Source organism: Bacteroidales bacterium (assembly GCA_022647615.1).
GTDB lineage: Bacteria > Bacteroidota > Bacteroidia > Bacteroidales > UBA932 > Egerieousia.
Genome location: JALCKZ010000001.1, coordinates 1,441,790 through 1,499,460, shown reverse-complemented (window position 1 = coordinate 1,499,460; position 57,671 = coordinate 1,441,790). Strand labels below are relative to the sequence as shown.

Below are 57,671 nucleotides of genomic sequence, written 5' to 3'. Positions count from 1 at the left end.
TAAACATAATCCTCCGATACCTATTAATTTGCAAAGCACTATAGACAGCACTATTTTTAAGACAATCAGTGCTATAGAAGAAATATTGCACCACTTTTTTCCGCCGTCATTCATGACTACCGCGTACATTACAAAGTACACTATGAAAAGCGGCAGATAGAGCAAGTAAGAGAAGTAAGTATCGGCGTATATGTCAATGTCTTTTGGTACATCTAGGAAATTGAGTATCTGATATTTGAAGATTAGGGACGCCAGAGTGATAAATGCTCCTGCAGCCAAAGAGAGAATTACTCCTTGTCCAAAAAATTTATTGGCAGCATTTCTGTTATCACTCCCGATAGATTCAGAATAAAGCACAGCTGTTCCCGTAAGAATGAGCACCTGCACAAACAAGAAAAAAGAGAAAAAGGGCTGACACAGCGTAACACCTGCAAGCGCTTTATCTCCAAGCATATTGCCGGCAATAATACTATCGGCCAACTCAAGAATAAAGTCCACCATGACTGAAAGCATGGCGGGAACCAGCAAATGAACAAAGTCATCCGCAACTAAAGTTCTTCTAAATGCACGAATGCTATTTGCTCCGCCTAAACCTTTCATTTATGGGTCATAATATCTAGCACAGCTTTGTCTGTCTCTACCATAGCATTAGCTCCGATTGAGGTAAGATTATGTATGCACTTGTCAACATCATCATCTACAATTCCTTCCGCAGAAGTAACGTACTTATTCTCCATTGATAATATTGCAGACAAGACAGCTGTTGATACCCCCGATGAAATTTTAAGAGCGCAACTTGGTTTAGCTCCGTCACATATCATTCCTGTAAGGTTTGCGACCATGTTCTTCACGCAATTACAAATATTATTGTAATCGCCACCCATTAAGTAAGTTATGCCGCAGCTGCTCCCAATTGATGCCACAACACATCCGCAAAGGGCAGAAAGCTTGCCAAGGCTCTGTTTAATATATATAGCAGTTAAATGGCTGAGCATCAGAGCCCTTATAAGTTGCTCGTCAGTATTATGATTGTCTTCCGCAAAAACCACAACCGGATTTGTTGCGCAAATTCCCTGATTTCCGCTTCCGGAATTGCTCATTACGGGAAACATCGCACCGCCCATCCTGCCATCGCACGCTGCGGCCGTTATAGAAATCATGTGAGTAAAAATACTGTCACCCAGCACTTTCCGGCTCAGCGGAGTTGTCATTGTCTTTCCAAGATCATGTCCGTAATCTCCCTTCAGGGAATCATTTGCAGCTTTCTCATTAAGTTTCTTTGTCTCCAGAATAAAAGAAATCTCTTCCAAAGGAGTCTGTGATGCAAACTCATAGACCATCTTCATATTCAGTCTGATATCTCCATCCTCACACTCTTTTCCGGCAGGACAGCGCTTGTCAAAAACGACTCCGTCGGGAGCTTTAAGATATACAAAGTTAGTATGGCTGCTTGCAATTATTGCAGTTGCGCTCTGATTATCAGTATGATTCCCGACAGTTTTTCTGCCGCTGCAAGTAATCTCCACATAAAGTTTTTCAGTGATGCCCTCTTTAAGTCCAATGTGAATTCTGTTCTCCGCAATATATTTTTTCCCATCCTCAACAGAATGAGGCGTTGCATCCTTCAGAACCTCAAGCTTATACTCAGACTTTCCAACAAGCGCGCCAAGAGCGACAGCTATCGGGAGTCCTATCATTCCGGTTCCAGGAATTCCTACCCCCATTGCATTTTTTAAAATATTGGCGCTCAGGAGGACTTCTATCTTCTCCGGCCTAACTCCCAAAGTTTCAGTTGCTTTCGCAACACAAAGCGCAACTGCCATTGGCTCCGTACATCCAATTGCAGGGACAACTTCTTTATGAACAAGGGAAATAATTTGGTCACGTATATTCTTATCTAACATAACATTCTGATTTATGCTCCAAATTTACAAAAAAATGCCTAAATCTCCCCGCCGGCCAAACTTGCATAGCCACCAATAAGCACCCGCCCATTCTTCAATTCGCAAAAAAGCTCACCGCCTCTTTCTGAAAGCTGAGCCGCATGTAACTTACTCTTTCCCAATCTGTCAGCCCAAAAAGGGACAAGCGTGCAATGAGCAGAACCCGTCACCGGATCTTCCAAAATTGTCGCCTGCGGGGTAAAGAATCTTGATACAAAATCAAATGTTGCATCACAGCAATCTTTTGCTCCGCCGCAAATTGATTTTTTACCGCTATAAATTTCACTTGAAGTTACAGCAATCCCGCCCGGGTCAAGATTAATTTTATCAAATTCCGCACGGTCAATTTTAATATTCCGGATTTGCGCTTCATCATCATACAGCAGTATATAATCCCTAGATAAATATACTTCTTTTGGCTTGATATTTAATGCATTATAAATATTCTCCGGTAGTTTTGCAGGCTTTGCCGGACGAGACGGAAAATCCAAAACATACATAAAATCACCGCTGCCGCCGCTGCCACTGCCGCTGCTGTCGCTACCACGCTCGGCTGGACACCTTGCTACTTTTATCTCACCCTCGCATGTATCAAAGATTGCCTCTTTTTCTCCAAGTATCTCATACACAACATACGCGGAGGCTAGCGTAGCATGTCCGCATAAATCCATTTCAATATCGGGAGTGAACCAGCGCAATGAGTATCTGCCTGAGTGTTTCCTTGAGGAATATGACCTGTCGGGAGCATCACTATCAGAGAATTCTTCCTTTAAGAGAAAAGCTGTCTCAGGCAAACCATTTTTAGCCGCAAGCGCAAGCATCTGAACATCAGGGATTTTCTCATGCAGCAAGACGACACACGCGGGGCTTCCAAGGAAGCCGGAACTTTTGCCGACAAAAGCATTAACTATGTAAGATGTCTCCTTCAAAGTTTATCTGAGCAGATTCCGGCAGCTGTTAGTTCATGTAATACTCTACAGTTGTGACAACCCTCAAACTCTTGATATACGGAGTGTTGCTATCCCTATCCTCAATTGAAAACTGTCCTTGCGTAGCATTTTTAATTTTGCCAAGATGGCTGTGAGAATCCTCCGCAAACTTTTGTGCAGACGCCCGCGCATTCTTTGTTGCTTCCTCTATCATCTTAGGCTTCACGTCATTAAGCTTAGTAAAAGAGAATTCCGCATTTCCGCCGGAAGACAACGGAACACCTTGTTTGATAAGCTCGCTCTGCTTTACAAGCAGGTCACGCACAAGATTTACCTTAGTAGTAGAAACTGTCGTGACAGAAGTAATATTATATCTATACTCAGATTTATTATCTCCATAATAGCTCTGCGCCTTTAAATCTGTAACGACCGGTGCGGATTCCGTGATTTCATCTTTGCTAATTCCGTTATCTAAAAGGAACTTTGTAATGATTGCGTTTTTGGATTCAATGTCTGCATAAAGAGATGTTAAATCATTACCCGCAGCAACATAAGAAATTGGCCAAATCACCTTATCTGCAGGCATTTCCATCTCTGAAAGTCCTTTAACTGAAACCGTCCCGTCCAGCTTTTTAAATTTTACGATTCCGCATCTGACGGCAAGTCCCATACCTATCAATCCAACCGCTATAATTATTGCGGCAACAACTGTTGTGTTAATTTTATTTTCCATAACCATTCATAAATTAAGCAGGTCTTGCTACAACCCGCATTTTTACAAAGGTAACAATTAAGAAACAGAATAGATAAAGCGTTTCAGTCAACATTCTTTAATATCTCGCCACAAGTCTGTTGTTACATTATTGTAAAGTTTATTTGATTTTTTGACAAGTTTTCTTGTCTGTTTGTAAAGTGTACTTTACATTTGTGCAAGAAATAACAGTAAATAAAATCAAGAATATGAAAAACGAAAACTACTTGCTGCCGCATATCTTCCAAAAAATAGGATTTATATTGCTGGCATGCGTAATAGCATTTGGCCTCTTCTCAAGTATCAAAAACTCAAGGAGTGAGAGAGAATTTACAATCAACGCAAAATACTGGCATTATTCGGGTATGATTCTGTGCGAGCCAAGCAGCGGATTTACCTGCGAGAAAGAAAACATAACCCTTACACTTGAGATAGTATTTGGACTTGCCGCCTTAACATTTATAGCTCTCTCAAAGGAAAAAGCTGAAGATGAAGGCATTGCACATATAAGAGAAATTTCTCTCGTACGTTCTTTATGGATTACGACTTCCGTCAGCGTGCTTGCTGCAATATTCATTTACGGAATTCCATACTTATATGTGATGTTCTTTTTCCTGTTTGCATATCTGCTAATATACATAATTGTATTCCGCATCGCGATGGCTAATTTTAACAAAACATGCCATGAAGAATAGTATTAAAGTAGAACGCGCAGTTTTAAATATCTCACAGCAGGACCTGGCAGATAAAATAGGAGTAAGCCGCCAAACCATCAATGCAATAGAGACTGGCAGATATATTCCATCCACGGTACTTGCGCTAAAAATTGCGGCTGTTTTTCATAAAAGCGTCAATGAAATATTCACGCTGGAGAGAAGAGATTAGACAGAAAAAAACCATTTGGCAAAAATTTGCAAAATCTTTTGATAACTTTGCAAAGAATACCTAAACATTAGACATGAAATTTCACTCTGTAATACTAAGATGCTTTAAGTATTATTTTGCACTGACCCTCATTTTGCTCTCTTTTAATTTTAGCACTGCACAATCCTTAAAGCCGGATATGCTGCCGGACCTGCAGTCAATTAACGGAGAATCTCTTAAGAGCCGTGATGAAATTGTCAAGCTTATTGCGGCAAGAAAGAGAAATAGAAAGAACACTTTGGACAGCCTTCAAAGAGAGTATGATGTGCTATCCAATAGCAAGACATCATCATACAAAGAAAAAGTAGCCGTCCTTCATAATATTATTGACATTGAGATTGTAAAAATGTCAACCAGGGTAAAATATGAAAAGGAGCTTCTAAAAATTGCTCAGAAAAATAAGGATTATAGTCTTGAAATTGAGACCATTGAAGAACTTATAAACAGTGATTACAATGCGCTTGACAAATACAGGAAACTCCTTACAAAGCTCCCCTCCGGCAATGAACAAAAAGAGGTAATTGCACTAATTGACTACAAAAACATTATCAAAAAATTCAGCAACGCAACTGAAAAAGAGGGAACGGCCGCACTGCAAAAAATGATAAACGGATATAATGATATCCCAAAATCAAAAATTTATGATAGAGCTGCCAATCTATTTGGAATTTGCATGGTCATGTCAAGGCTCTCAACTAATAGCCTGTACCAGGAGTATTTACAAAAACTTGGGGACATTATGGATGAACTTCCGGCAGATGGCAGGAATTTTCTCCCTTTCGCATACCACGCCGCGGCGGCAAATTTCTATGTAAAAAAGGACTTGATGAAGTCTGGTTATAAAATTGACATGGAAATGCTCCGCATAGAGAATGATGCCGATTCCATTTATAAGAGCAAGGGAAGAGTCTATAAATCAATGGAACTACAGCGTTACGTGACATACAGAAGGATGCTCTCTTACTCATCAATTTTATCAAAGGCCCAAGTTCAAGACGTTTACAATAAACTTGTAGAGACAACAAACAGGCATCCTGAACTTTACTCAGAATTTCACTCAAACCAGTCAATATGCTCCATTAGATACCTAATGGCAATGGAACGCTACAAGGAAGCAATTCCATTTTTGGAAAGAGTCATAACAAACAAGAAGAGAGAGAACGCACGCAAAATTCAAAAGGAATGCCTTAAAGATATGATAACTGCAAAAGTTGCCATAGATAAAAATGCTGATATCCAAGAATATGCAGAGAAATATTTAGATTTGCTGGAGGAGGAGAAAAAGAGCACGTTGGATGAGAAAAACAATGAAATGCAGATTCTCTACAACATGGATAACATGGAGAAAGAATCAAACAAAAAAATATTGAATTCCGGAATTATTTTTTTGGCTATTGTACTTATACTGTTTGCATTTGCTTTTTATTTGCTGGTACGTTCGCAGAATTTGGCGGGCAAGCTGGCAGAATCAAAAAACAAATTAATAAAGGAGAAAAAGGATTTGCATGAAACAAGAAAGAGGCTGGACAAGGCAAAAGCGGAGGCTGAAAATGCCTCTAGATTAAAGACTTCCTTCATTCAAAACATGCAGCATGAGATTAGGACCCCGCTTAATTCTATCGTAGGTTTTTCAAAAATTCTAGCCGACCCTTCTAACAAGCCAAGCAAAGAGGAGGCGGCAAAATTCAATGAAATCATGAGGCAAAACTCAGCGCTCTTGAGTACAACAGTAAGCGACATTTTGGATATCTCAGATTTGGAAAGAGGCGAGTATCATATTGCTCCAGAGAGCCTTAATGAGATTTGCACCTTTGTTGTCAACATATTCAAGGGAAGGGCGGCACAAGGAGTTGAAATGATTTTTAAAGCTCACGATAGAGATTTGATTATTGATACAGATAGGGAGAGATTAATTCAAGTCCTGCTTAACTTTCTTTCAAACTCATGCAAGTTTACTCAATCAGGCAAGATAGTACTTGATTATCAAATCAATAACAGAACAGCAGAAGTTCAAGGGAAAAACGGCTCAGTAATATTGTCAGTCACAGATACAGGCATAGGAATACCGGAAGGAAAAGAAGAAGTGATATTCAACAGATTTGAAAAGCTTAACAGATTTTCTCAGGGACAGGGGCTTGGTTTATTTATTTGCAGATTGATAGCCAAAGGATTACACGGCAAGGTTATGGCGGATGCAACTTGCTCCGGCGGCGCAAGATTTATATTTATTCACCCTCTAACTCAAGAATGATGCAGCGCAGCCATAGCTATATAACCAAATTTAGAACCGCTTGCCATATAGCGGCATACGTAGCGCTATTCATTATGCTTGCAACTAAACCTGCTTTAGCAGACAACTATGATCAAAAAGATTTTAGTGCAAAAGACAGCAGCAAAGAATTTTACAAAAAATACGTGACTGAACTTTTCAGCAAATTTGACAGAGCATCTTCAAATGAAGAGAGAGTAAAGTATGGGAGGCAAATATATGCAATAGCCAAAACCAACAAAGACGATAATACTCAGATTGAGGCAATTGGAGAGATGGCTAGTTATGACCAGGACCATGAAGAAAGATACATTGAGATGTCCGATCTCTTGCCAAAAAGTAATGCCAAGGCTGAATTACTTACATTTATAAAATTCCTGCAGGCATCTAAACAAACTGATGAAACTTACTGCAAAAAAAATGAGTCAGCTTTTTGGAATGAACTTATAACGGAGTACAAAAATGGAAAAAATAATAGCATCTATGAACAGGCAGGTGCTTTGTTTAATATTAGCGCATTTTACACAAAAACTCTATCGGGAAGCCTAGATATCAAATATATAGAAGAGCTTGGCAAATTAGTGGAAAAACTTCCGGCAGACGGAAAAAGATTTCTTCCTCTTGCCTATTACATGCTCACTGCTAATTATTATGTAAAACAATCAGGCAGCCATGAACAAAAAGCCGGAGTAAGCGCATGCAGACAAGCTCTTAACTATTTGGACCTTGCTGAGATAGAAATGCGGCAAAACGGCAGGAAATATTTAAGCATGGATAAGAACCGCTATATTATATATATGGCGATGCTAAGATGCAATCAGGTCCTCTCAAAAGATGAACTTTCTGAATGCCTTAAGAAAATAGAAGTTATAGCGTCAAAAAATAAAGAAGTTGCAGCAGAGTTCAACTCCCCGTATTCACTTGCAAAAGTGAGATATTACATGTCCGTAAAAGATTATGCATCTGCAACTCCGTATCTTGACAGCATATTGAATAACAAAAATTTACAGGATGAAATCTGGATTCAGAAAGAATGTTTGGAGAACATATTTATCGCCGGAAAAGCTCTTGGCAAAGAGAAAGAGCTAAAGCCATACTTATTAAGATATATTCAGCAAAGAGAACAGGAAAATTCCGATAACCTTGACGAGAAGGTTAAAGAAATCCAAGTACTGCACGATGTTAACGGACTTAGGCATAAAGAGATTCAAAAGCAAGCAGGAGTAATAGCCATAAGCACAATTTGCGTAATAGCTCTCCTTATAGTCACGATAGTTATGTTAATGCGCTCCAAAAGAGCATCTTACAGAGTCAAGCGGTCAGAAGACATTTTAATAAAAGAGAAAGAATCTATCGCAAAGGCAAATGCAATACTGGAACATGAAATAGAAGTTGCGGAAAGCGATAATAAGATGAAGGCGCTTTTCCTTCAAAAAATGAACAAAGAGATTAAGACGCCTTTAAGAGATATCACCAACTACGCAAACATGATTTCTGACTCCAGCAATTTAATTTCTGCCGACGACAAAAAGAATTATGCGGTAAAAATAGATCTTGCGGCCAAAAGCCTTATCAATATGATAGAAACGGTACTGGATGTTACTGACGCTGAGACTAATTCTAAAAAGAATTATGAATGATTCCTTTCCGGGTGGTGCTCCAGAATATTTTTCATCCACTGTTTTGTGCTGACATGCGTGTAAATCTCTGTAGTTAAAATACTTTCATGCCCAAGCATATCCTGGACAACTCTTAAATCAGCACCATTTTCAACTAAATGAGTAGCAAATGAATGTCTGAAAGTATGCGGATGAACATCTTTTTTTATCCCCGCAATGCGAGCCTGATTTTTAACTATATCAAATACCATTACGCGAGTCATTTTTCCACCGCGCCTGTTCAAAAAAAGAGTATCCTCAGCCTCGGCCAAATTTGATGCAGATTTGCTTTTTAAAGTAGATTTTTCAGCCGTTTTTGAAGCTCTTTTTCCAAGCGATCCTCCCAGCTGTTTTGCATTCTGCAGAACTTCCCATCTAACAGGTATATAATTATTTACAGCATCCTTGGCATAATCTCCCACCGGGATAAGTCGTTGCTTGTTTCCCTTGCCAATTACTCTGATGAATGAGTCCTTAAAAAACAAATCGGACAGACGTAGATTCACCAATTCGCTCACGCGCAAACCGCAAGAATAAAGCATCTCTAAAATTGCACGATTACGTGTCCCTTCCGGTGCTGACAAATCCACCGAATTTAAAATTTTATCAACCTCCTCTACAGATAAAACTGTCGGGAGCTGCCTTGTAAGTTTTGGAGTATCAATTTTTTCACAAGGATTTATTTCGGAAGAAGAGTTTTGCCCTCCTCCTGAATTTGAAGAGGAGTGTTCCAAAGAGTAAAATTTATAGAAAGATTTTAAAGCGCTAATACAACGTGCCTGGCTCCTCTTTGATATGCCCGATTCAAATTCGCTTGCAAGATATTCATCAATTAAGTCAGAAGACACGCGCTCCGGGGATCCAATTCCCTTTTCATGCAAATAGTTTATAAACTTCTTAATATCAGAACAATAAGACAAGATAGTATTTTTGGAAAGAGATCTTTCCAGTCTCAGGTAGGCAGAGTATTCTTTAAGACTTATTTTAAAATCATCCGTCATAGTTTGCTGTTTTCAAGCAACTTTGGACACCATTTGGAAATTGGGCACTCATCACACATTGGTTTAGCAGATTTGCATACATATCTGCCATGAAGTATAAGCCAGTGATGCGCCTTAGCTCTTTTATCTACGGGAATCATTTTCTCCAAATCTTCCTCCACTTCCAGAGGGGTTGCCCCTTTGGAAAATCCGATTCTATGAGCTACTCTAAACACATGAGTATCAACGGCTATTACAGGTTTGTTAAAACAAATTGAGGCAACAACATTTGCAGTCTTTCTCCCCACGCCCGGCAATTTTTCCATCTGCTCTATCTCCTCCGGAACTTTGCCTCCAAAATCCTTTACAAGCATCTTTGCCATACCCAGAAGATGAGCGGCCTTGCTGTTTGGAAAAGATATGGACTTTATATACTTGAAAATATCTTTTTCCGTGGCCTTTGCAAGAGACTCTGCATCAGGGTATTTTGCAAGCAATGCAGGAGTTGTCATGTTAACTCTCTTATCTGTGCACTGCGCGGAGAGTATAACTGCTACAATAAGTTCAAAAGGACTTTTGAATTTCAGCTCGCTCTTTGGCTCAGGTCCGTATTTGTCAAACCACTCAAGAATTTTCTTGCGGCTCTCCGTCATTTTCTGTTTCATAATCATCTGGCATATCGTCTGCCACCTCTTTTAACTTGTCCTGTTCTACCCCATTGTTGGTCAATTCCGTACAAACTCCATTAGCGCACATCATTATCCTTGCAGGATATCTGTCAATAATAGACCTGTTATGCGTAATCATCAGAACTGCAGGAGAATATTGCTTATGAATTCTTAAGAGAGCATCCATAATTCCTGCCGCCGTCTCTGCATCCAAATTACCCGTAGGCTCATCAGCAAGAATAACTGACGGAGAATTCAAAATGGCTCTTGCAATTGCAACTCTCTGTTGCTCACCGCCTGAAAGCTGATGAGGCATTTTATGCGCCTTGTTCTCCATCCCCACAACCTTAAGAACCTCCATGCACCTCTCCTGCATTTTTTGCAAATCATCCCATTCAGTAGAACGCAGGACAAACATCAAATTCTCCATAACCGTCTGGTCCATAAGGAGCTGAAAATCCTGAAAAACTACTCCAAGGTTCCTTCTCAAATACGGAATCTGATTTTTCCTGATTGTTTTCAAATCAAAATCCCCTACTCTTCCCTCGCCGCTAATCAGAGGGAGTTCAGCTGTTAAAGTCCTGATAATTGAGCTTTTGCCGCTTCCAACCTTTCCCACCAGATATACAAATTCCCCTCTTTTAACTTTTAAGTTAACTCCCGACAGAATAAGATTCCCGTCGTTGTATATATCAGCATTTTCCAATTCTATCAAAGGAAGCGCTATCCCTGTTTTGAAACCAAGTTCACCCATCTGTGGCATAATTTTCTCAGCAATTTTCCGGTTAATAAATAGTGAATAAAATATTAGTGGCAAATTTAAGAATTTTACCATTTATTCATACTTTTGATAAGATATGTTCTGTTTTACAAAATGTGGTTATAATAGTCAGATTATGAAGAAGATACTTTTAGCTATAGCAATACTTTCCCTATTTTGCGTAAACCCGTCGGGAGCTCAAAACACTATACAATCCGGCAGTTCCGCGCACATGTCTTCCGGTATTGAGCTGTACAAAAATAAGATGTACAGCAGCGCCCTTAATGAATTTAACAAAGAGCTGGAGCAAAGCGGAGAAAAAAATTCCGCCGGCACCAAAGCGGAAGAGGCTGCGGGGTATAAAGTGCTGTGTCAGATATTGCTGAAACAGCCTAATCTAGAGGGTATTGTAAAGAACTATGAATCTGACTACCCTGCATCTTCTCTTCTACCTCAAATAAAATTCAGGCTAGCAATCTCCGAATTTGAAAATGACAAATATTCAGACGCAATGAAAATCCTGGACAAGATGGATGCAGATATGTTGGCCAAAGAGGATAGAGATGAATTCTTTTTTCGCAAGGGCTACTGCCAGATGAGGACAGGGTCATACCAGGAGGCCCGCCAAACATTTAATTATCTCACAAGTTCCAATGACAAAGGACCTTATGCAAGCGCTGCATATTACTATCTTGGGTATATGGATTACATGAACAAAGAATTTACCAGGGCAATACCATCTTTGGAGAAAGCAAAATCAGACCCTAGATTTACCGTTATGAGCAAATTCCATATCCTGGACAGCAAGTTCATGCTAAAGGATTACAATTATGTAATTAACAACGGGCCGGAAGTTTACAAAACAATAGAGCAAACATACAAGCCAAGAGTTGCAAGGATTATTTCTGAATCTTATTATGCAACAGGCGATGCGCAAAACGCAAGAAAATTTTTCAACATGTACTCTTCCGGCGGCGGAATATCCTCACGCTCAGACAATTTCTATGCAGGAATGATTGCCTATACGCTAAAGGATTATGACACTTCCATCACTCGTTTCAGCCGTGTTAAAGAGGTTGATGATTCTCTAGGCCAAAGCGCAAACTATCACATAGGACAGTGCTATATTCAGCTGAAAAACAAGCCGGCCGCAGAGGAGGCTTTCCGCAGCGCCGCATGCATGCGTTATGACAAAGCAATAGAGGAAGATGCATACTTCAACTATGCAAAACTGGATTTTGATTTAACCGGAGAAACATCAAGATTTACAGATTACCTTAATAATTACAAAGTTACAGAGAGAAAACAAGATGAAATATATGGCTATATAGCAACAGGCGCTCTAACCAAAAAGGATTATGATCAGGCTATAAGCGCTCTCTCTAAAATTAAAAAGCCTACTGAAACGGACCTGGTCAATCTTAAAAAAGCTAACTTCTTTAAAGGGGCAAAACTTTTAGATGAAGGCTCGTATTCAGCTTCAGCAGAATATCTTGCAAAGGCAACGGAGAATGAGTCATATAATCCTTCCCTGACAAATCTTGCAAAATTCTGGCAGGCAGAGTGCAACTTCAGGCAAGGCAAGTATGCGGAATCTCAAAAGATTCTGAGCGAATTGCAAAAGAATTTGCGCTTTAAACAAAGCAAGGAGTATTCTGAGTCATACTTCAACAGCGGATATAACTACTTCAAACTTAAGGATTTGGCAAATGCAAAAACAGCGTTTGAAACCTATCTGAATTTTCCGCAATCACAGCGTTCCTATACGAATGATGCAAAGACAAGGCTGGCAGACTGCTACTTCATGGAGAGAAATTTCAGCAAAGCAGCCGAACTATATGAAAAGATTGGAGCGGAGACAAACTACTCAAACCTATATGCTCCTCTGCAAGGCGCAATTGCCCGCGGCTTTATGTCAGATAATGCAAAGAAAATCTCTGAACTTAAAAATATAACAGGAGCATCTCACAGAGAGTCACCTCTTTACACAGAAGCCTTGTTTGAACTTGGCTGCACCCAGGTGCAGAATTCCAATGACAAAGATGCTATTGAGAGTTTTAATAAGTTAATAAATAATCCTCCCGACAGTATATACTACTACAAGGCTCTTCTGGAGATTGGAATGATAAACTCAAACAGGCACTATGCGGATGCGGCAATAAAAAATTACAAGGAAATTATTGACAAACAGCCAAATAGCCAGGAGGCTCAGACCGCCCTAAGTGCGTTGGAGAATATTTATCAGAATCAAAACAGGTCAGAAGAATTTTTGGAATACGTACAGAGCAATGGTGCGGCAACTGCTAAAACTCCTGCCGAAAAGGAGACCCTCATCTTTAATTCTGCGGAGCAAATTTACATGAGCGGAAAGTATGAGCCTGCAATAAAAGCTTTGGAATCATTTACTGAGAGATACCCCAGCGGACAAAGATATGAGCAGGCAATGTTCTATTTGGCAGAATGTTACAGAAAAACAGACAATGCGGAAAAAGCAATTGAGTGCTACCATAAAGTTATGGAAAGCGGAGAGGGAGCGCTATCTGAATCTGCAACTAAAAATTATGCAGACTTGTGTTACAAGCTGGAGAAATACTCAGACGCGGCCCGGGGTTATGAGACACTGGAAAAAACGGCAAATTTTAAGGAGAACAAGCTTGAGGCAGTGATGGGAGAGATGCGCTCATATTTCTGCAACAAAGAGTACAAAACTGCGTCATTAAGAGCAGAGCAAATAATTTCTGATAAACAATATGGAGCCGAACAAAGAGATGAGGCTATGTATTATGAGGGAAGGAGCTTGCTTGCTCTGGGAGAGAGAGTTAAAGCAATAGAGTCTTTGAAGAAACTCTCAGAAAATCCTAAGACAGCGCTTGGAGCGGAGGCTGCATATCTTGTTATCCAAGACTCTTTTGACAACGGAAAATTTGATAAAGTGGAGAAGCAAACATTTACTTTATCAAAATCCAAGACTCCGCAAACGTACTGGATGGCAAGGAGTTTCATTGTGCTTGGAGACTCTTACGCCGAACGAGGAAATAAGGAGCAGGCCCTTGCTACCTACAAGAGCATTAAAGATAACTATAAAGGAAAAGATGATGACATCATCTCAACCGTAACTGCAAGAATCAACAAAACAGAGGAAAAATAACAAACTACTTATATGAAACACAACAATTTGGCAATTTTAGCCGCGCTGGCTATGCTGGCACTTCCGGCAACTATGAGCGCACAAAATGCTACGGTTAGAGTGGACAAGAATTATGAAGGAGACCTTACCGCAGCGGGAAAGCCTAAGATGGCTATGGATTTTGCTGACACTTTGAAAAACTTTAATTTAAATTTTGACTATCACATTTTTGACAAGCCGTTCAGAGATTTGTATGAATTCTCCCCTCTTCCTTCCGCACAGATACACAGCCCAATGCAGGCAGATTATCCGTGGATAATAGCAAGAGTTGGACTCTCTTTTCCGCTTGCGCCGGTTGCAACGGTTTATCTGCAGCCGAAAATTTTCAAAAACAATAACGCAGATGTATCGGACAATTTAAGATTTAAATTTGAACATAAATCTTATTGGGGAAAGATGCCGCTTGCCGGATTTAAAGATAACGGCAAGACAACGGACCTGAATACAAAAGCACAAGCAAGGAGCTGGAACACAGGCGGCTCCGTTAACTACGACCATCAATGGCTCAAAGGCAATTTTTCCGCGGAGGCTTATTACCGTAATGTTCACGACAGCTATTACGGATATAACAGCCAGCGTTTTGCCGGATTCACCGGCACGCCTGATATCAGCCATTTTGGCAACAAAAACTTCATGAAAGATGACATGTCCCACCAATATAATCAGGGAGGTATCAACTTGAATATTAGTTCCGTAGATAACGCAAACTATACGGGGAAATTCAGATATGACGCTAACCTTGCATACTGCAACACTTCAGACAAGGCAAAAATTGCTCTTCTATCCTCTTTGGCAAGGGGCAATACTCCATTGGTTGAGAAGCCGAACATTTATGAAAATTGGTTGAAGTTTAATGCAGAAGCGGGCCCAACCTTTGGCAAATACTCAATGGTAACTGTTGGAGTTAACTCAGAATCAGTATTTTATACAGGAATTCAAGATTATCATTACTCCCTGCTGGAGGGAACTTTACAGTATAAGTTCAACAACGGGAAATGGAAGTTTAATCTTGGTGCAAGAGCTTCCGTCTCCTTCAAAAATAAAGATGGGGTAAATAAATATTTCACTTACATAAGTCCAAAGGCAACTGTATCGTACGAATTAATTGATAACAAATTGTGGGCTTATGGAATTGCCGACGGAGGCAATGACGTAAACAGTTATTCATCTTTGTTGAGGAAAAACAGATGGATTGCCCCTGTGATTGACATGAGAGCAAGCTCAGTACCTTTGATTACAAAAGCGGGGCTTAGAGGAATGGCCAACGATAAAATCAGCTATGATATTTATGCAGGTTATGCAATAAGGAAAGGAATGTTGCAATATGTTGAATATGAACAGCTGATGAATAACGCATATTATCCGGCAGGCAGCACTGTTGCCACAGACTACTCAAATTCCGTTTTTAACGCGCTCTATTCAAATCACAGAGAGTTCATGTTTGGCGGCCAGGCAGATTACAAATCTGAAAGAGTTAAGGCGGGACTGCAGTTCAATTTCTCTGAATACACCAAAGGCAAGAAATATTCCGATATGCAGAACTTGGCAAACGGAACAGTTAACTGGATTAGCAAGGAGAAGCCTTCCGGCTACGCACCTTTTGAACTTAACATGTATGGAGAATACAACTTCAGGGAGAGAATTTATATTGGAGCAACTATTTACTACCGCGCCGCAACCCCTTATATTCTTGGAAGAAGAGTAAGCGACAATGCCGGAGGAAATTACACTCTGACCTTTACCGGGGCCAAGATTTCAGACTTTGTGGACATGGGCATTTACGGGCAGTATGTTATCAACAAGCACTTTACCGCTTTTGCACAGCTTAACAATCTGTTAAACAGCAATGTACAGTATTACGGAATGTATATAGAAAAGACCATTTCGGGGGGTGCCGGACTCTTGGTAAAGTTCTAATTTTTTCCTAAATTTGTACGTTAATAGTTTTAGGAAAAAAAGTAAAAAAAATGAGCGAACAAGAGTTGAAAAAGAAGGGCGCCGGAGAGAGCTATAATGCGGAAAGCATTCAAGTTCTGGAAGGCCTGGAGGCTGTTAGAAAACGTCCCTCCATGTACATTGGAGATATTGGTGAAAGAGGACTTCACCACCTGGTTTATGAAGTTGTAGATAACTCAATAGATGAGGCACTTGCAGGTTTTTGCAACAACATTGAGGTTACAATCAATGAGGATAATTCAATTACCGTAAAGGATAACGGAAGAGGTATCCCCACGGGAATGCATGAGAAAGAGCACCGCAGCGCATTGGAGGTTGTTCTTACCATTCTGCATGCCGGCGGTAAATTCAATAAAGGAAGTTATAAAGTATCAGGAGGTTTGCACGGCGTTGGAGTATCCTGCGTTAATGCGCTTTCTATACACATGACCGCAGAGGTCCACAGAGAGGGCAAAGTCTTCATGCAGGAGTACTCAAAGGGCAAACCCCTGTATCCTGTAAAAACAGTTGGAGAGGCCTCAGATACCGGCACTATTATTACGTTTAAGCCGGATCCTGAAATTTTCACGCTCTCGACAGTTTACAACTATGATATTCTGGCAGCGCGCCTGAGAGAACTTGCCTACCTTAACAAGAAGGTAAAGCTGACTCTTACCGATATGCGCGCCAAAGAGACTAATGATGAGGGAGTTGAGGTTTCAAAACCAAAGACTGAAATATTCTACTCTGAACTTGGCCTGTTGGAATTTGTCAAATATTTGGACGGTAACAGGGAGAAACTTACAGAGAACCCTATTTATCTGGAGAGCGACAAGACAGGCTACCCTATTGAAATTGCAATGCAATACAATACCGAGTTTAATGAAAACGTCCACTCTTACGTCAACAATATCAACACAATAGAGGGAGGTACTCACCTGTCGGGATTCAGAAGAGGCTTAACCACAACCCTTAAGAACTACGCAGATAAAGAGGGAATGCTTAAGAACCTCAAATTTGAGATTGACCCTTCCGATTTTAGAGAGGGTTTGACAGCTGTAATTTCTGTGAAAGTTGCTGAGCCTCAGTTTGAGGGACAGACAAAAACAAAACTTGGAAATGCGGAAGTTATGGCGGCTGTAAGCCAGGCTACAAGCATCGCTTTGGAAAATTATCTGGAAGAGCATCCTAAAGATGCAAAACTGATTATAGATAAAGTTATTCTTGCCGCACAGGCAAGGCACGCAGCACGTAAAGCAAGGGAGCTGGTTCAGAGAAAGAGCGGAATGAGCGGAGTGGGACTTCCTGCAAAGCTTGCAGATTGCTCAGAAAGAGATCCTTCCAAATGCGAGCTCTTCCTGGTTGAGGGAGATTCCGCAGGCGGTACTGCCAAAGAGGGAAGAAACAGAATGTACCAGGCCATCCTTCCGCTGAGAGGAAAAATTCTGAACGTGGAGAAGGCTATGGAGCACAGAGTATTTGATAGCGAGACTATTAGAAACATTTACACTGCGCTTGGAGTTACGGTTGGAACTGAAGAAGACAGCAAGGCATTAAACCTTAGCAAGTTAAGATATCATAAGATTATAATTATGGCCGATGCCGATGTGGACGGAGCGCATATTACGACTCTAATCTTGACATTCTTCTTCCGTTATATGATAGACCTGATTAAGAATGGTTATGTCTATTGCGCTACTCCTCCTTTGTACATGATTAAGAAGGGAAAGGATGCCAACAGATATTGCTGGAGCGACGAGGAAAAAGATAAGGTTGTTGCTGAGCTTACAAAGGGCGGCACCCAATCTGAGAAAGGTATTAAAATCCAGAGATACAAAGGATTGGGAGAGATGAGCCAAGACCAGCTGGCGGAAACCACTATGGATCCGGCAAATAGAATTTTAAGAAAAGTTTATATAGAAAATGCAGCTGAAGCTGACCGTATTTTCTCTATGCTTATGGGGGATGATGTTCCACCGAGGAGGGAATTTATAGAGCAACACGCAAAATACGCTAACATTGATGCTTAAAAAGTACGCCTACATTATTCTTACATTACTCCTGCTTGTCCCGCTAAAGGGACAAGCTCAGTTTTTTGGGAAAAGGCGCAATAAGGAAGATATTCCTATAAGCATTAAACTTGACCCAAGATTTCCTCAGGTTAGGGATACTATTGATTTGAGATACTCAACCGCAACTGGTGTAACACTAGACGATATCTGGTCAGATTTCTGGTTGTCAACCGGTTACATTCCTATCTTTTACCTCCCGGACCCATTTAAAAATTACTCTCTGGACAGCGAGAATCCATCAAAGGAGAAGGATAAAAACTCCGCAAAGCGTCCGCAAATTATTTTCTCCGTTACAGATTTTACAAAGAATACTCTCAAGGAGATTGAAGAGGAGAGAAATGCTCTGATTAATGAAGAGGAGGAAGAGAGTGATGATGAGGAAGATACAGATCAGCCAATTACAGAGCTTCCGGAGGAGTATGATATCTGGAGCAATACCACAATCAATCCATATAATGTTAAGCTTGCTGACATGAAGGACACTGTCCGCATAGATGTTAGCGGGTTCTGCCCTCCTATAGAGAGGAAGTATGAGACTTCTGAGTTTGGACCGCGCTGGGGAAGAATACATGCCGGCATAGATTTAAAAGTCTTCAAGGGTGATACCATACGTGCGGCATTTGATGGAGTTGTACGCATAAGACGCTATGATGGAAGTGGTTACGGCAACTTCATTGTTCTGCGCAATGATAATGGACTGGAGACTTTGTATGGCCACATGAGCGGATTTATTGCTGATGAGGGACAAAGAGTAAAGGCAGGAGAGCCTATCGGACTTGGAGGTAGCACCGGACATTCAACCGGCACGCATCTTCATTTTGAGCTTAGGTATCTGGGAAACGCTATCAACCCTAGAGATGCAATAGACTTTGATACAGGACCATACGCAATTAAAGACAATACTCTTGTTCTTACAAAAGATAACTTCCGTTATCAAAGACTGCACTTTAGCAGAAGCGGCAGGCACAGGAATTATGGAAGGAGCAGAAGCAGAAGAGGCAGCAGTGTCACAATAAGGAAAGGAGATACTCTTGGAGCACTTGCCCGCCGCCACCACACAACAGTGGCAAAGCTAAAGAGGCTTAATGGCATAAAAGGAAATAACATTCGCAGCGGCAAGAAGCTGAGAGTCAGATAATATCTGTCGCGACAGAAAATAATTAAAAAATAAATATTATGGACATTTTTGACAGAATTAAGGAAAATGAGGGAGGACCTCTTGGACAATACAGGAAAAGAGCACACGGCTATTTTATGTTCCCAAAACTAGAGGGAGAGATTGGGCCCTATATGACTTTCAATGGTAAAAAGGTACTCGCATGGACTTTTAATAATTATTTGGCCCTGGCAAATGACCCTGAGGTTAGAAAAGTTGATGCGGAAGCGGCTGCAAAATGGGGTCTTGCATATCCTATGGGTGCAAGAATGATGAGCGGCCACACTTCTTTGCATGAAAAGCTGGAGCGTGAACTTGCTGATTTTGAGCAGAAAGAAGATGCTTATCTTCTAAACTTCGGCTATCAGGGCATGGTATCTATTCTGGATGCGCTGCTTACAAGACATGATGTTGTTGTGTACGATGAAGAGTGCCACGCATGTATCATGGATGGTTTGCGCCTTCACATGGGATTGAGAATCAGATATAAACATAATGATATTGCGGACTGCGAAAAAGTTCTTGCACGTGCGGAGAAGGTTGCAAATGAACAGGGAGGAGGCGTACTACTTGTAACAGAAGGAGTTTACGGCATGACCGGGGCTATGGGAGCTCTTGGAAAAATTGTTCCGCTTAAGAAAAAATACAAATTCAGAATTCTAATTGATGATGCGCACGGCTTTGGAGTAATGGGCGCACACGGACGCGGAACATCTGAGGAGCAAGGAGTTATGGATGGCGTTGATTTGTACTTTGGAGCTTTTGCAAAAGCAATGGCTGCAATTGGAGGATTTATCGCAGGTCCAAAAGACATCATCAATTTCTTAAGATATAATCTTAGAAGTCAGATATATGCAAAGTCTCTTCCAATGGCTCTTGTTGAGGGATGCTTAAAGAGACTTGATATGATTCGCAATGGCGACGAGAGAAGAAAACATTTGTTTGAAATCGCACGCGCAATGCAGAATGGTCTGAGAGAGAGAGGTTTTGATGTAGGACCCGCAGAGGCTTGTATCACTCCTGTATTTGTAAAGGGAACAGTTCCAGAAGCAACAAACATACTTGTAGATTTGAGAGAAAACTATAAGATATTCTGCTCTGTTGTTGTATATCCTGTTGTACCTAAGGGTGTTATAATGTTCAGAATTATCTGCACCGCAATGCACCAGATGGAGCATGTTGAGTATACTCTTAAAGCTTTTGAGGAGATTAAGAAGAAACTTGCTGCAGGTGCCTACAGCGGAGACAATGATATCAAAGATATGGCTATTGATTAGCCGTCTTGTATAACTAATTGGCAAATAGCATTTTGCAATGGGCAAATTTGACGGTAAAGTTGTAGTAATAACGGGGGCAAGTTCCGGGATAGGTCTTGCCTCCGCTCGTGCTTTTGCACAGGAAGGAGCAAGCGTTGTACTTGCGGCGCGTTCCGCGGACAAGCTAAAACAGACTTTTTGCGAACTGTCTCATAAGGGACAGGAGGCTGGAAGATTTCTTGCTGTCCCGACAGATGTTCAAAAAGAGGATAATTGCAAGAGGCTGATAGAGGCTGCGGTAGAGAAATTTGGGAAAATAGATGTGCTTGTAAATAATGCGGGCATCTCCATGAGGGCAATGTTCAGAGACTTAGATTTGATTGTCCTTAAGCGTCTTATGGATGTTAATTTCTGGGGGACCGTTTACTGCACAAAATACGCGCTGCCCTATCTGCTTAAGAGCAAGGGAACTGTAGTTGGCGTAATTTCTATTGCAGGTTTCAAAGGACTTCCGGCACGTACCGGATATTCTGCTTCAAAGTTTGCAATCTATGGATTCCTGGATACTTTGAGAGTTGAGCATCTTCACGACGGGTTAAATGTTCTGGTTTTTGCACCGGGCTTTACCGCTTCAAATGTCAGATTTGCAGCGCTTACCGCGGACGGTACACCTCAGGGTGAAACTCCAAGGGACGAGGCAGGCATGATGAGTGCGGAAACTGTCGCGATTAAGATGGTGCATGCCGTGTATAAGCGCAAGTCTCAGGTTGTGCTGACGCCTATCGGAAAACTTACGGTCTTTCTGAATAAGATTTGCCCGAGGCTTGTTGACAAGCTTGAGTATAACTACATGAAGAAGGAACCTAATTCACCTCTAAAATAGAAAATTTTCAAATAGTCTACCGCAAAAAAATTTTAAATAGTCCGCCGCAGCCGTCGCTATTATACCAACCGCACAAGCCAACGCCTACTGCGCCGCCACAAAGCGGCGTCGCAACTAGTGGTTTACGCGGCTAACGCCGCGGAGATGCACTGGCACTACGTGCCAGGCCTTCGGCTAATAGTTTTTGAAATTAATTATATTCTCTGAAAGTTTATTAATCAAGCACTTACGAGCCTCCTGACTGGTCCACCCGATATGCGGCGTAAGAATCACCTTGCTGTTATCCTTGATTTTCAAATATGGCGATGTCAGAGGAATTGGCTCCTTTGAATAGACATCTATTCCTGCACCTGCTATAACATTCTCATTTAGAGCACGTACAAGATCCTCTTCATTAATGATTCCACCGCGTCCAAGATTAATTATGAATGCAGAAGGCTTCATCATCTTAAGCTGTGCATACTTAATCAAGTCTTTTGTCTTCTCATTCATTGGAGCATGAACAGATATGTAATCACAGGTTTTCATCAGTTCATCCAATGAAACATTCTTATATTCAGAAGAATGCGGCTTACCGGAAGTTGAATAATAAACCACCTCCATTCCAAATGCCTTTGCAAGAGAGGCAACTCTGGAACCTATATTGCCCAAGCCGACAATACCATAACGTTTTCCGCTCAGCTCAGTGAAAACACGGCTCACATCAGACACAAGATTCCCGCGCGAATACTCTCCGCTTTTAACTCTTGCATCATAATATCCAAGCCAGCAGGAGAGGCTTAAAACCATTGATAATGTGACTTGTGCAACACTCTCGGTTGAATACCCCGCAACATTTTTTACTGGAATATTTTTGCTATTTGCATAGGCAATATCTACATTATTCGTCCCGGTAGCAGCAACACAAATAAGTTTCAAATTCTTTGCGGCATCAATTTGCTCTTTCCCAATTACGACCTTATTAATTATAAGGATATCACAATCCTTAACTCTTCCAAAAACATCCTCAGCTTTTGTAAATGGGTATGTAACAAGCTCTCCCAGTTTCGCAACCGGCTCAAGTGAAACATCTTCCCCTATTGAAGCAGCATCCAAAAAAACAATTTTATTCATATAACTTTTTAAATATTAAGAATTTACTTTTAACTAAAAACATCTCCGTGATTTGAGATTTACCACGCAAGAGCAGAGGCGCCTAATATGGCTGCATCGCTCTCCTTTAACGCAGAGGTAATAACCTTTACTTTTCCTCTCCACAATGATATAAGGTTCTCATTCATAGCGTCCATCAAAGATTTCATAATATACTTGCTTGCATGTGCAAGACCGCCGAAAAGCACTATTGCTTCAGGTGCGGAGAAAGCTACAAAGTCCGCGAATTTTTCACCTAATAATCTTCCGGTATACTCAAATATTTCTATAGCCATCTTATCCCCCTTTTCAGCAGCATCATAAATATCTTTTGATGTTATATCTCCTTTTATTTCACGCAGCAAACTAGGTTTTAATGAGTTAGCCATCCATTCTTTTGCGGTTCTTGCAACACCGGTAGCAGAAGTGTAAGCCTCCAGGCAGCCTTTCTTCCCGCACCCGCACTCTCTTCCGTTTGTTCGCACGGCGCAAGTATGACCAAGTTCGCCTGCAAAACCATCGTGACCATAAACCACATTTCCGCCAATAACAATACCGCTGCCAACTCCGGTACCAAGTGTAATCATGATGAAATCCTTCATTCCCTTTGCGGCACCGTATGTCATCTCCCCCATCGCAGCAGCATTCGCATCATTAGTTACAACCGCCTTGATACCTCCTAACTCCTTGGAAATCATATTAGCAAACGGGACAATAATTCCTTTTGCCCATTGAAGGTTAGAAGCATCTTCAATTGTACCCTTGTAAAAATTTCCATCGGGAGCTCCAACTCCTATTCCGTTAACATTCTCAAGACCAACCTTTTTGGTAAGCTCGCGTATTGTAGCACAGAGAGCTTTCACAAACTTATCAGCCTCCCCTTTTCCATATTTAGAATCAATTGCTTTCTGGCAAAGTATTTCACCTCTGCGGTTTACAACGCCAATCTTTGCAGTCTGTCCGCCTACATCAACACCGACAACATATTCTTTTTCCATATCTCTTATTATTTAAATTTTCATCATCTTAATTACGCATCTCCCTACAAGCCATAATCACAGATTATTACATTAGCGGACTTAGCAGTCGGAAAAAACTCTCTCTGACTTTCTCCTCCACCGGCCTCTTCCTCCACTTTACCAGGTTTACCTCATCACACTCCTCTAAATCTTGCAGGAACTTATCTTCCACAACTTTAGCACAATCTGAATTATAAAGTACGCTCATGATTTCAAAGTTGTGCTCAAAACTTCTTGTATCCATATTTGCCGACCCTACAATACTTATATTCCCATCAATGCTCATAACCTTTGAGTGATTAAAGCCCTCCTTAAAAAGGTATATTCTTACACCTGCCTCAAGCAATTCGCCAATATAAGATTTGGTGCTATATGTAGCAGTAGCAGAATCTGCCTTCTCCGGCAGCATTATCCTCACGTCTATATTGCCGAGTGCCGCAACTTTAATAGCATTCAGAATTGTCTCATTTGGAGTAAAATACGGTGTTACAACATATATATGGTCACGCGCGCAAGTAATAGCAGTAAAATAACATTGCATGATACCGGCCCAGTCGCTGTCGGGACCAGAAGAGATAATTTGACTGTAAAAATTTTTCCTCCCGATAGTTATATCATATTTCTGATTTTCAATCTGCGGATAGTACTTCTTGCTATATCTTAACTTACGGTTGAGAACAAAATACCTGTCCAGCAAAAAGCCCTCCTGCAAAGAGAACACAGACTCTCCAACTATCTTAATATGAGTATCATGCCAATCTCCAGCCTCAGTTCCATAATAGTAGCGGTCAGCAATATTTACTCCGCCGAGAAAACCGACCTTCCCGTCAACAACAAGTATCTTCCTGTGATTGCGATAGTTAAGTCTGCTCATTGGCATGAAGAAACGTACCGGAGAGAAAATCAGCACCTCTATCCCGCTCTGTTTCAGACGCTCCAAAAATTTTTTCTTAAGGGAAACACAGCCCATGCCGTCAATAAGAAGGCGGACTTCAACGCCGCTCTGCGCTTTTTTTGCAAGCAAATCCACAAACTTATTTCCTGTTACATCATCCTCAAGTATATATGTCTGAATGTGAATATGATGCTTTGCCTCTTCAATGGCCTTATACATAGCATCCAAAGCATCCCGGCCGTCAAAATAAAAATCAATATCGCTGTTATAATCTATGAGCGCATAGCTATTCTTAAGATTCTGGTAAACAAGCTTTTTATATGGTTCATTTTCAGCTGAAAAAAGTTGCGGGTCTTTCTTTAGCTTCTCTTCTTCATCCACGCACAACTCCTGCCTTAATTTAACATCCCCCAACCCTTTGCGGGAAAAAATCTTTTTCTTCCTAAAGTTCTGGCCGAAGACAAAATAGAGCAAAATTCCAATATACGGGAGCAGCACCATCACCGCCGTCCATGACAAAGTCTTAATAGGGTCTTGCCTGCGCAAAATCATGGTAACGGAAGCATAAATTGCTATCCCCATGTTCATTGCGTATAGCACCGCAGATATTATAGGCCAAATCTCGTTAGACCACATCACTTAACAGCTGTATATAAAACAGAAATTCCAAAAGTTTGCTTTGTGAACTTCACCTCTTTAAATCCGGCCGCCTCAATCTCCTTGCAAAACATTTCAAATTTAGGGAATTTCTCTACCGATTGTATGAAGTATTTATACGCTCCTTTCTCCTTTCCGCCTGTGAAAATCTTAGCCATGAAAGGGAGCACATTATTAAAGTATAAGTTGTAACACCCTCTTATAAAAGGATTTGTAGGTTTTGCAAATTCCAGTATTACCAATTTTCCTCCCGACAGAAGCACTCTCCAAATCTCTTTAAGAGCTGTTGCCCTGTCATCATAATTCCTTATGCCGTAAGCAATTGTAACAGCATCAAAATAACCGCCTGCAAACGGCAACTTGGCCGCGTCCGCTAACATTAAGTGTGGCAGAGGGTTGCACTTTACTACTTTCTTTTTAGCAACTGCAAGCATCCCCTGTGAAATATCAATTCCGGTAACATGGAACCCTTTATCAGCCAAAGCGATAGTCAGGTCTCCCGTTCCGCATGCTTCATCCAGAATTCTTGCGCCTTCTTTCATGCCCCCGCATAAATAGTTGACCGCCTGTTTTCTCCAGCGTTTATCTATGTTAAGAGAAAACAAATGATTGAGTGCATCATAACTGCCGCTTATGCGGTTAAAAATTCCGGAAGTATCCATAAGAGACGTGGAAATATCAATAAAAACTCACTGCCACGAAGTTACAAAAATTTGCTCTTTAAGCCCTAAAAATACTATCTTTGCAACCCCAACCGGAGAAATCCGGTCCAAAGCAGCGCCCGAGTGGTGAAATGGCAGACACGCTACTTTCAGGGAGTAGTGCCGGTAACGGTGTGCAAGTTCGACTCTTGTCTCGGGCACAAAAAAAGCAATGCGAAAAATCGCATTGCTTTTTTTTGCCTTACCTTTGCCGCAATGCCAATCATATTCATAATCATTCTGCTAAGCTATATTGGAGCAAACGTATACATCTTTATACGCGGAGCGCAAGCAGTAACCTTGTTCCCGACAGGTTTAAAAATAACTCTTGCAATTCTGTTTTGGGTTTGTGTTATATTATTGTTTATCAGCTTCTTTGCGCGCAATGCAAAATTACCGTCAGCTCTATCAGGAATTGTATATGAAGTAGGAAACAGCTGGCTGATTGTTACGCTATACTTATTCCTGCTCTTGCTAATATTTGATATTCTGAAGCTTTGCGGCGTCCACTACAATTACGGTTTTATAACATCAGTTATAATAACCTGCCTTGCATTGACATACGGCTACATCAATTACAGACATCCAAAAATCAACAACATTAAAATTACCCTCAAGGATAATGGACAGCATCATTTAAAAATACTGGCATTCAGCGATTTGCATCTAGGAAACGGGACAAGAAAAAAAGCTTTGCAGCGTTATGTTAAAATGATAAATGCACAACATCCCGATATAATCCTTATAGGAGGAGATTTGATTGACAACAGCGTAGCTCCTCTATATGAGCAAAATATGAAGGAGGAAATAGATAAGCTGAAAGCGCCCCTCGGCATTTACATGGTCCCCGGCAATCATGAGTATTACAGCGGGATAAATGAGAGCGCAAAGTTCATCGGCAGCACCCAAATCCGTCTGCTGAGAGATACAGTACTAACATTAAAGGATAGCCTGCAAATCATTGGAAGAGATGATTATACAAACAGCAGCCGGAAAAGTCTAAAAGAACTCATGAGCTCTGCCGACAGGGGAAAGCCTACAATTTTACTGGACCATCAGCCGCGCCGCTTATCTGAAACTCAGGAAGAAGGAATAAACTTGCAGTTCAGCGGACATACACATCACGGACAAGTGTGGCCAATAAGCTGGATAACAGATAAAATATTTGAACAAAGCCACGGGTATAAAAAATGGGGCAATAGTAACATTTACGTATCAAGCGGCCTCTCCCTGTTTGGACCGCCGTTCCGCATTGGTACTCAAAGTGATATAGCTGTATTCAATATTGCATACTAGCACAAATTTCAGCAACTTTTTTTTGAAAAGTGTTCAGAATTTTCGCACCTTTGCCGCACCAAAATCGTAAGCGACTGAAGGTCTTGTGTGATTGTAAGCAACTGAAGATTTATTATTTAAAAGTTGTTTACATGAAAAATATTTCAAAGTATCTTACAGCATCTATCTTGTCAATGTCGCTGCTGACCGTAATGGCCGGAGCAGCAATTGCTCCTGCGCTTGGAGTTATCAAAGAGCATTTTGCCGGAACTCCTAATCTGCTTATCCAATTCATTATCAGCATTCCTGCACTATTTATAGTCTTTACTAATCTGGCGTTCCCTTATTTTTGCAAACTTTTTAAAACAAGGACCCTTGCGCTAATTGGACTGCTCATTTATGCTATTTGCGGGACAATCCCGTTCTTCTCCAACGATATTTATATTATTCTAATTTTCAGAGCAATACTAGGTGTGAGCGTTGGCATGATAATGCCTCTCTCCACGGGTTTGCTGTCATTTTATTTTCCTCCGGAGAAACAGGCGGAGCTAATGGGACTCTCCGCAGCTATGAATCAGATGGGCGGAGTGGTTGCAACCCTGCTTGCAGGTATGCTCGCAAACATTTCATGGAACTTCTCTTTTCTTGTATATCTGCTTGGTTTTATTGCCGTTGCAATGGTCGCCATATTCCTTCCAAATGAAAGATTGGGAGGGAAAAGTGACATTCAAATTCCAAGCTTTTGCGCCCGCATAAAGAAGTTCCATCCCTCTGTAATAGGAATGTTTTTGTGCATGAGCTTGTTCTTTGTTTATCCAAGCAATTTTGCAATGATTGCGGGAAAACAAACCGCTTTATCTCTCAATGCCGTCACAATCATAATGGTTGCACTAGATGTAATCGCCTTCTTTGTAGGACTTTGCTTTGGACGAATGATGCAAATTTTCCGTATGCAGATGAAATATTTTGCACCCTGCGGATTCATTATTGGCTACCTGATTTTTATTCTGTCGGGAGAATTATGGGCACTGCTGGCCGGTTCTGCAATAATAGGAATTGCAAACGGCGCCGGCATACCTTACTTGAACACAATTGCCTCAATCAAAGGGGGAAAGGATGCAGTCACCACAGTTATGCCGCTTATTTCTGCAAGCCTATACCTTGGTCAATTTCTTTCTCCCATCTATATTTCCGCACTAGGCAACAAGCTGTTTAGCAATGCATTAACAGCTCCTTACTATATCGCGGTTATTGTCGGGGGCATTTATCTAATACAAGTTTACACCACTCGCCACTTCCAGGCTCTGCCGCCTGCAGAAAAATAAAAGACTCCCTTAAAGAAAGAGAGTCTTTTATAAACTTTTTGTAATCAGAATATTACTTGTAAATCTCAGCCAGCTTGGCAGCAAGCTCCTCTCCTCTCAATCCTCTTGCAACAATAATTCCGTCGGGACCTATAAGAACAGTTGCCGGAATTGAATTAACTCCGTAAGCTGCAGAGGCGGCATTCTTCCAATACTGTAAATCAGAGATTTGCGGCCACTTCATTCCAAGCTTTGCTATGCCGCTAACCCAATTCTCTTTTTTACTATCCAAAGAGACACCAAGAATTTCAAATCCTTTTGAGTGATATTTCTCATAAAGAGCCACATTATTAGGCATTTCCTCACGACAAGGACCGCACCATGAAGCCCAGAAATCTACAAGAACATAATTTCCTTTGCCTGCATAATCTGACAATTTGTGCATTTTACCCTCAGGATCAGCCTGTTCAAAATCAGTGAAATGCTTACCTACTCCGGTAGCCGCAACCAAATCCATTCTCGCTTTCATCTTTACTATAGGTTTGAAAGAAAGAAACTCTTTTCCCGCCTTGGAAAGTATTTGTGCGGTCTCCTCATCGTCTGCCTGGTATTCATGAAGTAACATGCAGGCGCCAAGAATATTATCCAAATTATCATACAAAGTTTTCTTTGCAAGTTCTTCAGAAGGTTTTTGCAGAGAGTCAGTAATAATCTTTAAGATAGCATCTTTACGTTCTGCAGTCACACCTGCGCTGCCATATTCCTTCATCAAGTCATTATAGTGTAATTCATCAGCTTTCTTTAAAATGAGATCTTTAGCCTGCAAATATTCATTAAACTTTGTGGTCAATTTTCCACCTTTAGCGTAAGATTGATTGCTATTTAAATCCACGGAAATTGGAGTACCTTCTAAAATTACGGCTGACATCTTAGTGTTATCAGATGAGCGTATATACGCAACATCCTTATAGATAGATGTTCCAGCCATTTTAAAAGTTCCATTTACAACAGTTGCAGAGTCTTTAGGTGCTCTCCCTTGAGTCATAAACAACAAGTAAACTTTTTTCCCATTCTGAGAAGCATCTATTTTCCCGTTAATTGCATATTTAACAGGAGATTGTGCAAAAGATGCAGATACGCACAAAACTGCAGCAGCCGTGCATAAAGTTGATAATAATGATTTATTCATATAAAACGTTTTAATAATTATTCAGTACAATAAAGACACAGATTGGTTTTGGTGCCATAAAGGTAATACAAAAAACACATTCTGCGATGCAGAATGTGCTAAGCGTTGCGGCATAAAGTACCGCAACGCCTTGTGGTTAAGCGCACTTCGTGCGCAAGAGGCACGCGCCTCCGGCGCGGCTTCGCGGATTTCATCCGTAGTGTGATGCTCTATTTAAGTGCCTTCAAAATTGCAGGCATTAGAGCGGCAACATCATGCTCACACTGAGCTGTGTAGAAATTACCATCAATAGAAGTCTTATCATCCAAAGCTGTATTCTTGCTCAAAGCTGCTTTTGCAAGAGGATGAATTGCAAACTTTTTACCACTGGCTGCTCCGGACATTTCAAAATACATTGCAGCAGCACAGTGTCCAATCATTAATTTACTCGCATCGGCAAACTCTTTTATAACAGCAAGCATGTCTTGATTATGCTTCTCCCCGACATGCTGTGCAAATACCGGAGTTGCATCTCCGCAAGCAAAAATAAGCGCGTCATAATCTGCGGCATGCCCTTTTAGGTTGGCAATAACATCATCAGCCTCAATCTGGATTCTTGAATTAGTTTTAATGTGAGTTGATGTTGCAACGGCAAAAACCTTATAAGGTATTTGATGCTCATAAAAATTCTCCAAGTAGTTAAACAGGCCATAACCGTTAACAGGGTTAAGAGCCAAGACAGCAGTTTTCTTTGCCATAATTCTTTAATTTTTAATGTTATACAATAAATTTATATCTTAAATAATTTGCTTTTAAAAAATTAATAGTAACTTTGTAATAATTACTTACTATTTATTTAATAGTGCAAAGATAAAACGGAAAAAGAGGCTTGTCAAGAACTAATAATAAATTCACATAGTTACTTATAAGTAAGTATTGCTGATTTACAGATAATTGGACGAATAAAATAACTTAAAATATTTTAAGAGATGAAGAAAAAGGAGGAGAAAAATACATTTATTGAAATGTGTCCGGTACGCAATGTAATAGCCAGATTCGGAAATAAATGGGCCATATTGATCATTTTGGAGATAAATGAAAAAGGGGTTGCGAGGTTTAATGAACTCTGCAAAATGATACCGGATGTTTCTCCGCGCGTAATGTCAGGAACCCTAAAAACACTTGAGGCTGACGATATTATTGCACGCAAAATTTACCCGGTTGTTCCTCCAAAAGTTGAGTACCGCCTTACTGATGTTGGCAAGTCTTTGCTGCCGCTAATTGCCCAGCTCACAGAATGGGCTCAGAACCATATGAAAACAATTGTCAAGCACAGAAATAAATTCACAAACGTTTAAATATATATGCTATGGAATTAATAGATGCGATCAATAAAAGGCAAAGCAACAGAAAATACAAAAGTACACCTGTTGAGATAGAAAAAATAATGCAATGCATTGATGCTGCAAGACTTGCACCATCAGCCAATAATGCGCAGGAGTGGAAATTTGTAGTTGTTCAAAAACCTGAGCTATTAAAGGAGGTACAAAATGCAGCGGCATTTATGGGGATGAATGGGTTTGCAAAGGGAGTTCCTGCATTTGTAGCCGTAGTCACGGAAAAGACTAAAGCCATTAATAATGTGGATATTGTGCTGCACAGAAAAGATTACAAGCAGATGGATATTGGTCTGGCCATTGAGAATTTCTGCTTGAGGGCTGCCGATCTTGGACTTGGCACATGTATCATGGGATGGTTTAATGAGGGCAAAATCAAGAAGTTGCTGCAAGTCCCCAGCAGTCGCAAGATTTGGCTTATGCTTGCCGTTGGATATCCGGATGATGCTCAACGTGAAAAATCTCTGAAATCCTTACAGGAGATTTCTTCTATTGATAAGTACTAGCACACACTGCTGCGCAGAGTGATAATAACAAGCCGAAGGCCCGGCACACAGTGCCGGTGTATCCCTCGCGGCGGTAGCCGCGTAAACCCCTAATTGCCTTGCCGCTTCGTGGCAAGGCAAAAAAAAACAGCATCGTATGATGCTGTTTTTCTCCTCGTGACCCCGATAGGATTCAAACCTACAACCCTCACATCCGTAGTGTGATGCTCTATTCAGTTGCGCTACGGGGCCGGTTAAAAAACTGACCCTTTGCAGGGTCAACCTTTATTTCTTTGCAGCTCCGGCTTTCTTTGCAGCAGCCTCTTCAGCTCTTTTCTTTGCTGCAGCTGCCTGAGCAGCAGCCTCTTTCTTCTTAGCCTCAGCAGCAGCCTTAGCTTCAGCTGCCTTATTCTCTGCGGCAATCTTCATCTTTGCCTCTTTGATTTTAGCCTTCTGCTCCTCATCAAATTCCTCCTCTACGCGGCTCAAACCCTTCTCCTTAATTCTTGCTTTCTTACCTGTTAACTCTCTCAAATAGAAGATTCTAGCTCTTCTAACCTTTCCGGCTTTCTCCATTGTAATGGTCTCAATGAATGGAGAGTATAAAGGAAATATCCTTTCAACTCCAACACCGCTGGAAATTTTTCTTACTGTAAATGTTTGAGTAACACCTGCTCCGCGGCGTTGAATAACTACGCCCCTGAAACTCTGCAGTCTCTCTTTGTCACCCTCTTTAATTTTGTAAGTGACTGTTACTGTGTCTCCTGCCTTAAATGCAGGGAATTCTTTTTTCTCTCCGGCAAACGCCTGCTGAGCAACTTTAATTAAATCCATCTCTTTAAATATTAATCAGGCAACATTTCAATTAATCGGGCTCACAAATAAAACACTTTAAATCAAGTTTTTACGGCCTTATAACCTTTTCCCAAGGTGCTTGGAAGAGGTTGCCTCCGTTTTGGGACTGCAAATGTATGATTTTTTTTCTTTTATCCAAAATTAAATTTCTATTACTCACGACAGATTTATAGGATGTTACCTCTCCCCTCCCGCCTTATACATTGCGCCTCCGATGCAGTCATACGCAGCCCCCGTAACGGAACTCATACAATTTGGAATATCAGCAATATACAAAGCTCCAAGAAAGGCAAAAATCAGAGCCTCCTTAAAGTTTACCGTCAGCTTGTCCGGTATAACATACTCGCACTGAGGTGCTTGCGCCTGCATGCGCTCCATCAGATATTTATTGAACGCTCCGCCGCCAGTAACCAAAACTCTGCTAACAGCGCCATTTTCCCCGGCCGCTACATTTTTAGAAGTCTGCATTGCGGCATGCTCGCAGAAAGTACAAAGTTTATCCTCTATCGGGAGCTTAAAAGATTCAATCAAAGGAATGACCTCATTCTCAACCCATTCGCGCCCAAGAGACTTGGGACCCTTCTGTGTATAAAAAGGTAAATTATTAAGTTTGTCAAGGAGTTCCCGACAGATTTTTCCGCTGCGGGCCAATGCTCCGTCCTTGTCATATTCCTTCCCTATTGTCCTCATGTAGTAGTTAAGAACGTAATTTACAGGAGATATGTCAAACGCTGTCCTCACTGCAACGCTCTTGCCATCAGCCGTTTTCTTAGAATTCTCAAAAGAAATATTTGAGAACCCTCCAAGATTCAGACAATAATCATACTCTCCAAAAAGATTCCGGTCGCCTATCGGAACCAGCGGAGCACCTTGACCTCCAAGGGCAACGTCGGTTGTTCTAAAATCGCAAACAGTGTCAACTCCGGTTTTTGCAGCAATCCCGGCGCCGCTCCCAATCTGTCCTGTAAATTGAATTTCAGGCTGATGAAAGATTGTCTGACCGTGACTTGCAATAATGTCAACTTTGTCTGGATCAATACCATTGCGCTCCATAAAAGCCTTTATACGCTCGCCAAGATACAAGCCGTAATCTGAATTCAGCCGCGCATATTCCAGCGCTGAAAAATTTTGAGCTGTATTTAACTTATCTTTAAGCTGTTGCGGATATGACTCGTCTTCAGCCTTTATGATTTTATAGTTCCACTTGCCTGAAAGATACTTAAACTCCACATAACAAAAATCAATTCCGTCAAGAGAAGTACCTGACATCAAGCCAATTACTCTTACGCCATTTTTAAAGTCGTAAGTTTTTTTCAAAGACTTCATCATGCAAAAGATTTATCTTCTTCCGGCAAAGCTGATGTAATAAAGCAATGTTGCAAGAGCGGAAAGTGCGGCAACGACATAAGTACGGGCAGCCCACATTAAAGTTTCGCGTGCCTGATCAACTTCTACAGGAGTCAGAGAATGAGAAGATTGCAGCCATGCAAGCGCACGGTGGGAAGCATTATACTCCACCGGCAAAGTAACAACGCTAAATACCAGCACCATTGCAAACATCAAAATTCCAATCCAGAACAAAGCCGGGAAAACGTTGATTAACAAGATTCCTATGATAATGACTATTTGAGATAGCATGGATGAGAAATTAACTACAGGAACCAAGGCCGAACGCAATCTAAGCGGAGCATATCCCTGTGCATGCTGCAGAGCGTGACCGCACTCATGGCATGCAACAGCCGCAGCCGCAACACTATTTGAACCATAAACGCTCTCGCTCAAATTAAGGGTCTTGTTTGCCGGATTGTAATGGTCTGTAAGACTGCCACCTATGGCAGTAACCTTTACATCTCTGATTCCGTTGCCGTCCAGCATTTTTTGTGCAAACTGAGCGCCGGTCAATCCGCCCGGAGCCATAACCTTAGAGTACTTGTTGAAGACGCTCTTCAATCTTGATTGTACAATCATTCCAATAACACCAATTATTGCTATCAGAACAAAACCTCCACCCATTGTCATAATTGAAAATCTTTTAAATTATTATATCCTTTATATTGTGCAAGTTATGAAAAAGTCCTCAAGTAGCGCCTCCCCTACCACACAAATTTCCTTGTAGCTTCCCTCCTGTTTCCTACCATGTCTACTAATGAAACCTTCATTAAGTGCTTGGTACCATGCGCAATGCGCGCATCAGCAAGCGGCACGTTCAGCTGCGCGTTTTTGGCATCAAACTCTGCAACCACCCAATGCCCGTCTATCTCCACTTTATAATCTCTTACTCCCGACAGATTATCTCCAATTCTTATGCCAGCGGCATCAGACCTTATTCTTGCCCCGTCGGCGAATTTAAAAGATGCGCGCGGAGCTGTAGTATCAACTGTTACACAATACTTTCCAAAAGAGCTGATATATGCCGTCATCTGTTGTTTTGCATAACTGTATGTGCCGCCGGAATAATAAAGATATCCTCTTCCGTCACGCATTGCAAGCACCGCCTTGTTCACCAGCCGCTGCGGAACTTTCGCCGACATTTTAACCTCTGCAAAATTGTGCATAGGAACTGTAGGATTGCCTATTTCCCAAAGCGGGGAATATCTTGTAGCTCTGAACCTTACGGTATCAGCAGTAAAGAACATGGAGGAGTATAAAGCACCCATCGGGATATTGATTTCAAGTCCCTTTGGTTTTATAAGAATTTGCGCTCACCCAACCCATAAAAACTCCCTTTGGAGGATAAGGCACTCTGTTTTTATAAATGACTTCATCTCTTTTAACCAAAAAAGATTTTTCAGATGAATTACCATACACATCATAAACAACAACGCGGACATTATGAAACTCATCATCATTAAGAACTATCAATCCGTCATTAACGGCTACTATTCTATCCTTAAGTCTATTACCAGGTTCAAGATAGCTCTTCACATAAGTACGTCCGCGGTAATATCTTTGAGAATACTCAAGCAAAGATGTTATGTACTTCCCAGTTGAATAAGGAATATTTCCCTCAGTAAAAGTAAATACCGGAGTCCTGTCCAAAAATACTTGATATCTGTAAATGCCTAATCTTGCGTAATTTCCATTAATATAATCTATGGCGTCAATAGCAACGTAAGAATATTTTGGAAGCAGCATTGCATTTGACTTTCTCGGACGCTCAATCAGATATGAGTACGGAGTCCCGATAATATTAGCGTGTCCAAAGAATAAGACGCTGTTAATCACAGGCTTTACGGTATCTTTAACAAGACTGATAAAAGCACTTCCTGCAGGAGTTCCGCTTACTTTAACAACCGGCTTGGATTTTACTCCGCCCTTCCCTCCAATCAAAAGATTCATTGGAATCCCCTGCGGGCTGCGAACTTCAAAATGCAGGTGCGGACCGCCGGAAGAGCCTGAGTTCCCGCTATATGCAATAAAATCTCCTTTCTTCACCGGAAACTCTCTAGGTCCAAAATAAATGCTCTGTTCCCAAGTTTGAGTTCTATACTGATTCTTTCTAAGCCGCGCCTGAAGAGCAGGTGCAAACTTTAGCAAATGTCCGTAAATTGTCTGATAGCCACCCGGATGATTAATAGTAATCATATTTCCGAATCCGGTGGAAGTAACAGAAAGCCTTGATATATAGCCATTTTGGGCAGCATATACTTTCTTCCCGACAGAACCTCCGGTTTTTAAATCTAATCCGCAGTGAAAATGTCCTCCTCTTAATTCGCCGTAATTGCCGGCAATGCCGTAGTAATTATCTAGAGGAAAAATAAAATTCTGCGCCTGTAAAAAAGAAGAACAACAGACGCAAATCAGGGACACGAATATTTTTAATAGCTTCATTATCTTCTATTTAAACTTGCCTTTTAGTCTGTCAAAGAAACCTTTGTCATCGCTGCCCGGCTTTGGTTCAAATGAAGGGGAAGATTTTAATTTTTCTATCGTCTTTTTTTCTTCTGAAGTCAGATTCTTTGGAATCCAGACATTTACGGCAATCAACATATCTCCAGCTCCGTAGCCGTTAACATCCGGTACACCTTTCCCTCTGAGTCTCAATATACTGCCGCTCTGTGTTCCCGGAGCAACTTTGATTCTAAGCTTGCCGTCAATTGCAGGAATTTCCGCATCACATCCGGTAATAGCATCCGGAACGCTTACAAACAAAGAGTAAAGCAAATCATTTCCATCTCTCTGGAAATTAGGATCTTGCCCCTCCTCTATAACAACCAGCAAATCTCCGTTAACTCCACCGTGAGGAGCTGCATTTCCTTTGCCGCGCACCGTAAGCTGCATGCCTTGCGCAACACCCGCAGGAACCTTAAAGCTAATCTCCTCCGGAGCTTTTACCAGGCCGGAACCGCCGCACTTCTTACATGGCTTGGAAACAATTTTACCCGTGCCGTTACAACGCGGACATGTTGTAGTTGTCTGCATCTGTCCAAGAATTGTACGGACTACTTTTGTCACAATTCCGCGTCCTTTACAATCGGGACATGTCTTTATATCTGCCTCACTTGCAGCGCCTTTACCACCACAATCCGGGCACGTTACAAGTTTATTGATTTTAATTTTCTTCTCTACCCCGTGCAAAACTTCAGCAAGGGTCAATTTGATTCTTATGCGTATATCGCTGCCTCTCTCCACTCTGCCTCCGCGTCCTCCTTCATCATCTCCGCCGCCAAATCCGCCAAAGAAATCACCAAATCCGCCAAAGCCTCCGCGCGCAGAACCGCCTCCGAAATGTCCTCCGAATATATCTCCAAACTGGCTGAAAATGTCGTCCATAGAGAAACCGCCGCCTGAAAATCCTCCGCCCGCGGCACTGCTTGTTCCGGCAAATCCAAACTGATCATACCTCTGCCTTTTCTCCGGATTTGAGAGAATATCATAAGCCTCCGCAGCCTCCTTGAATTTCTCCTCGGCAGCTTTATCACCCGGATTCCTATCGGGATGATACTTAAGGGCCATCTGTCTATAAGCCTTCTTTATCTCATCAGCGCTTGCGGTCTTGCTCACCCCCAGCACTTCATAATAATCTCTTTTATCAGCCATTTAATAATCCTCTAATATTCAATTTTTTATCCCGACAGTTTATTACTCCGCAAGGATAGTTAAAGATTAATTTCCCATTACAACTTTTGCAAAGCGTATAACCTTGCCGTTCAGCTTGTAACCCTGCTGAGCAATCTCAACAATTTTACCTTTTTGCTTAGGATCTTTAGCAGGAATCTGCGCTATCGCCTCATGCTCATCTGTATTCAAATCCTTCCCTATAGCTTCAATCACAGTCACTCCGCGGTTCTTGAGCATCTCCATCATCTTCTTGTATATCAGCTCAGTACCCTGCTTTGCCGCATCGGAATCTTTAGAGTCCTTAAGTACTGCAATAGCTCTCTCAAAGTCATCTACTATCGGGAGTATGCTCTTTATAACACCCTCGCTTGCAGTCTCTATCAGCTCCAATCTCTCTTTTGCAGTACGGCGCCTGAAATTGTCAAACTCAGCCGCCAATCTCAAATACCTGTCCTTATCCTCCGCCTGATCTTTCTTAAGTTTTTCAATCTCTTTATTTAGCTTCTGCTCAGGAGTTTCCGGCTGTTCTTCCCGCTTCTCCTCTCTCTTTTCCTCCTTCTTATTCTCCACGTTGCCCTCTTTCTGCTCACCACTCTCTGATTTGCACTCTCCTGCTTTTCCCTCATTCTTGTCAGTTACTGTTGCGGCGCTCTTTTCCGCCTGCTCCTCCTTCTTTCCGTTATCCTCTGCAACAGCTTTGTTCTCAGCTTGTTGTTCAACCTTAATATCCTTCTTCTCCTCTTTATTTTTACTATCGTGATTAATATTAAACATCTCTAAAAAATTTTAAACATTAAAAATACGGCCATGCGGCCGGCACTAATACGGCAATTTCTTTGCCACCGCTGATAAAAGGACAATTTGACACAAATGCGACAAAAGTGCGCTTTAAAACACATATCGCAAACCATTTTTGCGAGCTTGCTACAAAACGCTGTAATGTCTGAGGGCAGAAACAATTCCGCCGTTGTCAACAGTATCAGTTTTATAATCTGATGCTTTTTCAACCTCCGCAGTTGCATTGCCCATACAAACGCTCAGCGCCGTATGACGCAGCATGGGAATATCATTAGCTCCATCTCCAAATGACATTGTATCAGAGAGTTTCAAATTGAAATGTTCCAAAATTCTATCAATGCCATACTCCTTTGTAATGCCTTTCTCATTTACATCCGCAAACAGAGGATTCCATGCAGAGCCGTCACACTTTGTAAGAGTCTCATCCAAAATTTTCTGCAACTCGCTGCCTTGCACATAAATACAAAGCTGATAAATCTCTTTCTTTATGATTTCATTCACGGGCATCAAAATTGGGGGAGCTACATTTACTTGTCTTGCAATCTCTTCCGCCACTTTAGAGTGACAATTGATATAGTAGTCATCTTGCCCCATGAAAGAGAGTGCAAATTGCTGCTTGCTCTTGTCTGCCAGCCGCGCCGCTACTGCATCCAGCTGATCCTGAGGCAGCGGCCTGTGAAAAATCATTTTCTTGCTTGAATCATAACATGTTGCACCGTTGTTTGCAACATATCCGTCAAACTCAATACCGTCCACAACAGAGGTCATTTTCAACATTCTTCCCGTAGAGATAAAAACTTTTATACCCCTGCGCCTCAGCTCTTTAAGCGCCTCAATATTATCTTTGGGCACCTTGTGCGTCTTAAAGGAAACCAGCGTTCCATCTATGTCAAAAAATATCGCCTTTATCATGAGCGCGCAAAGGTAGAAAAAATACACAAGGCATGAAATACAAAGAAAAAAGGCCGGCAAAATGCCGACCTTTTTAGAATCTGTCGCGACCTAAGCCGCAATCAATTTATGCTTTATTATCAGAACCAAGAACAACCTTAACCTTGTGAATATAAAGCTCTTTCATCTTCTCTCTTGCTGGTCCAAGATATTTTCTTGGGTCAAACTCCTCCGGATGCTCAACAAATACCTTGCGTATTGCTGCGGTCATTGCAAGACGGCTGTCGCTATCAATATTGATTTTGCAAACAGCGCTCTTTGCAGCCTCTCTCAGCTGATCCTCAGGTACTCCCGCTGAATCCTTAATTTTGCCGCCGTACTGATTAATCTCAGCAACAATGTCTTGAGGGACGCTGGATGAACCGTGAAGTACAATTGGGAAACCAGGAATTCTCTTCTCAATCTCATGAAGAATGTCCAAACGGATATGAGGTTTAACGCCCGGTTTAAATTTATAAGCACCGTGTGAAGTACCAATAGAAATTGCAAGAGAATCAACGCCGGTCTTCTTTACAAAGTCCTCAACGTCCTCTGGTCTTGTGTATGTATGAGTCTCAGAATGAACCTCATCCTCAATACCTGCAAGAACTCCAAGCTCGCCCTCTACGGTAACATCATATTTATGTGCATACTCAACAACTTGCTTTGTGATTGCAACATTCTGTTCATAAGGAAGTTTTGAACCGTCAATCATAACGGAAGAAAAACCAAGATCGCAGCAAGATTTGCAAAGTTCAAATGAATCACCGTGATCCAGGTGAAGAACGATAGGAATATTGCATCCTAACTCCTTTGCATACTCAACGGCACCCTGTGCCATATATCTAAGAAGCGTCTGATTCGCATACTGTCTTGCTCCTTTTGAAACCTGCAGAATTACAGGTGATTTGGTCTCCACACAAGCCATGATGATGGCCTGCATCTGCTCCATGTTGTTAAAATTAAACGCAGGAATTGCATACCCGCCTTTTACCGCCTTTGCAAAAATCTCTCTAGAATTCACAAGGCCTAACTCTTTGTAAGATACCATATTACTTTGTATTTAAAGTTATTTATAAATTTACGGAACATTAATTTTCCTCCCGACAGACTTTGCCTGCAATAACCAAGCCGCTAATAAATAATCTGCCAAATTGCCCACAACAAGAGAAATGCATAACCGGCATCATGGAAACCGCGGCAAAAATAATAAAAATTAGTAACTTTGCAGTTACAAAGTGAAGTTAGTGAAAATATGGAAAATAAAAAAGTAATAATTTTTTCTGCCCCAAGCGGTGCCGGCAAAAGTACAATTGTAGGACACTTGCTTGAGAAATTCCCATATCTGGAATTCTCAATTTCAGCAACTTCACGCGCTCCGCGCGGTGCAGAACAAAACGGAAAAGAGTATTACTTTATAAGTGCAGATGAATTCCGCCGCAGAATAGCGGCAGGAGAACTTGTTGAATATCAAGAAGTTTATCCGGGCTCTTTTTACGGCACACTAAAAAGCGAGGTAGAAAGAATCTGGGCAAAAGGGCACATAATCCTCTTTGACATAGATGTTAAGGGAGGAGTCAATTTAAAGAAGTTGTACGGAGCTCAGGCGATGGCGGTATTTGTTCAGCCGCCAAGTCTTAAAGTGCTAGAGGAGAGATTGCGCAATCGCGGAACAGACAGTGAAACTGCAATTGAAACCAGGATTGCCAAAGCTAGAGAAGAATTGACCTATGCCCCCCACTTTGACAAGGTGATAGTGAATGACAAGCTTGAGGATTCATTTTCTCAAGCTGAAAAAATTGTAACTGATTTTTATAATGCCTCACAATAGGGGCATTTTTGATTTATATAACTCATATTAGTAACCTTTTATAAAACACTGTTAAAGTCATGCGCACTGCTCTATATTTTGGATCTTTTAATCCTCTACACTACGGACACATTGCCGTTGCAAAGTACATAATGGAAAACTGTGATATTGACCGTTTTGTAATGGTACTCAGCCCTCACAATCCTTTTAAGAAAACCAAAGATTTAGAAGAACCTGTCGCGAGACTTGAGGCATTAAAAAAGGCTGTAAGAAAATTCAACAGCACAGAGAGGATTCTAAATAAAATAAACGGACATATTCTGAGACTTGAAGTTTCAGATGTTGAATTCAGAATGAAAGAACCGCTTTATACATACAAGACTCTCAAGTATTTGCATAAGCTTGAACCAGCCACAAATTTTGTGCTTATTGTTGGAGCGGACAGTTATGCAGCAATGCCAAAATGGTATAAGGGTGAACAAATTCTGGAGAAATACAAGATTGCTGTATATCCACGCAAAGGCTCAGATGTCAAAGAGTTATGTGAAAAGTACGGCGCAACTTATTTGGAAGGCGCGCCTCTAGAAGACATCTCCTCTACGGAAATCCGTGAAGGAAAAGAGAAACAGGGAATTTGATAATTCCCTGTAATTCAATTATTTTTCAATTATTGTTCCAAACCAATCAAACGGGTGTCCTAATTTAAGATAGTCGGCCTTTGTCCCGGCTGGGATTATTAATGTAACTTTCTTTAAGTCGACACCAAGAAATGTATTCTCGTAGGCATAGATAAGACTTGGGTCCTTCTGCTTGGATATCACTGTCTTAAGGTTTTCGCACGCACCAAATGATAGATAGTTCCAATTCTTCATAGTTGAAGGCAAAGTGACAGATATAAGTCCCTTGCAATATTTGAAAGCTCCGGATGCCAAATATGTAGTTCCTTCAGGAACAACGTAATCTCCAGCTTTGCTTGTTGGGCAAGATAACAACTGATTGCTGGAAAAGAGAACTCCGCCTGCAGATTTATATTCCTCATTTCCGGGAACTACTGTTATATTTGCAGGGCAATTTGCAAACGCCTTGGAATCAATTTCTTGAACAGTTTTAGGTATTGTAATTGATTGGAGAGAAGTACATGATTCAAATGCGCTGGCGCCAATCTCGCACAAACCCGCCGGAAGTTTCACAGATTTAAGATTTTTGCAACCAAGAAAAGCACCCTCTCCGATATTTTTTATCGGGGCTTCTACAACAACTTCAACTATCTGATCCTTAACGGCAAACCAAGGGCGAGGCTCTGAATCATACCCATTCATTTTTCCCGTACCCTTTATTGTCAAAACTCCGTTTGCAAAAGTTGCCGTAACCTTGCCCTTCACAAGATTGCCCCCTACACCATCACCATAATCATCACTGTGCTCAGTCTCAATATACCACGGCTGCGGCTTTGGGACAGATACTCCATTTTCCTCTCCCTCCAAAACAAATCTTGGTGTAATATCCTCTCTGCCAGTTTTTCCATATGACACAACCACTCCGTCATTGGACTTATACCCACCGGTTTTAGCAGGAGTAGAAGTTGCCTCTGAAGAATTTGAACTAGATGTTGTGGCTGTAGTAGCGGCAGGTGCATCTGTCTTTGCAGTCTTTGCAGTCTTTGCAGTCTCTTCAACCTTCTCTTTAATCTTCTTTCCCAATCCCTTAAGAATCTGTGCATCAGAATTCTGCGGCATCACAACTAACGCCGCCACTATTGCCAAAACGGCAACAAAAAAATTTCTAGTTTTCATATCCTATACGTTAAGTAATAATTTTCCTCAGGACAGTCTCTCTCTTTTTCTTCCCCCTCAATGAAACGTTATCTGAACTGATTACAAAATTACTCCTTAATATGTTCTTTATCAATGAGTATAAATACTCAAATCTTAACTGACCAATGATGTGTTGATCAATGATGTTTTCTCATCGATTACCCGAGTGAATTTTTTATTTCAGCTGAATCCAATCGACGGGAGCGATGACAGAAACCTCAGCGTGAGTGACCGGATGTGTAAATGTTATTTGTCTTGCATGCAGTGAGATACTGCCATCTTTATTGGAACGCGGAGAGCCGTATTTAAGGTCTCCTTTTATTGGACAACCAATTGCACTGAGCTGGGCGCGTATCTGATGATGACGCCCCGTAAGCAGCTGAACCTCAAGAAGAAAATATCTATCGGTGACCTTAATTAATTTATATTTCAGCCGCGCTTCTTTGTATGTTGCACCATGGAAATCTATGCTGCCGGCGTTTTTACCCGCAGTTGCAGTCTCTGAAGGCTTTGATAAAAGGTGCAATTTTGCAACCTGACTCTCAGGCAACACGTAACTCTTGTTTTGCTTCTCGTTACGAGTCAGATAATTAACAAGTTCCGCCTCATCCTTCTGCGGACGCGCACAAACAAGCGCCCAATAAGTCTTGTGTACCAAGCCTTTGCGGAGCATATCATTAATACGCTCCAGCCCCTTTGAAGTTTTTGCAAAAATTACCGCGCCGCTCACCGGCCTGTCCAACCTGTGCGGCACACCCATATACACAGCACCGGGCTTGCTATCTCTCTGAGCCACAAAAGCTTTTAGTGTCTCCGACAGACACTCGTCCCCCGTCTTATCTCCCTGCACAATCTCCCCTGCCCGCTTGTTAAAAATAATAAAGTGGTTATCCTCAAAAAGGATTCTGCTCTGAATATCAGAATATTCCTCTGTGTTTATATGTCTGTACATCATGTGCAAAGATACAAACATTGAACTAGCCTTGTAAACAAAAAAGAGATGCCCTTGCGAACATCTCTTCTTTTAATACATATCAACTTGATTACTTCACCTTTCCTACCTTCACTCTTTTCTTCTTCCACTTTGCAAATCTGCTTCAGCTTATTTTACTTCCTCAAAGTCAACATCCTTTACCTCTCCGTCTTTGGAGCCGCCGTTGTTGCTGCCAGTGGAACCTGTTGAGCCTGTGCCTGTTGCACCGCCGCTGAATCCGCCGCCTGCATTTGCTCCGCCGCCAAATCCTGCTCCAGGATTAGGACCGCCCTGTGCTCCGCCGTTTGCCGCACCTGCCGCCTTAGCCATATCCTCACTTGCAGCATGCCATGCGTTATTCAAGTCATCCTCAAGTTTTTGCAACTCTGCAATATTACCCGCTTTGTGAGCTTCTTTCAATTTTGCAGTTGCCTGCTCAATAGCGCTCTTCTTATCTGCAGGAATCTTATCTCCATAATCCTTCAAATTCTTCTCACTTGTAAATACCTGAGCATCAGCAGCGTTAAGCTTGTCTATTTTTTCTCTCTCCTCTTTATCTTTCTGCTCGTTGGCTTTAGCCTCATCACGCATCCTCTTAATCTCAGCCTCGCTCAAACCGCTGGAAGCCTCAATTCTAATTTGCTGCTCTTTGCCTGTGCCCTTATCTTTTGCAGATACATTAAGGATACCGTTTGCATCAATATCAAATGTAACTTCAATCTGAGGCACACCTCTAGGAGCCGGTGTAATTCCATCCAGATGGAAACGTCCAATAGACTTGTTTCCGCTCGCCATAGGACGCTCGCCCTGCAGAACGTGAATCTCTACACTTGGCTGATTATCAGATGCTGTGGAGAACACCTCTGATTTCTTTGTAGGTATGGTTGTATTGGCATCAATAAGTTTTGTGAATACTCCGCCAAATGTTTCAATACCCAATGAAAGAGGTGTAACATCCAACAGTACAACATCTTTCACATCACCTGCAAGAACGCCTCCCTGTATTGAAGCTCCAATTGCAACAACCTCATCAGGATTCAAGCTCTTGTTAGGCTCCTTGCCAAAGAACTCTTTAACCATCTGCTGAACTTTAGGAATACGGCTGCTGCCGCCAACCAAAAGTACCTCGTTAATATCAGACGTGTTCAAGTGAGCGTCTGCCAACGCTTTGCGGCATGGCTCTATACATCTCTGGAAATAAGGATCTTCCAGTGCTTCAAATTTAGCTCTCGACAGTGTTCTTACAAGGTGTTTTGGAACTCCGTCAACCGGCATAATATATGGCAGATTAATTTCAGTAGAAGTCTGGCTGGATAACTCAATCTTAGCTTTTTCCGCAGCCTCTTTCAATCTCTGAAGAGCCATAGGGTCCTTGCCTAAATCAACTCCGCCGTTCTCCTGCTTGAATTCTTCAATCAGCCATTCAATTATAACACGGTCAAAATCATCACCTCCAAGGTGAGTATCACCATTTGTAGACTTAACTTCAAATACACCGTCGCCGAGCTCTAGAATTGAGATATCAAAAGTACCTCCGCCTAAGTCAAATACTGCAACTTTTGCCTCTTTCTCCTTCTTATCCAGACCATAAGCAAGTGCAGCCGCCGTAGGCTCATTGATAATTCTTCTTACATTAAGACCTGCAATCTCTCCCGCCTCTTTGGTTGCCTGTCTCTGAGAATCAGTAAAATAAGCGGGTACCGTAATAACCGCCTCTGTAACAGGCTGACCGATATGATCTTCTGCCGTCTTCTTCATTTTCTGAAGAATCATTGCAGAGATCTCTTGTGCAGAATAAAGTCTTCCGTTAATATCAATACGCGGAATATTATTATCTCCCTTTACAACCTTGTAAGGAACTCTCTTAATTTCTGTTTGCACTCTATCCCAAGTTTCACCCATAAATCTCTTAATAGAGTAGACGGTGTTAACCGGGTTGGTAATTGCCTGTCTCTTAGCAGGATCACCAATCTTCATCTCTCCGTTTGCCGTAAACGCAACTACGGACGGGGTAGTTCTCTTACCCTCACTGTTAATGATTACCGTAGGCTCATTGCCCTCCATTACGGAGACGCAGCTGTTAGTAGTACCTAAGTCAATTCCAATAATTTTACCCATAATATTTATCTCCTAATTTTTTATATTTTTTCTTATTCTGTTTGATTCCGCGTTTTGTCACGTTCACGCCTACCTGAATAACGATTATTGTGCCATGCTGAAATTGTGACATTTTGACATATTATTAACAACCACAGTTGTAATACATTGATTATCCGGACACTCCTAAAAATGTCTTAATATTTTCATCAATGTTTTAATCCGGCAAATTTAGAACCTCTTTTTTTAATAACTTTGCCCCCCTCATTTAAAATACATTTAATCTTATATAAGAATTTTTAAGCTCCGTTTCTATTATGTTCAAAGGCGTTATTAATTTATCCGTAAAACTTGTAAGGCGCTATCTGCCTGACCCATTTGTTTTTGCAATTATCCTCACGATAGTTGCCTTTATATGTTCAATGTTTGTTACCCATCAAACAGTGCTTGAGGTTGTTGGAAATTGGGGCGGAGGAGTTTGGACGCTTTTGGAATTTGCAATGCAGATGGCCCTTGTAATTGTCTGCGGTTCAGCGCTTGCTGATGCACCCGCTATAAAAAAGGGTTTAAAAAAAATAGCTTCCGGATTAAAAACGCCGGCCGCAGCAATTGCAACCGTAACTGTTGTAGCATCTGTTGCATGCTGGCTTAACTGGGGATTCGGACTTATAGTAGGAGTCATTTTTGCAAAAGAGATTGCAAAGCAGGTTAAGAATGTTGATTATAGATTATTGATTGCCAGTGCTTACAGCGGTTTTGTTGTTTGGCACGCCGGCATCTCGGGTTCCATTCCTCTTGCCATGGCAACTGAGGGAGATGCGTTAACATCTGTCTCATTGGGTTACATCAAGCATGCAATACCTATCGGGAATACAATTTTTGCCACATATAATTTGATTGCCGTTTTTATTGTGATAGTTGCACTGACAGTTGTTAATACATTGATGCATCCTAAAGGAGACCAGGTATTTGCAATAGACCCGTCCCTGCTGGAAGAGAAAAAAGAAGAACATCTGGAGAGCATAATTGATGACTGCAAAATTGAAAAGACTCCGGCCGACAGACTGAATACCAGCAAAATATTGGTGATAGTAACATCCCTTCTGGGCTTTACATATTTGTTCATGAAACTGGTAATAAACGGAAAACCATTTGATTTAAACAGTGCGATAATGGTCTTCCTGTTTTTGGGAATAATCTTTCATGGTACACCAATCAAATACGTTGAGGCAATAACAAATGCGTCTACATCCTGCTCCGGAATACTTTTGCAATTTCCTTTCTATGCGGGAATTATGGGAATCATGACGGCTACATCCGCAGATGGAATTTCACTTGCCGGAGAAATCAGCAAAGGCTGCATATCAATAGCAAACACTCATACTTTTCCTCTGCTGAGTTTTCTTAGCGCAGGACTGATTAACATATTTATTCCAAGCGGCGGAGGACAGTGGGCCATACAGGGACCAATTATGATTCCTGCCGGAGTCTCTCTTGGAGTTAATCCTGCAATTACCGGAATGTCAATTGCATGGGGAGATGCATGGACAAATTTGATTCAGCCGTTTTGGGCTATCCCCGCACTTGCAATTGCAAAGCTTAATGCAAAAGATATAATGGGATATTGTCTTATAGACCTGGTAGTTGTGGGCATAATAATATGCGCCACCTTCTTATGTTTATAATGGCAGCGCAATTATTTAAGATTGCAATGAACTTATGAATGCAATGAACTTATGAATGTAATGAACTTATGAATGAAAGGCCTTTGTAAAGACTCTGTCAATTAATTCTACAAACTCCCTATAAGCTGCAGTATCCGATAGTTCACTCAATGAGGCGGCAAGACCTCTGTAACGCCACTCGTGGTCTTGCGGTTCAGGGGCATGAAAGCGCTCCCAAATTTTGTTTCCGATCTGATCAAAATCACGAGCAATAGCTCTCATGTTAGAGAGTTTGTCTCCAAGCGCAACTATTTTTGAATCTATATCGGCCTTTGCAAGGCGGTCAATAGCAGCTTGTTTGCTCTCTCTCCAGATGTCCTTTCCGCTTGCGCTTCCGGCGTATTTGTCACTTTCAGATTCCACCAAATCTGCAATTCTGTCTCCAAACTCAGAGCGCAATTCCTCTATTGTACAATCAGTATCTTCAACAACATCATGCAGCGCCGCGGCTGAAAGAACCTCTTGATCAGGGGTTATAGTAGCCGCTATCGCCATCGCTTCCATAGGATGAACAATGTAGGGAAATCCCTTATCCCTGCGTTCTGTGTTTGCGTGTGCCTTAACTGCGTAAATTATAGCCCTATCCAGCAATGTGCTGTCCATATACTTATTTGCCATATATTATTCTCTCAGCATTTGTATTATTACTCTCAGCAATTATGTTATTACTCTCAGCAATTATGCTCCGATTTACAATCGTGTTTAGGCCTGGTATCATGATCGCAATAATTTGCGTTAAGAGAGAGCGTACCTGCTAAAAAGGCCTCTACAATCTTATTCGCCGCCTCAATTGGACAGCCTACAAAAACATTGATATTTTGCCCGTTAAATAAATCTATGGCCTTCTGTCCCATGCCTCCCGCTATGACATCCGTTACACCAAAAGAGGCAATCCATTTTGGGTATAGGCCCGGCTCATGTGCCGGAGGTACTTCTTCCATGGACTTTACAACCATGTCATTCTCAACCGTTACGATGGCAAAATATTCACAATGCCCGAAGTGGGCACACAATACCCCATTCTCCATGGGAATAGCAATTTTCTTATTCATTTTTAATCAGTTTTTAATTTATTAATCATTTATTTTTTCCGAATATCCGCAATAAAATTGAACGATGTGGTCCCCAAGAATCTTAGATAATATTGTAAATGCTTTATCTCCGGTACAGTGTCCCGTAAAAAATTTTGTATCGGGATAATCAGAACGCAAATTTTCACCCATGGCTGTTATCCGCTCATCCGATTCGTAAAAAGTCCCTTTTGCAGACTGCAGTAAATGGAAGCCTCCTGCCACCCATCCTACGGGGATTAACGTATTGATTTTTACCGTTTCCAATATATTTTGCAAACCTTTATGTGCGCATCCCGTGTAAACAAAAAGAGCCTTCCTGCCAAGGACGCAGATCAATTCATGATTAAAATTATCCGGTATAAGATTCCCGTTCTTCTGTTTCAGGAAAAGATTATTGTTGCCCGCAGGAGCCGCATATCTTGACGACCGATTGGAACATATCCGTATTTGATCAGAGATTGAAATATCTTTTTCTACAAAAATAATTCTGTCGCGACAGGCATTGAAATCTATCTGCGCGCTTATGTTGTGCAGTCCGTCCCGCCCGGAGTAATAGGATTGACGTGGTACGGCGGATGACATTATGATTTTGGCTTTTTTATTCAATTCCAGAAAATATGGCAATCCGCCTATATGGTCCGAGTGCCCGTGGGAAATAAACACGTAATCCACCTCTCCGAGATCTATGTTTAGCAGAGCGGCATTTTTTATAAAATTACAGGAGGCTCCCGTGTCCAGCAATATTTTATGCCCATCCGTTTCAACATATATGCTAAGCCCGTGCTCCGTTTGGAAGTCATTGCATAGCTTTCTGTTATCCGACAATACTGTAAACCCGATCATTCCCCGTCATGTGAATTAATGGGGATCAATTCTTCATTGCCGTAACTCTTGCAATTTCTGCAAGGCGTATGATTCCCCATGCCGTTGATCAATTTGCTGCATTTTCTGCAACGATACCATATACGCCCGAAATCCACATTTCCGCCATCTATCATTATCATTTTCCCTTCAACGAACGCCTTCGCAATTGTCTTACGTGCGTTTCCGTATATGCGGGTAAGAGTGGGACGGGAAACGTTCATTTTTTCGGCGGCATCTTCCTGCCTCAGCCCCTCGTAATCCAGCAATCTGACCGACTCATATTCATCATAACGCAAAATGACCCTGTCGCTCGTCAGTCTTACTATGCCAAAAGGCTTAAAACCAAGCATCAACGGGGGAGAAACTATTTTTCTGCACTGTTTTGGACGGGACATAAACTTGTTTTATTGTTGTATTTGAGTTGCAAATTTATAATATTATTTTGAACTATTGTTCATAAATAATTTCCTTTATCGATATCGGGATTTATTGTTTTCAACCTTTTTGTTAATAAATTTGTCCGTGCCTATTTCAACCGGATATTATCTTGTGAAATAGCAGCGCAAATAAAAATCTTAAAATCAAAGTATGAAAAAAGTATACGTTCTTTTGGCCGACGGTTTTGAAACCATAGAAGCTACGGCGCCGATAGATATACTGCGTCGCTGTAAGGTTGACGTTACAACCGTCTCGATATCGGGCAGCATTAAGGTAACATGCTCCCACAATATACAAATGAAGGCCGATACGACACTGGATGATATAGCTGCAGAGAAAGCCGGCAATTCAATCCGTTCCACGGACACGGAAGGCAACAACTGCTGCAGTGATCTTTTATCGGACGGTGACATGATAGTTCTTCCGGGCGGATATCCCGGATACGCCAATCTTATGAATTCTGACACTGTCGGGAGAATAATAAAAAAATACTATAAAGAGGGTAAATGGGTTGCGGCAATTTGCGGGGCTCCGGCGGTATTGGCAAAAAATAAAATAGCTGCGGGATCACATATTACATGTCACTCCTCCGTAATAGATAAAATGGGAGATTATATCTATACGGGCCGGCCTATAGAACAGGACGGAAATCTAATAACCGGCATAGGGGCAGGACTTTCCATAGATTTTGGAATCAGGCTTGCGCGCGTGCTCACGGACCGGGAAACCGTTGAGTTGCTAAAAAAACGGATGGAAATCAGGAGTTGTAATACCGTGGACGCGAGCTCATCCACAAGAACGGAATAGCCGCAAGTTGGGAGACTACGGAAAATATTATCATTGCAGTCATATTCCAATCGTATAGCCAACCCATAAGCCAACTGCCTAAAAACCAGAACAATCCGTATGATGCCTGGAAAATTCCAAACCCCGTGGAACGTCTCTCTTTAGGCACCATATCCGCCACGGCACTCTTAACAACAGACTCTTGTGCTCCCATTCCTATTCCCCACAAAATCACTCCGCAAATCAAGGCGGCCTGAGATGTTGCTGTAAAAGCCAGAATTGCAAACGGGGCGGCAATAACTGTCGAGACTATTAAAGTTTTAAAACCTCTCTTGTCATAAAGCCATCCAAAGAAAAGAGCGGCAAACGCATCTATCATCATGGCAAGGGCATAGAGTAGCGGCAATATTTCTCCGCTGACCAATCCGTTCTTTGCCGTATGCATTGTAATAAGATTGAAATCCACAAAACCCATTGCAGATAAGGACATTGCAACAATATAAAATATAAAGCCGCGGCTCAGTTTTATTTTCCCGACAGATTTTTTTGTATCAGGTTCAAATTTTTCCGGGTTCGGAAATTTGCGTTTTGCAAACAGCAACAACACAATTGTGATAATTGCGGGGATTCCTAAAACTGCAAAACAAACTTTATACGATGAGAACAAATATGCGGAACTGTTTATAACCGAATGAGTTGCAGAAGCCGCATTACCGGCGGCCTGCACAGACGTGCAGTCCGCAGCCCCTGCATGTCCCCTCAACAACATGACTATGAACAAAATAACCGGCCCTACAAATGCCCCTATCTGGTCAAGAAATTCCTGAATTGCAAAACTCTTTCCGGTTCCCTCCTTTACTGCCGCAAAAGAGACAAGCGTATCCTTTGCCGGTTTTTTAATTGCCTTCCCCGCACGTTCCGCAATCATGATTCCGCACGCAAGAATCCATCCGCCGTGCGGCACAAGCGCAAGCATGGGAATTGCCAGCATATCAATAATATATCCGATGATTGTTATTGTCCAATAATGCTTTGTCTTATCCGTTATATAACCGGTCAGCAACCTTAGTGAATATCCGACAAACTCCCCAAGTCCTGATATGAAACCAATTGCAACCGCATTGGCCCCCGCCAAAGCAAGAAATGCTCCGGTAATGCTGGATGCTCCCTCATGAGTCATATCAGAAAAACAACTCACAATACCCATCAGCACAATAAACGCTAATGCAGAACCCGCCGCTATCTTTTTATTACCTTTCATAAAGGCGTAAAGTTACACTTAAAAGAAAGACGTTGTCTTTAAAACAATGACGCCGTCTTTAATTAAAGACGGCGTCAGATATTTAAAATTTTAAATCTATTTAAGCATTTCTTTTACGGCAGCTTCCAGTTGCGGATCTTTGCCGTTAAGGAAGTCTTTGTAAGGAAGCTCCACTTGGATATCCGGATTAACCTGTTTATTCTCCGTGATTTTACCGTCTGTACCCATAGAACCAATCATAGGAATTCCAAATACTATCGTAGGGTCAATTTGTGTCTCCCACCAAACTGCAGTACCTGTTCCGGCTACCGGCATTCCAACCAGCTTGCCCGTCTTATTCTGCTGATATATAAATGGAAACATAAATGCATCGCTATAGTTGCTCTCGCTCATCAAAACAATGCTCGGCTTAATCCAGCGTCCGATAGGTTCGCCGTCCTTAAGAACATTACCCTGCGGAGCATATTTCATGTAAAGGTGACCGCTCAGGAATGTATTCAAATCATCATGAAGCCAGCCGCCGCCGTTGAATCTAGTATCAACTATAAGAGCCTGTTTATCAATATTCTTACCAAGAGCGTTTTCATAAACTTCTCTGAAGCTTGCATCATCCATTCCCTCAACGTGAACATAACCGACCTTGCCGTTGCTCAAAGAATCCACCATGTGCTCCATAGTTTTTATCCACCTCTTGTACAGAAGATAATTCTCTTTGCCCACACTTACGGGACGTATTCTCTGCTCAAATTCTCCGCTGCCGGATTTAACTTTAAGCAAGCTGTTTACATCAGCAACATTCAGAAGATACTTATTCCAGTTTTCGTCCGCCTTAATTTCAACTCCGTTAATTGCAGTTATAACATCACCCGCCTTAACCTTATTCTCCGCCCTGTCAGAAATTCCGCCAGGAATAATTGCGCTCACCTTAATGCCCGGACCTGTATAAGTCTCATCAACATAAGAATCCCAGAGAAGCCGTGCGATCTGCATTTGAAGGGGCAGAAGCATAATATCTTCCTCCTGTATGAGAGGCATTAAGTTCTCCCAGCAATTCGCTCAAAAGTGCCTGAAAATCATAGTTGTTATTAATATAAGGCAAGAACTTTGCGTACTCGTCGTGATACATTTTCCAATCAATTCCGTGAATTTTAGGATCATAGAATTTCTTCACAACCTGAGCCCATGCATGGTCATAAATATATGCTCTCTCACCCGCTTTGTTCAACTCCATCTTTGCATCTAATGCAATAGGCTTAATCTCTCCGCTCTTTGCATCAACGGACATCAAACTTCCTCCGCTTATGGTAAACAAAGTGGCATCATCATCGCTAATCCCAAGTCCGCCTGCGCCGCCTGAAAGTTTTGCAAGAACCTTTGTCTCTTTTTCTCTTGGGTCAGTCACCCACAATTCACTTCCCTTCTGCGCATTAGCCAAGTAATAAATTTTGCTTGCATCCTTGTTAAACGCATAACCTTCCAATGAACTTGCACTGCTTGTAAGCCTTACCTTCCTCTCTTCTATATTATTCCAGTCAAATTTAATATCCTCAACCTTAGTAGAATCAGAGCTTGCGGCTTTCACGTCTTTTTTAGCTTTCTTATCTTTTTTACTCCCGACAGCCTTGTCTCCATCTTTCTTTCCCGCCTTATCAGCTTTTTCTGCTTTCTCTTTCTCCTGCAGCAATTCATAATCCTCCTTGCTCAACATATATCTGTCATAAGCCTTCTGGTCAAAGAATATTCCGTAAACATCAGGTTCATCCGCACCGGAACCCGCCAAAGATTTATTGCCTGCACGGGTTGAAAGATAAACCATCATTTCACCTTTTAGAGCCCAATCTGCATTAAATTCTCCAAAACCGCTGTTGACCGGATATTTAATTTCACCTGTCCCGTCAGCTTTAACAAGAGCAGTATTGCGAGAAGCCATTCTGTCTTTGGAATCATCTACCAGCAGCCACTTGCTGTCCGGGCTCCATTTGAAACCCCAGTCTCCGTCCGCATAAGAATGGTTATGTCCCTCTGGCAAAACAGTTACAGTTTTTCCGCTTGCCAAATCCATGACTTTAAGCACGTTACGCTCACATACATAAGCCAGTTTCTTATTATCGGGAGAACATAGCGGCTGAAAATTATCATTATCGTTTACAACAACAGGCTCTTCATTAAGCAATGTCGAGGCATAGAAATATTTTTCAGTAGTATCCTTTAATGAAACTTTATAAATGCCCCATTTACCCTCTCTTTCAGCGGAGAAGAAAAGATACTTTCCATTGTGAGACCAGCAAATCATTCTCTCCTGCCAAGGAGTATTGGTAATTCTTTTTGTGCGGGCATCTTTTACTCCGGAGACAAAAAGCTCACCTCTGTTGATAAATGCAACTTCCTTTCCGTTAGGGCTTACCTCAAATTCAGTAACCCCGTTAAGAGGTAACACGACAGATGCCTGATAACCGGCATCATCCGCAACCGCAACCGCAACCTTCTGAGGCTGAGAGCCGTCACGCATTGTATAAATATCTCCCTTCCACACAAAAGCAAGAGTGCCGTTTGCGGAGATGCTCAAGTCCCTTACAGGGAATCCCTTAAAATGAGTCATTTGCATCTCAGTTCCGGAAGACACATTTCTCTTATAAACGTTAAGAGTTCCATCTTGTTCGCTAGTATAATAAATGGAATTATCATCCGATGCAAAAACAGGAGCCAAATCCTCTCCCTTAAAATTTGTCACCTTAGTATATTGATTGTCGGGAATATTATATATCCAGATATCTCTTGTTACAGGAGAAACATGGTGCTTTCTATAATCATCTTCATAACCTTTTCTGTCCTGGAAAACTATTTTTGTTCCGGCATAATTATAGTGCGCAACATCCATTCCGGCAGCAGAAACCAATATCGGCCTTCCTCCTCCAACCGGAACAGTGTAAATATTATAGAACAATCTGGAACTGGGAAATCTTACGCTTTTTGCAGGAGCATTTCTGGGACTGTTAAACAAAACAAATTTGTTATCAGCAGTGAAATCCTGCGGATAATCCGCCGCGCTATTGTAAGTCAAACGCATTGGAACTCCACCATTTGCAGACATTGTATAAACATCAAAATTTCCGGACTTGTCACTAGCAAAAGCTATCGTTTTTCCGTCGTGAGACCAAACAGGATGAGAGTTATAATCACTTCCCGTTGTAACCGGCGCTGCAACGCCTCCGCTGACATTCACCTTATAAATATTTCCCATGTACCCAAACAGAATACTCTGTCCGTCAGGAGATATGGCAGGATAGCGCAGCCATCTTGCCTTCGTCTGTCCAAACATTGCTGCAGAGGACAAAACACATATAACAAGAACAAAAAAACATTTTTTCATAAAGTAATTGATTATTTTCCTTTTATGTATGACGTAAATTTAATCATTTTGTTGCAATGCTTAATAAATCAATTAAACTATATTTGAAATTTCACTCCAAACATCACGGTTCTAGGAAGTTGCGGACCATAAATGTAGCCGGCATCCCTGAATTCGCCCTTGTCAAAATCACTCTGATAACTATCAAATATGTTTTTTAGCCCTGCGCTGAACTTTATCCTTGCAAGATTTTTAAGTCTGAATTCATAAGAAATTTTAAATCCGCAGTCAAAAAAATCCTGTGTTCTTTTTTCACAATCTTTAGCAACATAACCGGCATAGTGTTGTACCAGCATACTTCCCGTATACGTTCCCGACATAGAAATTTCCATACTTTTAAAAAGCTGATAATAAGCCGTCAAATAACCGTAGTTGTCCGGAGACCGGAACATCTTTTTTTGAGGTTTCAGCGACGGGTCATCACTTCACGTCTCGGCTTTTTTATACCGGCTCCTCTGGGTTGTAAAACCCATTTGGAATTGCAGGGAAGACAGGGGAACAAACTTTCCCTCAAAATTTACACCCGCTACACTCGCACCGGATCCGTTGCGCCGCTCCAAAATTAAATTTCCGTCGGCGTCTTTTCCAATATCCTGCAGATAAAAAACATTATTGAGTTTTGTGTAAAAAACCTCTGCCAATATTTCCACGGACATATTGCCCAGCTTCTTGCTAAAATCTGCGGAACAACTGATACTGTGTGATCTCTCTGTCTTGAGATTATTCGCATTCTGCACAAATGAGGTCTCTCCCCCTATGGCAGAACCGTGCAGATCCTCGTCATAGATCTGAGGAGCACGGAATCCAGACGAATAGCCGGCGCGAAAACTTAAAACCTCATTCGGATTATAGCGCAAGCTAAACCTCGGGCTAAGTACGGGATTGTCTATCTGACTGTTTTTGTCCACCCTTGCTCCGGCCAGAATACTCCACTTATCATTTTTCCACTCGTTCTGAAGGAAAGCACTCTCTGTATTGACACTCTGATTTATAATGCGGTCATATCCCAAAATTTCGTCGTGCAGTTTATCATCCGTATACTCCACACCCGCGGTCAACTGGGCCGGCATGAACAAAAAATGTTGCATGTCATGGGAGCACTGAGCTCCCGTAACTAACGTTTTATCTGTAGTTTTTCCGTATGCATTTGTATCCCTTTGCGCCCCGGCATAATTATTCCTGCCGACTATTTGTCCCGACAGATATATTTCCGCGTGATATTTTCCATTCTTGGAAAATATGTCATACTTGATCTCGCCGGTATTAATTCTGTGCTGAGCCTGTTCCGCAATGTCGGCATCATGCGGCGGTAAATTAAATTTATTTCCGCCCCTTCTGAATTCATAAAGATTATGGTACTCTGTCGTGAGCTTGCCATAAGCCCCTGTTTTATAGAATGTTTTAAAACCGACATTTCTGGAATCCAATTTTGTGATTTCTGAAAAGTCATCTCCGTTTGCATCATAAGGATTTCTGTTTCTTACAGAACCAAATAGAACAACACCGGCCGCATCGTCATCGGAAACAACCGACGCATTAAATGACGTTGAGATATCCTGCGTCTTACACCCGATAAAAGATGTGCTATTGTCAACAGCGGCAGAATTTACATCGGGAGTTCTGGTTATAATATTTACAATTCCTCCGATTGCACTTGAGCCATAAAGGGCAGAGCCACCGCCGCGTATAACTTCAACTCTTTCAATCATATTTGCCGGTATCTGTTCTATACCGTACACACTCTGCAGAGAATTGAATATTGCCCTGCCGTCTATAAGAACCTGCGTATATGGACCTTCCAGCCCATTAATTCTTACCTGCTGATATCCGCAATTCTGGCAGTCTGTTTCTACGCGCAGACCCGGCTGAAAATTAAGTGCCTGGGATAAACATACGGCACCTGTCCTCTCAAAAAGTTTTGGGGAAATTACATTTACGATTGAAGGTGCCTCTCTGCGATTTGTTACATTTTTATTTGCAGATACGACTATGCTTTCCAGCAGCACCTCATCCTCGTCCAGAGAAAAATCCACATCCGCACTCTCTACGTTCGTCACATCTATTTCCCTTTCTTGTTTCTTAAAGCCTATTCCATAGGCGATTACAGTATATTTTTCATGTTTAAGCCCCTTAAGCATAAAATGCCCTGTTGCATCTGTATAAGTTCCAATTTCAGTTCCTTTAACAGAGATGCTAATACCCGGCAGATATTCATTTGTGATCTTATTTTTGACATGACCCATTAAATGCACATCACCGTCTTTGATTAAAACTTCTTTTGAACCGATAGAATGACAATCCGGTTCTTCCGCACGGCATACCAAGGCAGAAGACAATAATGCCACAAGAAGCAACGAGCTTCTTAAAATATTTAA

48 protein-coding genes, 2 tRNA genes and 4 pseudogenes (1 of these 54 cut by a window edge) are annotated in these 57,671 nt (G+C 41.5%); 19 read left to right on the top strand and 35 right to left on the bottom strand.

The genetic code is table 11. The features are described from left to right. The 4 genes in view from LKM37_06560 to LKM37_06545 are tightly spaced (at most 38 nt apart) and all read right to left on the bottom strand, a layout consistent with a single transcriptional unit that may run on beyond the window. On the bottom strand, positions 1–600 hold the beginning of the coding sequence (locus LKM37_06560; protein ID MCI1720654.1) for an MATE family efflux transporter. 759 nt of this gene lie to the left of the window's left edge; the window shows 600 of its 1,359 coding nt (coding positions 1–600); its start codon is at positions 598–600; its stop codon lies off the left edge, out of view. Continuing rightward, on the bottom strand, positions 597–1,904 hold the full coding sequence (locus tag LKM37_06555; protein MCI1720653.1) for an L-serine ammonia-lyase, iron-sulfur-dependent, subunit alpha: 1,308 nt from the start codon (positions 1,902–1,904) through the stop codon (positions 597–599). Before LKM37_06555 ends, LKM37_06560 begins: the two co-directional genes overlap by 4 nt. Before the next feature lie 38 nt (positions 1,905–1,942). Further along, the gene (locus tag LKM37_06550) at positions 1,943–2,872 is read right to left on the bottom strand and encodes a PhzF family phenazine biosynthesis protein (GenBank protein ID MCI1720652.1); all 930 of its coding nucleotides are present in this window, start codon (positions 2,870–2,872) and stop codon (positions 1,943–1,945) included. A gap of 28 nt (positions 2,873–2,900) precedes the next feature. Next, positions 2,901–3,593: an SIMPL domain-containing protein gene (locus tag LKM37_06545; GenBank protein ID MCI1720651.1), complete on the bottom strand. Its 693-nt coding sequence runs from the start codon at positions 3,591–3,593 to the stop codon at positions 2,901–2,903. Between the two features lie 239 nt (positions 3,594–3,832). Between LKM37_06545 and LKM37_06540 the strand changes: the two genes are divergently transcribed. From LKM37_06540 to LKM37_06525, 4 genes are all read left to right on the top strand, one after another. After that, positions 3,833–4,318, top strand: coding sequence for a hypothetical protein (locus LKM37_06540; GenBank protein ID MCI1720650.1), 486 nt, complete (start codon positions 3,833–3,835; stop codon positions 4,316–4,318). After that, positions 4,308–4,508: a helix-turn-helix transcriptional regulator gene (locus tag LKM37_06535; GenBank protein ID MCI1720649.1), complete on the top strand. Its 201-nt coding sequence runs from the start codon at positions 4,308–4,310 to the stop codon at positions 4,506–4,508. The genes LKM37_06540 and LKM37_06535 overlap by 11 nt, the downstream gene beginning before the upstream one ends. A gap of 178 nt (positions 4,509–4,686) precedes the next feature. Continuing rightward, positions 4,687–6,798, top strand: a complete 2,112-nt coding sequence (locus LKM37_06530; protein MCI1720648.1) for a HAMP domain-containing histidine kinase — start codon at positions 4,687–4,689, stop codon at positions 6,796–6,798. Positions 6,799–6,872: 74 nt separating this feature from the next. Beyond that, positions 6,873–8,456 (top strand): hypothetical protein, encoded by a 1,584-nt coding sequence (locus LKM37_06525; GenBank protein ID MCI1720647.1) that lies wholly within the window; start codon positions 6,873–6,875, stop codon positions 8,454–8,456. Here LKM37_06525 and LKM37_06520 read toward each other — a convergent pair. The 3 genes from LKM37_06520 to LKM37_06510 are packed head-to-tail and all read right to left on the bottom strand — an operon-like array spanning position 8,447 to position 10,876. Further along, positions 8,447–9,475 (bottom strand): tyrosine recombinase XerD, encoded by a 1,029-nt coding sequence (locus LKM37_06520; GenBank protein ID MCI1720646.1) that lies wholly within the window; start codon positions 9,473–9,475, stop codon positions 8,447–8,449. The genes LKM37_06525 and LKM37_06520 overlap by 10 nt on opposite strands. Further along, on the bottom strand, positions 9,472–10,119 hold the full coding sequence (nth, locus tag LKM37_06515; GenBank protein MCI1720645.1) for an endonuclease III: 648 nt from the start codon (positions 10,117–10,119) through the stop codon (positions 9,472–9,474). The genes LKM37_06520 and nth overlap by 4 nt, the downstream gene beginning before the upstream one ends. Beyond that, positions 10,079–10,876: an ATP-binding cassette domain-containing protein gene (locus LKM37_06510; protein MCI1720644.1), complete on the bottom strand. Its 798-nt coding sequence runs from the start codon at positions 10,874–10,876 to the stop codon at positions 10,079–10,081. The genes nth and LKM37_06510 overlap by 41 nt, the downstream gene beginning before the upstream one ends. Positions 10,877–11,018: 142 nt before the next feature. Between LKM37_06510 and LKM37_06505 the strand changes: the two genes are divergently transcribed. The 6 genes from LKM37_06505 to LKM37_06480 are packed head-to-tail and all read left to right on the top strand — an operon-like array spanning position 11,019 to position 21,371. Next, entirely contained in the window at positions 11,019–14,030 is a 3,012-nt protein-coding gene (locus LKM37_06505) for a tetratricopeptide repeat protein (protein ID MCI1720643.1), read from the top strand. Positions 14,031–14,042: 12 nt separating this feature from the next. Next, a complete protein-coding gene (locus tag LKM37_06500; protein ID MCI1720642.1) occupies positions 14,043–15,986 on the top strand; it encodes a hypothetical protein in 1,944 nt (647 codons plus the stop codon). Positions 15,987–16,036: 50 nt separating this feature from the next. Then, complete coding sequence (gyrB, locus tag LKM37_06495; GenBank protein MCI1720641.1) at positions 16,037–18,034, top strand: DNA topoisomerase (ATP-hydrolyzing) subunit B; 1,998 nt, start codon at positions 16,037–16,039, stop codon at positions 18,032–18,034. Further along, on the top strand, positions 18,027–19,214 hold the full coding sequence (locus LKM37_06490) for a peptidoglycan DD-metalloendopeptidase family protein (protein MCI1720640.1): 1,188 nt from the start codon (positions 18,027–18,029) through the stop codon (positions 19,212–19,214). The genes gyrB and LKM37_06490 overlap by 8 nt, the downstream gene beginning before the upstream one ends. Positions 19,215–19,252: 38 nt before the next feature. Next, positions 19,253–20,509, top strand: coding sequence for a pyridoxal phosphate-dependent aminotransferase family protein (locus tag LKM37_06485; protein ID MCI1720639.1), 1,257 nt, complete (start codon positions 19,253–19,255; stop codon positions 20,507–20,509). A gap of 37 nt (positions 20,510–20,546) precedes the next feature. Further along, a complete protein-coding gene (locus LKM37_06480; GenBank protein ID MCI1720638.1) occupies positions 20,547–21,371 on the top strand; it encodes an SDR family oxidoreductase in 825 nt (274 codons plus the stop codon). A 174-nt stretch (positions 21,372–21,545) separates the two neighbouring features. On the opposite strand, the gene LKM37_06475 is transcribed toward LKM37_06480, so the two are convergent. The 4 genes from LKM37_06475 to ubiE form a co-directional block, all read right to left on the bottom strand. Continuing rightward, the gene (locus LKM37_06475) at positions 21,546–22,484 is read right to left on the bottom strand and encodes a D-2-hydroxyacid dehydrogenase (GenBank protein ID MCI1720637.1); all 939 of its coding nucleotides are present in this window, start codon (positions 22,482–22,484) and stop codon (positions 21,546–21,548) included. Between the two features lie 59 nt (positions 22,485–22,543). After that, positions 22,544–23,500: an ROK family protein gene (locus LKM37_06470; GenBank protein MCI1720636.1), complete on the bottom strand. Its 957-nt coding sequence runs from the start codon at positions 23,498–23,500 to the stop codon at positions 22,544–22,546. Positions 23,501–23,567: 67 nt separating this feature from the next. Then, a complete protein-coding gene (cls, locus tag LKM37_06465) occupies positions 23,568–25,052 on the bottom strand; it encodes a cardiolipin synthase (GenBank protein ID MCI1720635.1) in 1,485 nt (494 codons plus the stop codon). Beyond that, positions 25,052–25,735 carry a bifunctional demethylmenaquinone methyltransferase/2-methoxy-6-polyprenyl-1,4-benzoquinol methylase UbiE gene (gene ubiE / locus LKM37_06460; GenBank protein MCI1720634.1) on the bottom strand — a complete coding sequence of 228 codons (684 nt, stop codon included), beginning with the start codon at positions 25,733–25,735 and terminating at the stop codon, positions 25,052–25,054. The genes cls and ubiE overlap by 1 nt, the downstream gene beginning before the upstream one ends. 117 nt (positions 25,736–25,852) lie before the next feature. Here ubiE and LKM37_06455 point away from each other — a divergent pair. The 3 genes from LKM37_06455 (at position 25,853) to LKM37_06445 (ending at position 28,374) form a co-directional block, all read left to right on the top strand. Then, positions 25,853–25,935 (top strand) — tRNA-Leu (locus LKM37_06455). 55 nt (positions 25,936–25,990) lie between these two features. Then, the gene (locus tag LKM37_06450) at positions 25,991–27,070 is read left to right on the top strand and encodes a metallophosphoesterase (protein ID MCI1720633.1); all 1,080 of its coding nucleotides are present in this window, start codon (positions 25,991–25,993) and stop codon (positions 27,068–27,070) included. 131 nt (positions 27,071–27,201) lie between these two features. Next, entirely contained in the window at positions 27,202–28,374 is a 1,173-nt protein-coding gene (locus LKM37_06445) for an MFS transporter (protein ID MCI1720632.1), read from the top strand. 52 nt (positions 28,375–28,426) lie between these two features. On the opposite strand, the pseudogene LKM37_06440 reads toward LKM37_06445, so the two are convergent. The 3 genes and pseudogenes from LKM37_06440 to LKM37_06430 all read right to left on the bottom strand — a co-directional run bounded on the left by LKM37_06440 (position 28,427) and on the right by LKM37_06430 (position 30,279). Then, positions 28,427–28,807 (bottom strand): annotated as a pseudogene (locus tag LKM37_06440) (TlpA family protein disulfide reductase). 447 nt (positions 28,808–29,254) lie between these two features. Beyond that, a pseudogene (locus LKM37_06435) lies at positions 29,255–29,398 on the bottom strand (DUF4369 domain-containing protein). A 353-nt stretch (positions 29,399–29,751) separates the two neighbouring features. Continuing rightward, positions 29,752–30,279, bottom strand: a complete 528-nt coding sequence (locus LKM37_06430) for a DJ-1/PfpI family protein (GenBank protein ID MCI1720631.1) — start codon at positions 30,277–30,279, stop codon at positions 29,752–29,754. Positions 30,280–30,510: 231 nt separating this feature from the next. Here LKM37_06430 and LKM37_06425 point away from each other — a divergent pair, with 231 nt between their 5' ends. Continuing rightward, complete coding sequence (locus LKM37_06425) at positions 30,511–30,879, top strand: helix-turn-helix transcriptional regulator (protein MCI1720630.1); 369 nt, start codon at positions 30,511–30,513, stop codon at positions 30,877–30,879. Positions 30,880–30,890: 11 nt separating this feature from the next. Continuing rightward, positions 30,891–31,424, top strand: a complete 534-nt coding sequence (locus tag LKM37_06420; GenBank protein ID MCI1720629.1) for a nitroreductase family protein — start codon at positions 30,891–30,893, stop codon at positions 31,422–31,424. Positions 31,425–31,581: 157 nt separating this feature from the next. Here LKM37_06420 and LKM37_06415 read toward each other — a convergent pair. The 10 genes and pseudogenes from LKM37_06415 to LKM37_06370 form a co-directional block, all read right to left on the bottom strand. Further along, positions 31,582–31,655 (bottom strand) — tRNA-Arg (locus tag LKM37_06415). 243 nt (positions 31,656–31,898) lie between these two features. After that, a pseudogene (rplS, locus tag LKM37_06410) lies at positions 31,899–32,237 on the bottom strand (50S ribosomal protein L19). Between the two features lie 198 nt (positions 32,238–32,435). After that, a complete protein-coding gene (locus LKM37_06405; GenBank protein MCI1720628.1) occupies positions 32,436–33,587 on the bottom strand; it encodes an anhydro-N-acetylmuramic acid kinase in 1,152 nt (383 codons plus the stop codon). Between the two features lie 9 nt (positions 33,588–33,596). Beyond that, positions 33,597–34,277, bottom strand: a complete 681-nt coding sequence (locus tag LKM37_06400) for a zinc metallopeptidase (GenBank protein MCI1720627.1) — start codon at positions 34,275–34,277, stop codon at positions 33,597–33,599. Positions 34,278–34,351: 74 nt separating this feature from the next. After that, on the bottom strand, positions 34,352–34,915 hold the full coding sequence (locus tag LKM37_06395) for a hypothetical protein (GenBank protein MCI1720626.1): 564 nt from the start codon (positions 34,913–34,915) through the stop codon (positions 34,352–34,354). Positions 34,916–34,928: 13 nt separating this feature from the next. Beyond that, positions 34,929–36,089 (bottom strand): M23 family metallopeptidase, encoded by a 1,161-nt coding sequence (locus LKM37_06390; protein MCI1720625.1) that lies wholly within the window; start codon positions 36,087–36,089, stop codon positions 34,929–34,931. Positions 36,090–36,095: 6 nt separating this feature from the next. Then, a complete protein-coding gene (dnaJ, locus tag LKM37_06385) occupies positions 36,096–37,298 on the bottom strand; it encodes a molecular chaperone DnaJ (protein MCI1720624.1) in 1,203 nt (400 codons plus the stop codon). Between the two features lie 66 nt (positions 37,299–37,364). Then, positions 37,365–38,093, bottom strand: coding sequence for a nucleotide exchange factor GrpE (locus LKM37_06380; protein ID MCI1720623.1), 729 nt, complete (start codon positions 38,091–38,093; stop codon positions 37,365–37,367). A gap of 150 nt (positions 38,094–38,243) precedes the next feature. Then, the gene (locus LKM37_06375; GenBank protein MCI1720622.1) at positions 38,244–39,029 is read right to left on the bottom strand and encodes a Cof-type HAD-IIB family hydrolase; all 786 of its coding nucleotides are present in this window, start codon (positions 39,027–39,029) and stop codon (positions 38,244–38,246) included. Positions 39,030–39,135: 106 nt separating this feature from the next. After that, positions 39,136–40,098 (bottom strand): class II fructose-1,6-bisphosphate aldolase, encoded by a 963-nt coding sequence (locus tag LKM37_06370; GenBank protein MCI1720621.1) that lies wholly within the window; start codon positions 40,096–40,098, stop codon positions 39,136–39,138. Positions 40,099–40,302: 204 nt separating this feature from the next. On the opposite strand from LKM37_06370, the gene gmk reads away from it, so the two are divergent. Beyond that, positions 40,303–40,878 carry a guanylate kinase gene (gene gmk, locus LKM37_06365; GenBank protein MCI1720620.1) on the top strand — a complete coding sequence of 192 codons (576 nt, stop codon included), beginning with the start codon at positions 40,303–40,305 and terminating at the stop codon, positions 40,876–40,878. A 59-nt stretch (positions 40,879–40,937) separates the two neighbouring features. Next, positions 40,938–41,495, top strand: a complete 558-nt coding sequence (gene nadD, locus LKM37_06360; protein MCI1720619.1) for a nicotinate (nicotinamide) nucleotide adenylyltransferase — start codon at positions 40,938–40,940, stop codon at positions 41,493–41,495. 18 nt (positions 41,496–41,513) lie between these two features. Here nadD and LKM37_06355 read toward each other — a convergent pair whose 3' ends face one another. From LKM37_06355 to dnaK, 3 genes are all read right to left on the bottom strand, one after another. Further along, positions 41,514–42,650, bottom strand: a complete 1,137-nt coding sequence (locus LKM37_06355) for a leucine-rich repeat domain-containing protein (GenBank protein ID MCI1720618.1) — start codon at positions 42,648–42,650, stop codon at positions 41,514–41,516. A gap of 196 nt (positions 42,651–42,846) precedes the next feature. Next, positions 42,847–43,623: an RNA pseudouridine synthase gene (locus LKM37_06350; protein MCI1720617.1), complete on the bottom strand. Its 777-nt coding sequence runs from the start codon at positions 43,621–43,623 to the stop codon at positions 42,847–42,849. Positions 43,624–43,773: 150 nt separating this feature from the next. After that, complete coding sequence (gene dnaK, locus LKM37_06345; GenBank protein ID MCI1720616.1) at positions 43,774–45,762, bottom strand: molecular chaperone DnaK; 1,989 nt, start codon at positions 45,760–45,762, stop codon at positions 43,774–43,776. A 296-nt stretch (positions 45,763–46,058) separates the two neighbouring features. Here dnaK and LKM37_06340 point away from each other — a divergent pair, with 296 nt between their 5' ends. Further along, the gene (locus LKM37_06340; protein MCI1720615.1) at positions 46,059–47,426 is read left to right on the top strand and encodes a short-chain fatty acid transporter; all 1,368 of its coding nucleotides are present in this window, start codon (positions 46,059–46,061) and stop codon (positions 47,424–47,426) included. A 66-nt stretch (positions 47,427–47,492) separates the two neighbouring features. Here the strand turns inward: LKM37_06340 and LKM37_06335 are convergent, their stop codons facing one another. The 4 genes from LKM37_06335 to LKM37_06320 are packed head-to-tail and all read right to left on the bottom strand — an operon-like array spanning position 47,493 to position 49,797. Continuing rightward, a complete protein-coding gene (locus LKM37_06335) occupies positions 47,493–48,083 on the bottom strand; it encodes an HD domain-containing protein (GenBank protein MCI1720614.1) in 591 nt (196 codons plus the stop codon). A gap of 53 nt (positions 48,084–48,136) precedes the next feature. After that, on the bottom strand, positions 48,137–48,517 hold the full coding sequence (locus LKM37_06330; protein MCI1720613.1) for an ATPase: 381 nt from the start codon (positions 48,515–48,517) through the stop codon (positions 48,137–48,139). Between the two features lie 21 nt (positions 48,518–48,538). Then, on the bottom strand, positions 48,539–49,381 hold the full coding sequence (locus tag LKM37_06325; GenBank protein MCI1720612.1) for an MBL fold metallo-hydrolase: 843 nt from the start codon (positions 49,379–49,381) through the stop codon (positions 48,539–48,541). Next, on the bottom strand, positions 49,378–49,797 hold the full coding sequence (locus LKM37_06320; GenBank protein ID MCI1720611.1) for a DUF134 domain-containing protein: 420 nt from the start codon (positions 49,795–49,797) through the stop codon (positions 49,378–49,380). The genes LKM37_06325 and LKM37_06320 overlap by 4 nt, the downstream gene beginning before the upstream one ends. A gap of 193 nt (positions 49,798–49,990) precedes the next feature. Here LKM37_06320 and LKM37_06315 point away from each other — a divergent pair, with 193 nt between their 5' ends. Continuing rightward, positions 49,991–50,647 carry a DJ-1/PfpI family protein gene (locus LKM37_06315; GenBank protein MCI1720610.1) on the top strand — a complete coding sequence of 219 codons (657 nt, stop codon included), beginning with the start codon at positions 49,991–49,993 and terminating at the stop codon, positions 50,645–50,647. On the opposite strand, the gene LKM37_06310 is transcribed toward LKM37_06315, so the two are convergent. The 4 genes and pseudogenes from LKM37_06310 to LKM37_06295 all read right to left on the bottom strand — a co-directional run bounded on the left by LKM37_06310 (position 50,598) and on the right by LKM37_06295 (position 57,539). Next, positions 50,598–51,887: an MFS transporter gene (locus LKM37_06310; protein MCI1720609.1), complete on the bottom strand. Its 1,290-nt coding sequence runs from the start codon at positions 51,885–51,887 to the stop codon at positions 50,598–50,600. The two genes, LKM37_06315 and LKM37_06310, sit on opposite strands and share 50 nt — an antisense overlap. A gap of 96 nt (positions 51,888–51,983) precedes the next feature. Further along, on the bottom strand, positions 51,984–52,877 hold the full coding sequence (locus tag LKM37_06305) for a S41 family peptidase (protein MCI1720608.1): 894 nt from the start codon (positions 52,875–52,877) through the stop codon (positions 51,984–51,986). Then, positions 52,840–55,257, bottom strand: a complete 2,418-nt coding sequence (locus tag LKM37_06300) for a peptidase S41 (GenBank protein ID MCI1720607.1) — start codon at positions 55,255–55,257, stop codon at positions 52,840–52,842. The genes LKM37_06305 and LKM37_06300 overlap by 38 nt, the downstream gene beginning before the upstream one ends. 77 nt (positions 55,258–55,334) lie before the next feature. After that, positions 55,335–57,539: pseudogene (locus LKM37_06295) on the bottom strand (TonB-dependent receptor). Between the last annotated feature and the right edge of the window lie 132 nt (positions 57,540–57,671).

What these genes read in the sequence shown, in the direction of transcription:
- LKM37_06555 (MCI1720653.1), bottom strand. Translation starts at nt 1,904, where the DNA reads ATGTTAGATAAGAATATACGTGACCAAATTATTTCCCTTGTTCATAAA.
- LKM37_06540 (MCI1720650.1), top strand. Translation starts at nt 3,833, where the DNA reads ATGAAAAACGAAAACTACTTGCTGCCGCATATCTTCCAAAAAATAGGA.
- LKM37_06535 (MCI1720649.1), top strand. Translation starts at nt 4,308, where the DNA reads ATGAAGAATAGTATTAAAGTAGAACGCGCAGTTTTAAATATCTCACAG.
- LKM37_06530 (MCI1720648.1), top strand. Translation starts at nt 4,687, where the DNA reads ATGCTGCCGGACCTGCAGTCAATTAACGGAGAATCTCTTAAGAGCCGT.
- LKM37_06525 (MCI1720647.1), top strand. Translation starts at nt 6,873, where the DNA reads ATGCTTGCAACTAAACCTGCTTTAGCAGACAACTATGATCAAAAAGAT.
- LKM37_06520 (MCI1720646.1), bottom strand. Translation starts at nt 9,475, where the DNA reads ATGACGGATGATTTTAAAATAAGTCTTAAAGAATACTCTGCCTACCTG.
- nth (MCI1720645.1), bottom strand. Translation starts at nt 10,119, where the DNA reads ATGAAACAGAAAATGACGGAGAGCCGCAAGAAAATTCTTGAGTGGTTT.
- LKM37_06510 (MCI1720644.1), bottom strand. Translation starts at nt 10,876, where the DNA reads ATGGGTGAACTTGGTTTCAAAACAGGGATAGCGCTTCCTTTGATAGAA.
- LKM37_06505 (MCI1720643.1), top strand. Translation starts at nt 11,019, where the DNA reads ATGAAGAAGATACTTTTAGCTATAGCAATACTTTCCCTATTTTGCGTA.
- LKM37_06500 (MCI1720642.1), top strand. Translation starts at nt 14,043, where the DNA reads ATGAAACACAACAATTTGGCAATTTTAGCCGCGCTGGCTATGCTGGCA.
- gyrB (MCI1720641.1), top strand. Translation starts at nt 16,037, where the DNA reads ATGAGCGAACAAGAGTTGAAAAAGAAGGGCGCCGGAGAGAGCTATAAT.
- LKM37_06490 (MCI1720640.1), top strand. Translation starts at nt 18,027, where the DNA reads ATGCTTAAAAAGTACGCCTACATTATTCTTACATTACTCCTGCTTGTC.
- LKM37_06485 (MCI1720639.1), top strand. Translation starts at nt 19,253, where the DNA reads ATGGACATTTTTGACAGAATTAAGGAAAATGAGGGAGGACCTCTTGGA.
- LKM37_06480 (MCI1720638.1), top strand. Translation starts at nt 20,547, where the DNA reads ATGGGCAAATTTGACGGTAAAGTTGTAGTAATAACGGGGGCAAGTTCC.
- LKM37_06475 (MCI1720637.1), bottom strand. Translation starts at nt 22,484, where the DNA reads ATGAATAAAATTGTTTTTTTGGATGCTGCTTCAATAGGGGAAGATGTT.
- LKM37_06470 (MCI1720636.1), bottom strand. Translation starts at nt 23,500, where the DNA reads ATGGAAAAAGAATATGTTGTCGGTGTTGATGTAGGCGGACAGACTGCA.
- cls (MCI1720635.1), bottom strand. Translation starts at nt 25,052, where the DNA reads ATGTGGTCTAACGAGATTTGGCCTATAATATCTGCGGTGCTATACGCA.
- ubiE (MCI1720634.1), bottom strand. Translation starts at nt 25,735, where the DNA reads ATGGATACTTCCGGAATTTTTAACCGCATAAGCGGCAGTTATGATGCA.
- LKM37_06450 (MCI1720633.1), top strand. Translation starts at nt 25,991, where the DNA reads ATGCCAATCATATTCATAATCATTCTGCTAAGCTATATTGGAGCAAAC.
- LKM37_06445 (MCI1720632.1), top strand. Translation starts at nt 27,202, where the DNA reads ATGAAAAATATTTCAAAGTATCTTACAGCATCTATCTTGTCAATGTCG.
- LKM37_06430 (MCI1720631.1), bottom strand. Translation starts at nt 30,279, where the DNA reads ATGGCAAAGAAAACTGCTGTCTTGGCTCTTAACCCTGTTAACGGTTAT.
- LKM37_06425 (MCI1720630.1), top strand. Translation starts at nt 30,511, where the DNA reads ATGAAGAAAAAGGAGGAGAAAAATACATTTATTGAAATGTGTCCGGTA.
- LKM37_06420 (MCI1720629.1), top strand. Translation starts at nt 30,891, where the DNA reads ATGGAATTAATAGATGCGATCAATAAAAGGCAAAGCAACAGAAAATAC.
- LKM37_06405 (MCI1720628.1), bottom strand. Translation starts at nt 33,587, where the DNA reads ATGATGAAGTCTTTGAAAAAAACTTACGACTTTAAAAATGGCGTAAGA.
- LKM37_06400 (MCI1720627.1), bottom strand. Translation starts at nt 34,277, where the DNA reads ATGACAATGGGTGGAGGTTTTGTTCTGATAGCAATAATTGGTGTTATT.
- LKM37_06395 (MCI1720626.1), bottom strand. Translation starts at nt 34,915, where the DNA reads ATGGGTGCTTTATACTCCTCCATGTTCTTTACTGCTGATACCGTAAGG.
- LKM37_06390 (MCI1720625.1), bottom strand. Translation starts at nt 36,089, where the DNA reads ATGAAGCTATTAAAAATATTCGTGTCCCTGATTTGCGTCTGTTGTTCT.
- dnaJ (MCI1720624.1), bottom strand. Translation starts at nt 37,298, where the DNA reads ATGGCTGATAAAAGAGATTATTATGAAGTGCTGGGGGTGAGCAAGACC.
- LKM37_06380 (MCI1720623.1), bottom strand. Translation starts at nt 38,093, where the DNA reads ATGTTTAATATTAATCACGATAGTAAAAATAAAGAGGAGAAGAAGGAT.
- LKM37_06375 (MCI1720622.1), bottom strand. Translation starts at nt 39,029, where the DNA reads ATGATAAAGGCGATATTTTTTGACATAGATGGAACGCTGGTTTCCTTT.
- LKM37_06370 (MCI1720621.1), bottom strand. Translation starts at nt 40,098, where the DNA reads ATGGTATCTTACAAAGAGTTAGGCCTTGTGAATTCTAGAGAGATTTTT.
- gmk (MCI1720620.1), top strand. Translation starts at nt 40,303, where the DNA reads ATGGAAAATAAAAAAGTAATAATTTTTTCTGCCCCAAGCGGTGCCGGC.
- nadD (MCI1720619.1), top strand. Translation starts at nt 40,938, where the DNA reads ATGCGCACTGCTCTATATTTTGGATCTTTTAATCCTCTACACTACGGA.
- LKM37_06355 (MCI1720618.1), bottom strand. Translation starts at nt 42,650, where the DNA reads ATGAAAACTAGAAATTTTTTTGTTGCCGTTTTGGCAATAGTGGCGGCG.
- LKM37_06350 (MCI1720617.1), bottom strand. Translation starts at nt 43,623, where the DNA reads ATGTACAGACATATAAACACAGAGGAATATTCTGATATTCAGAGCAGA.
- dnaK (MCI1720616.1), bottom strand. Translation starts at nt 45,762, where the DNA reads ATGGGTAAAATTATTGGAATTGACTTAGGTACTACTAACAGCTGCGTC.
- LKM37_06340 (MCI1720615.1), top strand. Translation starts at nt 46,059, where the DNA reads ATGTTCAAAGGCGTTATTAATTTATCCGTAAAACTTGTAAGGCGCTAT.
- LKM37_06335 (MCI1720614.1), bottom strand. Translation starts at nt 48,083, where the DNA reads ATGGCAAATAAGTATATGGACAGCACATTGCTGGATAGGGCTATAATT.
- LKM37_06330 (MCI1720613.1), bottom strand. Translation starts at nt 48,517, where the DNA reads ATGAATAAGAAAATTGCTATTCCCATGGAGAATGGGGTATTGTGTGCC.
- LKM37_06325 (MCI1720612.1), bottom strand. Translation starts at nt 49,381, where the DNA reads ATGATCGGGTTTACAGTATTGTCGGATAACAGAAAGCTATGCAATGAC.
- LKM37_06320 (MCI1720611.1), bottom strand. Translation starts at nt 49,797, where the DNA reads ATGTCCCGTCCAAAACAGTGCAGAAAAATAGTTTCTCCCCCGTTGATG.
- LKM37_06315 (MCI1720610.1), top strand. Translation starts at nt 49,991, where the DNA reads ATGAAAAAAGTATACGTTCTTTTGGCCGACGGTTTTGAAACCATAGAA.
- LKM37_06310 (MCI1720609.1), bottom strand. Translation starts at nt 51,887, where the DNA reads ATGAAAGGTAATAAAAAGATAGCGGCGGGTTCTGCATTAGCGTTTATT.
- LKM37_06305 (MCI1720608.1), bottom strand. Translation starts at nt 52,877, where the DNA reads ATGCAGATCGCACGGCTTCTCTGGGATTCTTATGTTGATGAGACTTAT.
- LKM37_06300 (MCI1720607.1), bottom strand. Translation starts at nt 55,257, where the DNA reads ATGAAAAAATGTTTTTTTGTTCTTGTTATATGTGTTTTGTCCTCTGCA.